Below are 57,671 nucleotides of genomic sequence, written 5' to 3'. Positions count from 1 at the left end.
GTGGACACCGCCTGCTCGTCGTCGCTGGTCGCGTTGCACCTGGCGGCGCAGGCGCTGCGGTCCGGCGAGTGCTCCCTGGCACTGGCCGGCGGGGTGACGGTGATGGCGAACCCGGGCATCTTCGTGGAGTTCTCCCGGCAGCGCGGACTGGCCGCCGACGGACGCTGCAAGGCGTTCGCCGACGCGGCGGACGGCACCGGCTGGGGCGAAGGCGTCGGCCTGCTGCTGCTGGAACGGCTGTCCGACGCCGAGCGGAACGGCCATCGGGTCCTGGCGGTCGTACGGGGCTCCGCCGTCAACCAGGACGGTGCCTCCAACGGGCTGACCGCGCCGAACGGGCCCTCGCAGCAGCGAGTGATCCGGGCCGCGCTGGCCTCCGCCGGGCTGGCCGCCTCGGACGTGGACGCGGTGGAGGCACACGGCACCGGCACCAGCCTGGGCGACCCGATCGAGGCACAGGCGCTCCTGGCCACCTACGGCCAGGAGCGCGAACGCCCGCTGCTGCTGGGCTCGATCAAGTCGAACATCGGGCACACCCAGTCGGCCGCCGGGGTGGCCGGTGTGATCAAGATGGTGCTGGCGATGCGGCACGAGTCGCTGCCCCGGACCCTCCACCTGGACCAGCCTTCGACCCATGTGGACTGGTCGGCCGGTGCGGTGGAGCTGCTCACCGCGCCCGTGGAGTGGTCGTCGGCCTCCCGACCCCGCCGGGCCGGAGTGTCCTCGTTCGGAGTGAGCGGGACCAATGCCCATGTGATCCTCGAACAGCCCCCCGCGGAGTCGGAGGCCGATCCGGAGCCGACAACCGAGCCCGCCCCGGCGGTGCTGCCGTGGGTGCTGTCCGGCCGGGGCGAGCACGGACTGCGGGCGCAGGCCGCCCGGTTGCGGTCCTTCCTGGCCGCGCACCCCGGACCCGACCCGGTGGACGTGGGCTGGTCGCTGGCCACCACCCGTTCGGCACTCTCGCACCGCGCCGCGGTGGTCGGCGCGGGCCGGGCGGAACTGCTGGCCGGGCTGGCCGCGCTGGCGGCGGGCGAGCCCACACCTGGCGTGGTCCTGGGCACCGCGGGCCCCGGCCGGGTGGGCCTGCTCTTCGCGGGTCAGGGTGCGCAACGGGCCGGTATGGGCCGCGAGTTGTACGAGACCTTCCCGGTGTTCGCGGCGGCGTGGGACGAGGTCTGCGCCGCGCTCGACCCGTATCTGGACCGTCCGCTCGACGAGGTGGTGTCCGACGCCACCGGCGCGCTGGACGCCACTACGTATGCGCAGGCGGGCCTGTTCGCCCTCGAAGTGGCGCTGTTCCGATTGGTGTCCTCGTGGGGTGTGCGCCCGGACTATCTGCTGGGGCACTCCGTCGGCGAGCTGGCCGCCGCGTATGTGGCCGGCCTCTGGTCGCTGGAGGACGCCGCCAAGGTGGTCGCGGCCCGGGGCCGCCTGATGGGCGCGCTGCCCCCGGGCGGCACGATGGTGGCCCTGGCCGTACCGGAGGACCGGATACGGCCGTTCCTGACCGACCGGGTCGCCCTCGCGGCCGTGAACGGACCGTCCTCGGTCGTGGTGTCCGGGGACGAGGACGCGGTGAACGGTGTGGCCGACGCAATGGCCGCCCGTGGGGTGAAGACACGGCGGCTGCGGGTCAGCCACGCCTTCCACTCGCCGCTGATGGACGAGATGCTCACCGCGTTCGCCGAGGTGCTCGGCACCGTGGACTTCCACACCCCGCGGATACCGGTGGTCTCCAACCTCACGGGTTCGGTGGCGGGGGAGGAGCTGTGCACTCCCGCGTACTGGGTGCGGCAGGTGCGTGAGCCGGTGCGGTTCTCCGACGGGCTGGAGCGGCTGCGGAAGCTCGGCACCGGCACCTTCCTCGAACTCGGACCGGACGGCACCCTCACCGCCCTGGCGCAGGCCCAGGTCACCGGGGCCGACGCCGAGTTCATCCCCACTCTGCGCGCCGACCGGCCCGAGCCGGTCACGGTCACCACGGCTCTCGCCCAACTGCACACCCACGGGGTGGAGTTGGACTGGTCCGCCGTCTTTCCCGGCGCCCGGCGGGTCGAGCTGCCGACCTACGCGTTCCAGCGCTCCCGCTTCTGGCTGGAGCCCTCCCGTACCCCCGGCGACGCGGCCGGTCTCGGGCTCGGCGCGCTGGACCATCCGCTGGTCGGTGCGACGGTGCCGCTGCCCGACGCGGACGGTGTCCTCCTCACCGGCCGTATCTCCGCCGACGCGCACTCCTGGCCGACCGGCCGGCGGGCCCTGGGCGTGCCCCTGTTCCCGGCGCCCGGCTTCCTGGAGCTGGTGCTCCAGGCGGGGCTTCAGTTCGACTGCCGGACGGTGGACGAACTCACCGTCCATGAGCCCCTTGTCCTCCCTGACCGGGGCGGGGTCGAGGTGCAGGTGTCCGTCCGTGACGCGGACGAGTCCGGCCGCCGCCCGGTCACCGTCTACTGCCGCCGGGACCGGCGGTGGGTCCGCCACGCCACCGCCGTCCTCGACGTGGGCCGGCCGCCCGCGCCCGCGCCGCACACCGAGAGCTGGCCGCCCACCGGCGCCCACCCGCTGGAGTCCACCGGGACACCGATGTGGCGCCGCGGCGACGAGATCTTCCTCGACATCGAGCTGCCCGAGACGGCCGCGGCCGAGGCCGGGCGATGGACCCTGCACCCCGCCCTGCTCGACGGGGCCCTGTGCGCGGAGGCGCTGGCCGGGCTGGTCACCGAGCCCGAGCGGACCCATCTGCCGCTCTCCTGGACGGGGATCACCCTGCACACGGAAGGTGCCACGAGGCTGCGGGTCACCCTCGCGCCCACCGGCCCGGACACGGTCTCCCTCCAGGTGGCCGACGCCGCCGGTGCGCCCGTGCTGTCGGTGGACTCGCTGGTGCTGCGCCCGGTGTCCGGGCAGCGGCTGCGGCAGGCCAACGCGTCACTGTTCAGGACGGCGTGGGCGGTGTCTCCCGCGTCGGCCGAACCGGACCTCGGCCTCGTCCGGTGGGGGCTCGTCGGCGACCCGGACGGCTGGAAACCGGACACGCTCGGCGGGCCGGTCGCGGTGTATCCGGACCTGTCGGCCATCGAGGACGTGCCGGACGTCGTGCTCCTCCCATGCGTGTCCGAGGGCGCTACGGCGTCCGAAGTGGCACTGCGCGCCGCTGATGCCGTACGGACGTGGCTGGACGAGGAACGGTTCGCGCCCTCACGTCTGGTGCTGGTGACCCGGCGCGCGCTCGCCGTGGCATCCGGTGAGGAGGTCGAGGACCTGGCGGCGGCCGCGGTGTGGTCGCTGGTCGAGGGCATCCAGGCGGCCCACGCCGGACGGATGACACTCATCGACACCGATGGCTCCGATCTGCGTCTGCTGCCCGCCGCGGTGGCCGTGGGGAAGGATCGGATCGCGGTCCGGGCGTCGGCGGTGCTGGTACCCGAGCCGGCCGCGGCGGCGGTCACCGAGCAGAACCCGCCCGCCTGGGAGCCGGGCACGGTGCTGGTGACCGGTGGGTCGGCCACGGAGGTGGCCCGGCACCTGATCGTCGAGCGAGGTGTGAACGACCTGGTCCTGGCCGGGGTAGGCGACGCGGCCGGGAATGGCGACGCGGCCGAGCTGGAAGCCCTCGGCGCGACCGTCCGGCTCGCCCCGTGCGATCCGGCGGACCGTCAGGCGCTGGCAGCGCTGCTGGAGGAGATTCCGCGGCTGCGGAGCGTGGTGCACACCGCGGCCGAGGACCCGGAGCGGACACCGGCCCACGCACTCACCCCACAAGCGCTGCGGGCACGGCTGCGGTCGGGGCTGGAGACGGCGTGGAATCTGCACATGGCCACGCGGGACCTGGAGCTGGACCGCTTTGTGCTGCTCACCTCCGCCGACGGAACACTGACCCCCGCGTACGCCGACGCGCTGGCCGCGCACCGGCGGGCCCTCGGACTGCCCGCTGTCTCCGTCTCCACCGACCTGGGCCTCGCCCTGTTCGACGCGGCATGCGCCGCGCCCGTGGAGGCGGTCCGGGTCACCACCGCGACAGCGGTCCCGGCACGCACCGAACCGGCCCGGCAGCCGGTGGAGCAACCCGCGGCGGCCGAGGTGTCCGCGACCACACTGCTGGAGCGGCTGGCCGGGCGGTCGGAGGACGAACAGGAGGAGATCCTGCTGGAGCTGGTCCGCGACCAGGTCGCCACGGTCCTCGGCCATCCGGACCCCGCCATGGTCGACCCCGACCGCGGTTTCGTCGATATGGGCTTCGACTCGGTGGCGGCCGTGAAACTGCGGAACCAGTTGGCCCGGGCCACCCGGCTCGAACTGCCCGCCAGCCTCACCTTCGACCACCCCACGGCCGTCGAACTCGCCCGCCATCTGCGCACCGAAATGCTGCCGGACGACGCGGCGGCCGCCATTCTCGTGCTCGAAGAGCTGAACAAACTCGACGAGTCGATCCTCGATCTCGACCCGGCAAGCGCGGCACGGGTGCGGATCTCGACACTGCTCCAGGATCTGTCCGCGAAATGGATCGAGCGAACGGATCATCCATGACCACACATCCATGACCACACGTCTACGACCACACACACGACCACACACACGACCACATACGAGCGGACACACACCGCATCGTCCCTGACGCACCATCCGCCCCTGAGGCATATACGAGGGAGTCAACAGTGAGCGAGACCTTGCCCCTTCCCGGGACCGTGAAGGCCGAACGGCGTTGTCCGTACGACCCTCCGGAGGACCACCGCCGACTGCGGGACACGGGTGAACTGGGCAAACTGGAGCTGCCCGGCGGCCTGGTGATGTGGTTTCTGACCAAGCACGACGACATCAGGGCCATGCTGGCGGACTCCCGGTTCAGCGGCTCCAGGGTGCCGTTTCCGGCGATGAGTATGGAGATACCGGCGGGCTTCTTCTTCTCCATGGACCCACCGGACCACACCCGCTACCGCCGCACGCTCACCGCCGAGTTCTCGGTGCGTGGCGCGCGTGAACTGACCGGCCGGATAGAGCGGCTGGCCGACCGGCACCTCGACGCGATGGAGGCGATGGGCACGAGCGCCGATCTCGTGGCGGCCTATGCCAACCCGGTGCCCGCGATGGTGATCTCCGAAATTCTCGGCGTGCCGTACACCTACCACCAGAAGTTCGACCACGAGGTTCGCACGCTCAGGGAGACCGGCGGTGACGACCAGGCCGTCGGCGCGATGGCGACCGCATGGTGGGACGAGATGCGCGGATTCGTGCGCGCCAAGCGGGCCGAGCCCGCGGACGACATGATCAGCAGGCTGCTGCACAGCGAGGTCGAGGGCGGGGCGCTGACCGACGAGGAGGTGGTCGGCATCGCCATGACCATCATTTTCGCCGGTCATGAGCCCGTGGAGAACCTGATCGGCCTCGGCATGCTGGCGCTGTTCGAGGACCCGGAGCAATTGACCCGGTTGCGTGAGAACCCCGACCTGCTCGACGACGCCGTGGAGGAGTTCCTCCGCTACTTCCCCGTCAACAACTTCGGCACCGTGCGCACCGCCACCGAGGACGCTGTGATCAACGGTCATCCCATCGCGAAGGGCGAGATGGTGGCCGGTCTGGTGTCCACCGCCAACCGGGACCCCGAGCGCTTCGCCGACCCCGACCGCCTCGCCCTCGACCGGCCGCACGCCTCCCATCTCGCGTTCGGACACGGTGTGCATCAGTGCCTGGGCCAGCAGTTGGCGAGGGTGGAGCTGAAGGTGCTCCTGGAGCGGTTGCTCGCCAGGTTCCCCGGCCTGCGTCTGGCGGTGGCCCCGGAGGAGATCCGGTACCGGGAGAACACCTCGTTCTACGGTGTCCATGAGCTGCCGGTGACCTGGGCGGCCGAGTAGCCCCAACCGGTGGCCGGAAGGCCAGGGGCGGGCGGCGGTGGTCGGCGCGTAGGGAAAGGGGCCGCGTGCGCCGACGGCGGACCTCAGACGCCGAGCCGGCCACCGGTCAGCCGTGCGAGCGGGCTGCGGCGACGCGCGGCGCGCCTGCGCAGGACCAACGCGGTGGCGCCCGCCACGGCGGCCCCCGCACCGGCGACGGCTGCCTGGACCTTGCGCGCCTTCAGCGCCATCCAGGCCGAACCGGCCGCCGCGGCGGCCTTCTTGGGGGCCTCGGCCGCCACCGTACGCCCGGTGGCCACGGCCTTCTCGGCCGCCACATGAGCCTTGTCGGTGGCGACATGAGCGGTGTGCGCGGCGGTTGTCGCGGCGCTCGCGGCGGCGGTCTTCGCCGTGGTCTCCGCCTCGCCCGCGGTGTCCTTGGCCCGTGCCGTGGTCTCCTTGGCCTTGGTCGTGGTGGCCTTCGCGTGCGCGTTGGCGCTCCTGACACTTGTGTGTGCGTTCTTCTTCTCGGTCATGTCCACCGCGTTACCACTGCGCCCGACAGCAAACCCGGGGCGCGGGGCCGTCGGCGCGTCCAGGGCGCCGCCTTGGCTCATTCGGTGCCCGGGCCGCGCCGCTGCTGGAGCAGCACGAAACCTCCGGCCAGGGCGACCAGACAGACGCCGATGATTACTCCCACGGCGGGCCACGGGGACCCGTCGTCCGAGGTCGCCGCCTTCGAGGACGACTCTCCGTCCGAGTCCGGCACGTGGCTCTCCGGTCGCGGGGAGGCCGAGTGCGAGGCGGACGGGGCGGCGCCGACAGCCACGGGCTCGAACTTCACTAGCGGGGTGGGATTCTCCGGCTCCGACTCGAACGTCAGTGTCACGTTCTTCGCCAGGGTGTGCGAGTCGGAGGCGGACACCCTGGCGTGGGCCAGGGCGGGGGAGGCCATGGCGAGGACGAGCGTCGCCGCGGCGATGGCCGGCGCGCCGAATCGCCGCGTCCGCGGGCGGGACGGCAGATGATGTGCGTTCACGGTATCTCTCCTCGTCAGGGGGACACCCGAGCCCTCCGCACCCGAGACGGGGTGCGTTCATCAGGTGCGCCACCCTCCCGATACGTACGGCCCGGACACGATGTTCACCGTGTCCGGGCAGGGAAACCAAAGCGTCCGCGTTCCAGCGCGTGGTCAGGCGGCGGCCATGTCGAGGGCCGTTCCGTACAGCCGGGACACCCGGATCCTGATCACCACCCGCCGGTCCGCCACGAGCTGCTCCAGGAAGGCCACTTCGTCGTGTGGATCGGCGAAGCCGGGCGTCATGGACAGCAGTTCCCGCCCGACCGCGTCCCCGGGGACGGCCGTCACCTCCGATACCTCAGCCTCGCCTTCGGCGACGGCGAACGACCAGCCGTCCGGCGCGCCCACGTGTACGGCGGCATGGGGATCGCGCCGTAGCTGACGCACCTTGAGCCGGTCGGCGGTCGAGGAGATGCGCAGCACCCGCTCTTCGGGGCTCCAGTGGTGGACCACGGTGGACAGATGGGGATGGCCGCTGCGCTTGACCGTCGCGAGCACGCCGAACCGCTGGTCCCCCAGCATCAGTGACAGTTCGTCCTCGGTGAGCACCCGGGGCGCGGGTCCGGCCCCTGGTTTCGTCCCGGCGCCGTTCGTCGGGCTCGTGGTCTCGGTGTCGGTCGTCGCCATGAGGGCGCACCTTTCGATCGGAAGGGGGGAGAAGGGTCAGACGGTGGTGACGGGAGCGGCGGACGGGTTGGCCTTCCGTGGTGCGGGGCGCTTCGGCGCGGGGCCTCGCAGCACGGTGAACGCCACCGCGAAGGCCGTCACGATGAGTCCCGCTCCGACGGCGAAGGCCAGGTGGTAGCCACCGGTCAGCGCCTCGGCCCGGCCCTTGCCCCGGGCGAGCAGCGCGTCCGTGCGGGAGGCCGCCAGGGTGGACAGCACCGCGACGCCCAGCGCCATGCCGATCTGCTGAGTGGTGTTGAAGAGCCCGGAGACGAGCCCGGCCTCGTCCTCCCTCGCACCGGACATCCCGAGGCTGGTCAGCGCGGGGAGGGCCAGCCCGAAACCGGCGGCGAGCAGCATGACCGGGAGGAGGTCGGGGAGGTACCGGGCGTGCACGGGGACGCGGATGAGCAGCCCGAGGACCCCGGCCAGCAGCACCAGCCCGGCCAGCAGCACCGCGCGGTCGCCGAAGCGGGCGCTGAGCCGCGCGGAGACGCCGAGTGACACCGCGCCGATGGCGAGGGCGGCCGGGAGCATGGCAAGACCGGTCCTGGTGGCGCCGTATCCCAGGACGTTCCGCAGATAGAGGGCGACGAGGATCTGGAACGAGAAGAGCGCCGCCACCATCAGGACCTGGACGAGATTGGCCCCGGCGACACCGCGTGACCGCAGGATCCGCAGGGGCAGCAGCGGGGTGCGGGCGGTGGCCTGCCGGACCAGGAACAGGGCGAGCAGGAGGAGCGAGAGGGCGCCGAGGCCGAGCGTATGCGCCGCCGTCCAGCCGTAGTCCGCCACCTTGACGACGGTGTAGATGCCCAGCATCAGCCCGGCCGTGACGAGCAGGGCGCCGAGGACATCGGCGCCGGCCGCGAGACCGGGCCCGCGGTCGGCGGGCAGGGCGGGTATGGCGACCGCGAGGGTCAGCAGTCCGATCGGCAGATTGATCAGGAAGATCCAGTGCCAACTGAGCGCGTCGGTGAGAAGGCCCCCGAGCACCTGGCCGATCGAGGCTCCGGCGGCGCCGGTGAAGCTGAACACGGCGATGGCCTTCGCGCGTTCGGCGGATTCGGTGAAGAGCGTGACGAGAATGCCCAGGCTGACCGCCGACGCCAGCGCGCTGCCGACCCCCTGTAGAAACCGGGCGGCGATCAGCGCCGCGGGGGAGGTGGCCACGGCCGCCAGGAGCGAGGCCGCGGTGAACACCGCGGTGCCGGCCAGGAACATGCGCTTGCGGCCGATGAGATCGCCGATGCGGCCCGCGAGCAGCAGCAGACCGCCGAACGCGATCAGATAGGCGTTGACGACCCAGCTCAGCCCGGCGGGGGAGAACCGCAGATCGCCCTGGATGGCGGGCATGGCCACGGTCACGATGCTGCCGTCGAGGATGACCATCAGCATCCCGGTGGCGATGACCCCGAGGGCCAGTTGGCGGGATGGGGCGACGTGGGAAGCGGGCGGGCCGGACGCGGTGGCGGACATGCGGTCACTCCTGTCGGTAGACGCGACAGGAGTGACCGTAGCAGATGGTTTTGTTGCAGACTATTTGTTTGGGTCCTACCCCCAGTGGCGGGCGTGCCTCTGGGGCGGTGCTACTTCTCGCTCTGGCGCGCCCGCCGGGCCGGGCGGGGGCTTTCGGCGGGTGCGGCCAGATGCCCCTCGGTCAGCCGGGTCAAGGCCCTTAGCAGGGCGGCGCGTTGGGTCTCGGGGAGCGTCGCCAGCGCCTCCCGGTGAACGCGGTCCACGATGTTCTGGCTCCGCTTGGCGATCCGCGCGCCCTCCTCCGTCACCGCGATGATCCGGGCCCGGCGATCCCGGGTCGAGGCGCGCCGCTCCGCGAGGCCCGACTTCTCCAGGGCGTCCACCGTCACCACCATCGTGGTCTTGTCCATGTCGCCGATCTCGGCGAGCTGTGCCTGGGTGCGCTCCTCCTCCAGGGCGTGGACCAGGACGCAGTGCATCCGTGCCGTCAGCCCGATCTCGGCGAGCGCGGCCGACATCTGGGTGCGCAGGACATGGCTGGTGTGGTCGAGGAGGAAGGACAGGTCCGGTTCGTTCTGGGCGGGCGCCATCGCGGTCATATGGCCCAGGGTAACAATTCGATCCGTACTGGATTATCCGGAACAGTCCTTACCCGGGCGGGGTCAGCCGTTGCGGTAGAGGGTGGTGAGCAGCTCGATCGCGGTTTGGGTGGCGGGGTGCGGGTCGTCCCGCCACCAGGCGAGGCGTACCGCGATCGGCTCGGCGTCGCGGACCGGCCGGTAGGCGATTCCGGGCCTCGGGTACTGGTTGGCGGTGGACTCCGCCGTCATGCCGACGCAGCGGCCCGCGGAGATCACCGTGAGCCAGTCCTCCACGTCATGGGTCTCCTCCGTGGCCGGACGTGAGTCGGGCGGCCACAGCTCCGCGGTGGTGGTCCCGGTCCGCCGGTCGACCAGCAGAGTGCGTCCGCTGAGGTCGGCCAGGCGGACCGAGCGGCGCCTGGCGAGGGGGTCGTCGGCGGCCACGGCGCACAGCCGCCGCTCCAGCCCGACGATGGCGGAGTCGAAGCGGCGCTCGTCGAGGGCCCTGCGCACGACGGCCAGGTCACAGACGCCCTCCGCCAGCCCGGCGGTGGCGGAATGCACACGGACGAGATGCAGATCCGTCTCCGGGTACGCCTGGGCCCAGCGGCGCTGGAAGGCGGGGGTGTGGCGGCCGAGCGCGGACCAGGCGTAACCGATCCGCAGATGGGCGTGGCCCGATATGGCCTCCCGGATCAGACCGTCCACCTCGGCCAGCACCCGCCGGGCGTGTGCCACCACGCGCAGCCCGGTGCCCGTCGGGGTCACCTCGCGGGAGGTACGCCGCAACAGCCGTGTCCCCAGGGCGCGTTCGAGCGAGGCCAGGGTCCGGGACACGGCCGCCTGGGAGACGCCGAGCGCGATGGCGGCGTCGGTGAAGGTGCCCTCGTCGACGATCGCCACGAGGCAGCGCAGTTGCCGCAGCTCCACATCCATACGTCCAGCGTATAGATAAGGCGCAGAACGCATTATGTGCATGCGTGGTCCCGGCGCACGATCGACGCATGCGACCAGCTCCCGCGTCACGTATCGCCGCCGCACGATCGACGGGAACCGCACACCGGATCCCATCGACCCCCGCCGACTCCGCCCCGGGCTCCGGCCTGGATTCGGTCCCCGGCCTGGATTCGGGCCCGGGTCCGAGCCAGGGCCCGGACCCGGATCAGCAGCCGACCGCGCGTCGGTTCGCCGGTGTGGCCACGATGATCGGCAGCGGTCTGTCCAACCAGACCGGCGCCGCGATCGGATCCCACGCCTTCCCCGTCCTCGGCCCGATCGGGGTCGTGGCCGTCCGCCAGTACGTGGCCGCGATCGTCCTGCTGGCCGTCGGCAGGCCCCGGCTGCGGAGCTTCACCTGGTGGCAGTGGCGGCCGGTGGTGGCTCTTGCCGTGGTGTTCGGCACCATGAATCTCTCCCTGTACACCGCCATCGACCGCATCGGCCTCGGGCTGGCGGTGACGCTGGAGTTTCTCGGCCCGCTGTGCATCGCGCTGGCCGCCTCACGGCGCCGGGCGGACGCGTGCTGTGCGCTGGTCGCGGCCGCCGCCGTGGTGACGCTGATGCGCCCGCGGCCCTCGGCCGACTACCTGGGCATGGGGCTGGGGCTGCTGGCCGCCGTGTGCTGGGCGTCGTACATCCTGCTCAACCGCACTGTCGGCCGACGGGTCCCCGGCGCCCAGGGGTCGGCGGCGGCCGCGGGGCTCTCCGCCCTGATGTTCCTGCCGGTCGGGATCGCCGTCGCGGTCCATCAGCCGCCGACCGCGAGCGCCGTGGCGTACGCCGTCACCGCGGGCGTTCTCTCCTCGGCCGTGCCGTACCTCGCGGACCTGTTCACCCTGCGCCGTGTGTCCGCCCAGGCGTTCGGGCTCTTCATGAGCGTCAACCCCGTCCTCGCCGCCCTGGTCGGCTGGGTCGGCCTGGGGCAGAACCTGGGCTGGACGGAGTGGACGAGCATAGGCGCCATCGTCGCGGCCAACACACTGAGCATCCTCACCCGGCGCGGCTGAAGGACCGCGTACCGCCGCGGACGGCCGGTGCGCGACACCGCTGCCGGTCGCGCCCCGGCGGGCCCGGCGCCACCGTTCACAGCACCGTGTTCGGGTGCGGGTGGAGGCACAGCTCCACCCGGGGTGGACCTGTGGGTTGACGTGTGCGGCGGTGGCTCCGGCCGAGCATGGCGGCATGGATATCAAGGACTGGCTGATCGATATCGCCCTCGTGGGCATGGTGCTGCTGCAACTGCGTGGCCGACGGTTGACGGCGAAGACGCTGCTGCTCCCGGTGGGGATCGTCGGATGGGCGGCGACGAAGTACCTGCACGAGATCCCGACGTCGGGCAACGATCTCCTGCTGATCGCGGCCACGACGCTGATCGGGCTCGCTCTGGGCGCGGGGGCCGGGGCGCTGACCCGGGTATACCACAACGACGCCGGTGAGGTCATCGCGCGCGCCACGGCCATGGCGGCCGTGCTGTGGGTGGTGGGCTGCGGCTTCCGCATGGCCTTCCAGCTTTTCGCCACGCAGGGCGGCGACGAAACGATCGGCCGCTTCTCGAGCGACTACCACCTCGATCCGACGGCCTGGGCCCCGGCGATTCTCCTGATGGCGCTCGCCGAGGTGCTCTCACGCACCGCCATCGTGGCCTGGCGCGGACGGGAGGCGCTCCTCGGATCGGGCCGAGGCCGACTGGGCGTCCGGTGAGCGACGGGCCGTGGGGTGAGCGGTGGCCCCCGGGGCTGGGCAGGACATGGGCACGGCATGCTGGTCCGATGAGTACTGGTGATCTGCGGTCGGGCCCCGGCGCAGTGTCCGGCCGGTTGGACGGCAACGAGCCGACCGCGGAATGGGCCGTGGGCCTGCTCGCCCTGGGCGGCTTGATCTACGGGGCGGTGCGGGCGACACATCCCGGCCTCGACGCCCGTGGCCTGGTCGCGCTGGTGGTCACCGTGGGCTTGGGCCTGGGCTGGATCGGCTGGCTGGTGGGCATGCGCAGAGGCCGGCCGACGGTCGGTGTGTGCGCGGTGGCACTGGTGGCGGTCTGTGGCGGGGTGGCGGGGGCGTGGGCCCCGTTCGGTGCGGTGGTCGTGGGGGTGGCCGCGATGTGCGCCGTCATGCTGGCGGGGCTGCTCCCCGCCACGGCCCTGGCCGGCCTCGGTATCGCTGCCGGCGCCGTCGCCCTCGCCGTCGACGGATGGGACGTCGCGAAGCTCGCCGCCGTGGGGGTGGCCGCGCTGCTCGGCCTGCTGCTGGGCGTCGTACGCCGCCAGCGCCGGGAACGGCTGCGATCCGAGACCGAGCTGGCGGTGGCGCGGGAACGCGGCGCCGTCGAGCACGAGCGCGCCGAGCTGTTCGCCGAACGCAACCGGATCGCCCGGGAGGTGCACGACGTGCTGGCCCATACGCTGTCGGCGCTGTCGGTGCAGATCACCGCTCTTGAGTCCATCGTCGAGGACGGCGCCGGCACCGACGAGGTGCGGGCCGCGATCGGCCGGTCCCGCCGTCTGGTCGTCGAGGGCCTGGACGAGACCCGCCGCGCGGTGCGGGCGCTGCGCGAGGAGCCGGTCGCCCTCGATGAACAGCTCACCGCCCTCGCCACGGGCGAAGGCGCCGACTTCCGGATCACCGGCGCCGTACGGCCGCTGCCACCGGCGGCCGGAATAGCCCTGCTGCGGGTCGCCCAGGAAGCACTCACCAACACGCGCAAGCACGCACCGGGTGCCGCCGTCACCGTCAGCCTCGCCTTCGGGGAGTCGTCCACCCGGCTGACGGTCACCAATGCGGCGACGGTACGATCTGGCGTCGATCCGGCCGGGGAGCTTGCCGAGACCGGCGGGGGCTTCGGCCTCACCGGCATGCGCGAGCGCGTGGAACTGCTCGGCGGCACACTCGACGCAGGTCCCGAAGAGGCGGGTCCCGAGGACGCGGGCCCCAAGGCGGCTGGTCTCAAGGGCGCTGGTCTCAAGGACGCTGGTCCCAGAGCCGGTGGCTGGAGTGTGGAAGCGGAGGTCCCGGCGTGAAGGTGATCATCGTGGACGACCAGACCATCGTCCGCGACGGACTGGTCACCATCTGCGAGCGGCTGCCCGACGTCGAGGTGGTCGCCGCCGTCGGCGACGGTCGGCAGGCCCTGGCCGCGGTCGCCGAGCATTCCCCGGACGTGGTGCTGATGGACCTGCGCATGCCGCACATGTATGGCATCGAAGCCACGCGGCACATCACCATGGACCATCCCGGGACACATGTCGTCGTGCTGACCACCTTCATCGACGACGAGTCGATCAACGCGGCGCTCACCGCCGGTGCACTGGGCTACCTCACCAAGGAAGCCGGGCGCGAGGACGTCGATCGGGCACTGCGGGCGGCCGCCCGTGGGCAGGCCCTTCTGGACCCCGCCGTACACGCCCGCCTCGTCGCACTCGCCCGGCAGCAGCCCGCCGCCGGGTCGGGGGAGCTGCCCGCCGGGCTGACCGCACGCGAGGCCGAAGTGCTCATCTGTATGGCCAAGGGTCTGTCCAACCGCGAGATCGCCCGATCGCTGTTCGTCAGCGAAGCCACCGTCAAAACCCACGTCAACCGCGTCTTCGCCAAAACCGGCAGCCGTGACCGCGGCCAGGCCATCGTCTGGGCGCACCGGCATGGACTCGGCTGAGCCCAGGCCCTGCCGGTGCGCCCAGGACACCGCTCACTCCGCGGCTGCGAACAACGCCTCCGCGTCGGCGATCGCCTCGGCCAGGGCGGCGGGCTCCGGCCGCAGCCCTGCCACGATCGTGTCGATGCCGCGCAGGCCCGCCCGCTGGAGGAGGCGTTTCTCATTGGTGGCCCACTCACCGCGCGCCGCCAGCACCGCGTGCGCCGTCTCCAGGGCGGCGGTCGCCACCGCCCCCGCCACCTCGGTGGCCTGGCCACGTCCGGCGTACGCGGCCGAGGCGTACCGCAGTGTCAGGGCCGCGCGCCCGCGCCACACCGGGGGCGCCGCCTCGCGCAGCGCCTCCGGGTACTCGGGGCGCGGCAGGGTGCCCCGCAGCACCTGGTTGACGGCGAGTTCGGCCACCACCAGATAGCTGGGGATGCCCGCGAGGTGGAACATCAGCGGCTCCCAGCGGAAGCGGCCTTGCCGCGACTCGGCGAGTTCGTGTTCCACCACCTCCAGATCGCGGTAGTGGACGTCCACGCGCCGTCCGTCGATCGTCAGCCAGGCGCCCCCGTTGAAGACACCACCGCCCCACTCGCCGATCTCGGAGACCTCGCCCTGCCAGCCGACGGCCCGCAGATCGGCCGGGTCGAATCCGCCCCGGTAGTACACGGCCAGGTCCCAGTCGCTCTCCGGGGTGTGGGTGCCCTGCGCACGCGAGCCCCCGAGGGTGACGGCCCGTACGGCGGGCAGGGCGGCGAGCCGCTCGGCGACCTCGTCCAGAAACATGTCATCGGCCAGGTCGGTCATTTCATGCATGTCGGTCATACGGTTCCGATCGTGTGAAGTGGATGACGGGTGCCGCGGGCACACCGACCGGACGCCGGAGCACAGGCTCGGACGGCGTTCACGCGGATCGCGATCGGTGTGCCGGGTCATCACTTCATGACGCCGACCTTACCGCCCCCGCCGGGACCTGAGCCCGGCGCGCCGGAACACCGACGGATGGCGGGGCGGGCGGCCCGGGCCAGGGGCGCTTCAGCCCTTCACCAGGCCCAGGCGGAACAGGCTCTCCGCGGTGTCGAGGATGGTCGTCACCGGGTCGCGCGGGGTCCAGCCGAAGACGGTACGCGCCTTCTCGGTGCGCAGGACCGGTACCTTCTCCGCCTGCCCGGCAGCTTCCCGCAGCGCCGGATCACAGCGGGCGGCCTCCCGCAGCTCTTCGTCGCTCACCTCATGCCTGGGTACCCGGGCGGCGCGCTCTCCTAGGTGCTCGGCCAGTACCCGGGCGATCCACAGAAAGCTGACGGCCCGTTCGCCGCTGGCGAGGAAGCGCTGCCCGGCCGCTGCGGGATGGGTCATGGCCAGCAGATGGAGGTCGGCGACATCGCGTACGTCCACCATGCCGAAGTGCATACGAGGGGTGGCCTCCATCGCCCCCTCCAGCATCGCCTTCACGAGCTCCGTCGAGGCGGACAGCCGGGGGCCGAGGGTCGGACCGAAGATGCCGCTCGGATTGATCACCGTCAGTTCCAGGCCGTCTCCCTCCTTCGCCACGAAGTCCCAGGCGGCCAGCTCCGCGATGGTCTTCGACCGGATGTAGGGCGGGTTGTCGTCCGCGGGGTCGGTCCAGTCGCTCTCGTCGTATGTGTCACCGTCCTTGGGGCTGTATCCCACGGCGGCGAACGAGGACGTCATCACGACCCTGCGCACACCGTGGTCCCGTGCGGCCCGCAGCACACGCAGGGTGCCGTCCCGTGCCGGGACGATCAGCTCGTCCTCGTTCTCCGGCTGGACGGAGGGGAACGGCGACGCGACATGCAGGACGTGGGTGCACCCCGCCACCGCGTCGTCCCAGCCGTCGTCCGCGGTCAGGTCGGCGCCGACGATGTCGAGCCGCCCGTCCGGATCGACGCCGGAGGCCGCGATGGCCGACCGGACGCTCGCGGCGGCGCTCGCCGCCCGGCCATCCGAACGGACCGTGGTGCGCACCCGATGGCCGCTTCGCAGCAGGCCGCTGATCACATGGGTGCCGACATAGCCATTGCCGCCGGTCACCAGGACGAGTTCGCCACCACCGGCGTCGGTCTCGGTGTCGGCGTTGGTGTCAGCGGACACGGGGACAGTCTTGCCTTCCATGAATTCCTTGCATCCTCTCCCGAACGCACTTCTCACAGCGCGTCGATGACGCCCGTGATCTCGTCGATCGCCCGGCGCTCCGCATCGGCGTCGGCGCGCTCCCGCGCGTCCCACATCTCCGCCTTGAGTCGCAGATAGCGCAGGCGGACCTCCATGAGCGCCATCTCCCGCTCCAGGCGCTCCGCGTTGTGCCGGAAGAGGTCGCGCAGCGGAGCGGCGCCCTGCGTGCCCTCGTCGAGGTGGCGGAGGTAGGCGCGCATGTCCTGCACGCTCATGCCGGTCGATCTCAGACATCCCAGCGCCTTGATCGTCTCCACCACGGTGGGGTGGTAGCGCCGGTGGCCACTGTCCCGGTCGCGGTCCACCGCGGGGATCAGGCCGATCTTCTCGTAGTAGCGCAGCGTCGGCTCCGAGAGGCCGCTCAGTCTCGACACCTGTTGGATGGTCATCGGGGAGCCCCGGACCTCTGTCCCTGTCGTTGTCATATGTCGAGCATCCGACACTTGAAGCGCTTGAGGTCAAGTGTGATCGACAGGCCGTCCCACAAGCACCCGGCCGGTGGCTACCGGGACGTCCCGGGCGTGGCGACGGCGGACGGGGGAGTGGGCGCTTCGGGGCGACGTCCGGGCGTGGCGATGGGGATGTCGCGCATGAGGAGCAGCGCCCCGAGGGCGAGGAGCCCGGCGGCACATCCGCTCCAGGCGATGGTGGAGCCGATGGCCGCCGCGGTGGGCGCGGTCGTGCCGGAGTGGCCGATCAGGGACTGGGCACAGGCCAGGCCGACCGTGCCACCGAGCTGCTTGGTGAGGGCGGAACCCGCGGTGGCGGTGCCCATATCGGCACGCGGGACGGCGTTCTGGGTGGCGATGGTGAGCCCGCCCATGGCCGGTCCGGTGCCGAGCCCGACGAGCAGCAGCGGAACGGACGTCAGCGCGAGCGGTGTGGTGGCCCTCAGGGCGACGAAGGCGGCGGTGCCGACGGTGAGCAGCCCCGCTCCGGTCAGCAGGACCGGTTTGACGTGACCGCTGCGCAGCACGGTGGCGGCGGTGAGCCGGTTGCCCAGGGTCATGCCGATGAGCAGGGGGAGCAGCAGCAGACCGGAGGCGGTGGCCGAGTGGCCGCGGATGTGCTGGAAGTACAGCGGCAGGAAGATCCCCACCGGCAGGGCGGCGACCTGGAAGAAGAAGCCGGCGGTCAGCAGGGCCGTGTAGGGGCGGTGCCGGAACAGCCGCAGGGGCAGGACGGGGACGGCGGCCCGCCGCTCGACCGGTACGAGCGAGGCGAGCAGCGCCAGACCGCCGAGCAGACAGCCCATGACGGCCGGGTCCGTCCAGGAGGGCGCGTGCCCCGCGGTCGCGTTGCCTTTGAGACTGAGGCCGGTCAGCGCGAGGGAGAGCCCGGCGGCGAGGAGGAGGATCCCCGCCGCGTCGAGCCGTCCGGGCGGCGGGGTGGTGGGACGGCGGTCGGGCAGGGCCAGGGCGATGACGGTGATGGCGGCCAGCCCGAGGGGGAGGTTGAGCCAGAACGCCCAGCGCCAGCCGACATGATCGGTGAGCAGCCCGCCGAGGAGCGGCCCACCGACCATGCCCATGATCATCATGGTGGCCATCGCCGTCTGCATGCGGATCAGGCCCTGCGGGCGGGACGGTGGGTGGAGGTCGCGGACCAGGGCCATGCCGAGGGTCAGCAAGGCTCCGGCGCCCAGGCCCTGGAGCGCGCGGGAGAGGATCAGGGCCGGCATGGAGGCGGACAGACCGCAGGCGATGGAGCCGATCAGAAAGATGGTGAGCCCGCCGATCAGCAGCCGGCGCCGGCCGTAGAGGTCGGAGAAGCGGCCGTAGACCGGCACGCTGACGGAGGAGGTCAGCAGATAGGCGGTGACGAGCCAGACGTACCAGGCGTCCCCTCCGCCGATCTGCTCGACGATGCGGGGCAGCGCGGTGCCGACCACGGTGCCGTCCAGCATGGCCAGGAAGGCGCAGCCCAGCAGGGCGACGGTGACCAGGGTCCGGCGGCGGGGCGGGAGTTCCTCGTACGCGTCGGGTCCGGTCACCTGGCCTCCCCGGACGCCGCGAGTGCGCCGTGCAGGAAGAGGTCCACGACTTCCTCGGTGGTCAACGGGTCGGGGGCGCCGAGCCGTCCGGCCGACATCAGCGTCAACTGGAAGGCGTCCGCGAGCCGTTCCGGGGCGAGCCGCAGGCGGTCGCGGTCGGGCTCGAACAGCGCGGCCAGCGCGGCGCGCGGCCGGGCCAGGCTCGCCTCGCGGTCCGGGAGGCGCCCGTCCTTACCGGGCTTGGGGGCGGCGCGCTCCAGCCGCCCGGCCGCCGCGAGCGCTCCGGCGACCGCGCCGATGCGCGCCATGTGCCCGCGCACCACATCGGTCGCCTCGGCGAGCCGGTCCGCCAGCGGCTGGTCCAGGGCGATCGACTCCAGATGGGCCACGGTGTCATCGGGCCGCACGGCCTCGGCCATACAGGCCGCGAGCAGGGCGTCCTTGTCCTCGAAGACGCGGAAGATGGTGCCTTCCCCGATGCCCGCGGCCCGGGCGATCTTCGCCGTCGTCACGGAGGCGCCGTATTCGACGACGAGGGGGAGCGCGGCGGCGACGATCATCGCGCGGCGCTGGTCGGGATCCATGGCCGGCGCACGGCGCCGGGGCGGGGTGGAGGAGTTCTCTGCCATGCCGGTACCGTACGGAGTGAGTACTCACTCCGTCAATGCGGCGAGTCACGAGAGGGGGAGTGCCTGCGGGCGGTGGGATTCCGGATTCCGGATTCCGGCGGACGGCGCCGCCGTCAGCGCGCGGCGAGCAGGGTGCGGCGCAGGGCGCGGCCCGCCTCGGACGGGGGATGGTTGCGTGAGGCGGCGAGGCCGAGGCCGTGCAGTGGCGGTGGGTCGGCGAGATCTACCACCGGGAGCGCCACCCCATCGGCCGCCGGGTCCTGCGCCAGAGCGGCGCCATGATGCGCGCCGTCACCCTCGGGCCGCGCCCGGCGCGCTGGCTGCGCCACCACCTGGCCCCGGCCGTGCTGAGCGTCGGCCGGGCACGCGACACGATCGCCGGAGGCTTCTCCGGCGTCACCCTGCGCTACCCGAGCGACCGGCGCAGGCACGCGCTGGTGGGCACCCGGGCCACCGAAGTCCCCCTTGCCGAGGGCCGGTTGACCGAGCTACAGCGGGCCGGTGGCTTTCTGCTGATCCGCGAAAAGGGCGCGCCGCGCATCGACACCGCGATGGCCCAGGCCCAGCGCACCGACCCCGGTCCCGCCCTGCTCGTCCGACTCGACGGCTATATCGCGTGGGCGGGACCCGACGTCCGTACGAACGGTCCCGACGGCTGGCACACCGCGTGGCGGGCCTGGACCGGCCCGTCGGCCGAAGCGGTGCGCGCCCGGCGCTGAGCGGGGTGTGCGGAGATGCCATCGGCGCCGGGCGGGCGGCCCGGCGCCGATGGCCTCATCCGTTGATGTGCTGCCGACACCTTCCAACGGAGTGTCGCCGCTCCTGCGGCATCACCTTCCGGGCCCGATCACACCAGCCGCCACAGGTGGTCATCGGTTCCGTTGTCGTCGTACTGCACCACCTGGGCGCTGTTGGCGGTGGACATGCCGTCGACTCCCAGCACCTTCCGGCTGTTCTTGTTGAGGACGCGGAACCAGCCGTCGCCGTTGTCCACCTTCCTCCAGAGGTGATCGGCCGTGCCGTTGTCCTCGTACTGGACGACGATGGCGCTGTTGGCGGTCGACATCCGGTCGACGCCCAGGACCTTGCCGCTGTGGCCGTTGCGGATCAGGAACCAGCCGTCGCCCCGGTCGATCCACTGCCAGGCGTGGTCTCCCGTCGGCGTGTTGTCGAACTGCACCACGCGGGCGCTGTTGGCCGTGGACATCTCGTCGACCGCCAGCACCTTGCCGCTGTGCTTGTTCCGCAGACGGCGGAAGGGCGGCTCCGGGGTCCATGCCCGGCCGTCCGGCGAGGCCGTGGGAAAGCAGGTGATGCGCAGCCGGGCGGCGCCCATGGGGATGAGGGTGACCGTCTCGGCCGCTGTGTCGGCCCGGGCCGGGCTCTGCTGGAGCGGGGTGACCACCTGCTCGTCGTCGGAGAGCCACTCGGGGATGCGACGCGCCTGGGCGGTCATGCGGACCGGGGTGCCCTCGTGGGTGAAGGGATTGGCTGCGAGCGGACCGTCGTCTCGGGTGAGGACGGGCAGGGCTCCGGGGGTGAGGCCGTAGTTCCACGGCGTGGTGGCGTGCACTTCGTATTCGGGAAAGGCGTCGGTACCGGCGTAGCGCACGAAGTCCTCGCCGATGCGCAGGGAGTACGTCAGCGGGCCGTGGCCGACGCTGACCGCGCCGTGCTGCCCCGACCAGGTCCGCAGGGTGGTGCGCTGCGGCAGGCGGATCGTCACCACATCGCCGTCCGTCCAGCTCCGGTCGACCTTGACGAACGCCGGGCCACCGCTTGCGGCCACCGCCCGGCCGTTGACCTCGATGCTCGGGTTCTCGCACCAGCCGGGGACGCGCAGATGGAGCGGGAAGGCCACCTTCTCGCGGGTGGACAGGGTGAGCCTGATGGTCTCGTCGAACGGGTAGTCGGTGTCCTCGGTGAAGGTGACCGTCGTGCCGTCGGCCACCTTCGCGCTCACCTGGCACGCGGCGTAAAGGGACGCGGCGAGCCCCTTGTCGGGAGTGGCCAGCCACAGCTCCTCGGCGAAGTACGGCCAGCCCATACCGTAGTTGTGCGGGCAGCAGCGGTACTGATCGACCCCCGGCTGGTACGACTGCATCGCGAAGCCGTTCTGGAACTGCCCCTGGGACTTCACCGCGTTGTTCAGATCGATGCTGTTGGCGCTGGTGATGTAGTGGGTGCCGGTGCCCTGGGGGTCGAGGGCGGCGGGCAGCATATTGAAGGCCAGGTCCTCGCAGCGGTCCGCCCAGACCGGGTCGCCGGTGATCCGGGTCAGCAGCTCATGGCTGGCCATGAACTCGACGATGCCGCAGGTCTCGAACCCCTGCCGGGGGTCTGTGAAACCCGGGCGGTAGTTCTCGTCACCGGCGATGCCACCGCCCGGGAACTGGCCGTATGCGCCGAGCACCGAAGCGTAGGTGCGGTAGGTCGCCTGTCTGAGCTCGGCGGAGCCGGTCACCTGCGCGTACTGGGCGGGCTCGCGGAAGCCCTGGGCGATATTGACGTTGTGCGGGCTCGGGACGTTGTCGACCCAATTGGCGCCGTACGTATGCATCTTGCGGACGAGGTCGAGGAGGAACGCCTCGCCGGTGCGGCGGTACAGCCACATCGCGGTGTCGATCCCGTCCCCCCAGCGGTAGGAGACCCAGCTCGAGTCGAAGGCGCCCGGTCCCTGGGCGTTCATGAAGCTCAGGAAGCGGGTCAGGAAGGGGACGACACGCTGGTCGCCGGTGAACTCCTCATGGGTGCGCAGGGCCATGAGGAGGGGGAGGAACGGCCAGAAGTCGGGGCCGCCGTTCAGCTTTGTCCGCAGCGAGCGCGGCCCGAAGAAGCCGTCGCTCTGCTGGGTGGCGAGGATGGCGTCGATCCACTTACGGGAGTTCGTGAGCGCCGCCTGGTCACGGGTGGCCACGGCCAGCGGGACATAGCCACGCAGCCAGTAGGGCACCTCCTCCCAGCCGTCCCGGTCCGGATGGGTCCACCCGGTGGTGCTGACGTCGAGGAAGTGCGAGCGCTCCTCGTACCGGCCGCAGAGTCCATGGAGTTGGAGACGCAACTGTTCGGCCAGCCATCCGCGCGGGGTGATGCTCCCGGACGGGAGCCGGTCGAAGGCGTCGGCCAGCGGGGCCCTCGGCCGCTGGGCCGGGGAGGCCACGGCGGCCGGGGCCAGGTGGGCGGCGAGCGCGGGGGCACCGAGGGTGAGGGCGCTGGTGCGGAGGAAGCGACGTCGGTCGAGGGGCATCGTGCGGCTCCTGTCGGTGGGGTGCCGAGGAAGTGCCGAGGGGGGGGCTGGGAAGACGTGCCTGACATCGTTGTCGCGCATCACAGCACGCCACTGGCGCCCTGTCCAGGTGCACGACAAGCCAGGAGTACGACCCTGACCCGGTGGGGCTCTATGCTGAGCGTGATGTCCGCACCCCAGGGCCCCACCTTCCGTGAGCTCGTCGTCCAGGCGCTGTCCTCCGTCGAGCACGGCTACGACCTGCTGGCCCCGAAGTTCGACCACACCGGGTACCGGACCCCGGCGTCGGTGCTGGACTCGGTGACCGGCGCCCTGCGCGGGCTCGGGCCCTTCGACAGCGGCCTCGACGTGTGCTGCGGAACCGGCGCGGGCATGGGCGTGCTGCGGCAGGTGTGCCGGGAGCGGATCACCGGCGTCGACTTCAGCGCGGGCATGCTGGCCGAGGGCCGGGACGGTACGCCGGTGGCGCCGGACGCACCGCGCACCGACTGGGTACGCGCCGATGTGCGCGCCCTTCCGTTCGGGCCGGTCTTCGACCTGGCCGTGAGCTTCGGGGCCTTCGGCCACTTCCTGCCGCACGAGCTGCCGGGGCTCTTCGCCCAGGTCCACTCCGTGCTCCGCCCGGGTGGCCGGTTCGCGTTCCCGATCGGGGCACCGGCCCGCCCGGGATCCCGGCAGTACTGGGAACTTCTGGCGTTCGACACCGCGATGCGGGTGCGCAACGCGGTATGGCGGCCGCGCTTTGTGATGTACTACCGGACCTTCCGGCTCACGGAGGTGCGGGAAGAGCTGCTCCGGGCCGGGTTCGAGGTCGAGCTGCGGGCACTGGAAGAACTCGGCCGACGGGCCGACGGCAGCCCGCGCTGCCGACTGGTCGTGGCCACCCGGCCGGTCTGAGCGCCCTGTTGGCCACCGGCCGCCGTGAGCGTGGCCCACGCGTACGCGGCGATCGCGGAGACATGGCGGCAACCCGAGCGGCGGTGGCGGCGACCTGTGACTGACAACTTGTCAGCCACTCAAGGGAGTTCACAGTGCGCTCACTCCTTGCGCGCCTGGCCACCGTGCTGGCCGCCCTGGCCGCGCTGGTCGCCGCGCCCGGTGTCGCGACGGCCGCCCCGTCGCGGGTCGCCGACGACTGGAACCCGCCCGCCAACCTGGTGCAGCCGCTGGGCGAGGTGTGGAACCACGTCGAGTCGACTTATCCGGATCTCTACGGCTTCCGCAACTACGGCTGGGACCAGGTCATGGCCGACAGGGGAAGCGTCAACTACTGCGTCCGCTGGGAGTCCGACGCCCCCGTCAGCGCCGCGCTGCGCGACCGGATCCACGCCGCGGTGAAGAAGCAGTACGCCAAGTGGATGGCGGCCATGGTGGAGAACGGCAAGGGACACGACGCCTGGCCCTACACCAACGTCCCGGTCAACATCGTCGGCTGGGCCGTGAAGAACCGCTCGACACTCCAGTGGACCGACAACTCGGTCGACGTCTACGCCGGGAACCTCGACAGCGGCGGCGCCCCGCAGTGCTCACCCGACTGCGGGCGCTTCTTCCACCAGGACGGCAACTACTCGCGTTGCCCGGGCGGTGCGGCCCGCCACTACGACCAGTCGCTGTGGCTGACGAAGGGCTTCCAGGGCGGTGCCGGCGGGGACTGGGGCCAGCGCGTGGGGCAGGAGTACTTCACCGGTGCGCTGAACCAGGAGAACATCCACATCTACCTGCATGAAGTCGGCCACACCTTCGGCCTCGACGACTTCTACGACTGGACGCCGACCGGACAGTGCTGCTTCCTGATGAAGGCGGGAAGCGCCACGCAGATCACGGAGTTCGACACGTGGATGCTCCGTGACTTCTGGCGCCATCTGAAGAGCCGCTACGGCCTCTGAGCGGACCGTGTCCGCACCCGCTCACCCATGACCCCTGGCATGACCCCGGCCTCGTCATCCGAGCCGTACCCGGGCCTTCGGCGGCGTCCCCTGCCCGGCCGGGCAGGGGACATCCGCCCGTTCAGTCGTCACATTCGCCGCGCCAGGTGAGGCTGGTCAGGGTGGCCTTGTCCCCGATGATCAACTTGTAGTCGCCGGGGCCGGGGTTGAAGTGGAGGCACCTGCCAAACGTCTGTCCGTTGAAGACCCAGGTGGCCTGGATGTGATCGTGGCCCGGCTGACGGGTGCCGTTGTTGAAGATCGTGCTGCCGACGATGCCGGTCGGGTGGGAGCCCCTCCAGTTGCCGGCGCTCTTGATCACGGCCGGTCCGTCGGTGCTCGTATTGCTGTCGAACACGAAGACGTTCCCCGGGGGACAGTTGGGCGGGCTGGGCTCCGCCGACGCCGTGGGCGCGCCGGCGAGCACGGCGACGAGGGCCGCGGACAGGGCTGCCGTGACGGCGATGCGCTGGTGCATGGTGTTCCTCCCGGCTTCCGCTGGGGGCGCCCTCCTGGGCGCCCCTTCCGTCGACAGGGCACCACGAACCGGCGGGGGTGCCGTCCGTCGTGACCTCAGGCTCGGGCCCCCACCCGGGCCATCGACATCACCGGCTGACCCGGACGGCGCCGATTTCGGCGTGATCGGCCTTTACGCGGCGTCGTAGCCGGGGAGGGCCAGCGCCGAGTGTGCCTTCCGGCCCGTGGTGTTGAGCACGGGGGACGGGTCGCGCAGCGCCTCGTTGCGCCGTGCCAGGTCCTCGGGGGTACGGGGAGACAGGCCCGCGCTCCCTTCGGTGGCGAGTGCCTGGTTCATCTCCACGAACGACCGCACGGTGCGCTCGTACCTCTCGTAGGCGTCGGCGTGGCCGGGGGCCGTGGCCAGCTCGCCGGCGAGGACGTACGCGCCGACCAGCGCCAGGCTCGAGCCCTGGCCGGAGAGGAACGACGGCGCGTAGGCGGCGTCGCCGACCAGGGCGACCCGGCCGGTGGACCACCGTGGCATGTGGATCTGACTGACCACGTCGAAGAAGAGGTCGTCGCTGTCGCGCATGGCGGCGACCATGCGCGGGATCTCCCATGCGTATCCGGCGAACGTCCCGGCCACGAGGTCGCGCTGGGCGGCGGGGTCGCGGAAGGCGTCGAGGGGCGGGTCGGGGCGCAGGAAGCTGAGGAAGGCGTGCACCCGGTCGCCGTCGCGGGGTGCGTAGAGGACGGCGGTCCTGCCCGGCACGTTCCAGGTGAGCCCCTCGTGGGCGAGCCCGAGGTGGTTGGGCATGGTGAATCCGGCGAAGCTGTGGCCGAGATAGCGGTGGTAGGGCTCCTCGGGGCCGAAGGCCAGACTCCTGGTGTGCGAGTGGATGCCGTCGGCGCCGATGACCAGGTCGAAGGTGCGCCGGGCTCCGCCATGGAAGGTCACGTCCACACCGCCGTCGTGGTCGTGAAGGGTGGCGATGGAGTCGTTGAAGAGGAGTTCGACGTCGTCGCGGATCGCGCCGTAGAGGATCTCGGCCAGCTCTCCGCGGGGGATTTCGAGGTCATGGCCTTCCTTGCCGCCGGAGATGGCTTCGGGCCGCAGGGCGGCTATCGGACGGCCTTCCGCGTCGACGAAGGAGATCCGGCGGACGGCGACGTGGGCGTCCTGGAGCCGGGGGAGCACCCCCATGCGCCGGACGACCTCGACCGCGGTGCCACGGATGTCGATGGGGTAGCCGCCACCGCGTAGTGCGGCCGCCTTCTCGACGAGTGTGACCGCGAAGCCGTACCGGTGGAGCCAGTAGGCCAGCGCGGGGCCGGCGATGCTGGCTCCGGAGACCAGGATCGTGCGCTTCGGCGCGGTGTTCATGCCGCCCATGGGCACTCCTCTCCGGCCCTCCTACGGGGAGGGCCTGGCGCATACCTAACTCAGGTATCCTTTTTATTGACGTGAAAGGGCCCTGGATGCGGGGCCGATGGGATGACTATATACCTAACTTAGGTAGATGTGGAGGGCGGGCATGACCACCGAGGAACCGGAGGCCGGGCAGGGCGGCGACGGTGAACACGACCTGCTGGCCATGCTGCCCCGTTTGACGCAGCTCAGCGGTGCCGTGAACCGGGGCCGCCTACCCGAGCGCGCCATGGAGGTCGCCGGGCTATCCGTGGACCGGCCCGCGATGTCGGTGCTGATCTCTCTGCACATGGCGGGCGGTCCACTACGGGTGGGGGAGATCGCCGCACGGATGCAGGTCGTCGGACCCCATGTCACCCGGCAGGTGAACGAGCTGGCGCGGCGCGGACTGGTTCACCGGGTCACCGATCCGGACGATCAGCGCGCTCGGCTCATCGAGGCGACCGCCGAGGGAGCGGCGGCGACCGACCGCTATATACGGACCGTCCTCGGCTGGTTCGGCGACGCCCTCGCGGGCTGGAGCCCGCACGACCGCGAGGTCTTCGGCCGGCTTCTGGGACGCTTCGTCGACGACCTCACCGCCCATCTGGACTCCCTCGACGATGACCGGCCCGCCTGAGCGACGACGATCGGCCCGCCGGAGCGACGACGATGGGCCCGCATCAGCGGACGACAATCGGCCCGCATCAGCGGACGTGCGCCCGGCCGGAGGGCACGTCTACGCGGGCGCCCGGCCCGTCTCGACGAGCTCGGCCAGCTTGTCCAGGCTCATGCGGGTGCCCAGCTCGTTGTCGGCGGCCGGTACGGCGTCGGGGAGCCCCTCGTGCAGGATGTGGACGTCGGTGCCGCCACCCTCCCCGTCGGTGAGCGTGGTCGTGATCGTCATCGTGGTGCGCAGAGCGGGATCCGTGGCCTCGAACTCGGACACCTCGACCACCTGCTCGTCCGGCACCAGCCGGGTGAAGTGGCCGTGGTAGGTGTCCGTATGGCCGCCCGACTTGCCGGTGCTCGCCGGGTCGTCGTAGCTGAGCGAGATGCGGAAGGTCCCGCCTTCGCGGGGGTCGAACTCATGCACCCGGCAGGTCATGCCGTCGGGCACCCGCCAGGCCGCGACGGCGCTCGCGTCGAGCAGCGCCCGGTAGACGGCCGGGCGCGGAGCGTTGATACGTCGGGAGACTCGCGTGGCATACATGCGCCCAACCTAGCGGCCGGACGGCGGGCACATAAGCCGATGGCCCGGCGCCCGGCCGCTAGGTTGGACGGCGGCGGAGGTCTTGCGTCCGGTGAGACCTCCGCCGCCGGGACACCCCATCCACGGAGCGTTGTCGAGGGGTGCCGTTTTCGGGGGAGTGCGGGTCAGCGCTTGACCTTGCGGGTCGCCCGCAGCCACTCCTTGTTCATCGCGGTGATGGAGAACAGGGGGATGCCCTTGGGGCAGGCCGTGGCGCACTCACCGGTGAGGGTGCAGCCGCCGAAGCCCTCGGCGTCCATCTGGGACACCATGTCCAGCACCCTGGTCTCCCGCTCGGGAGAGCCCTGGGGCAGCACATTGAGGTGGTTGACCTTGGCCGAGGTGAACAGCATCGCCGCACCGTTGGGACAGGCCGCCACGCAGGCGCCGCAGCCGATGCACTCGGCGTGCTCGAACGCGAAGTCCGCGTCCGCCTTGGGCACCGGAGTGGCGTGTGCCTCCGGTGCGGCCCCGGTCGGGGCGGTGATGAAGCCACCGGCCTGGATCACCCGGTCGAAGGCGGAGCGGTCCACCACCAGGTCCTTGATGACCGGGAAGGCGGAGGCACGCCACGGCTCGATGTCGATGGTGTCGCCGTCCTGGAAGGACCGCATATGGAGCTGGCAGGTGGTGGTGCGCTCCGGACCGTGGGCGTCACCGTTGATCACCAGGCTGCACGCACCGCAGATGCCCTCACGGCAGTCGTGGTCGAAGGCCACCGGCTCCTCACCCTTGACGATGAGTTCCTCGTTGAGGATGTCGAGCATCTCCAGGAAGGACATGTCCTGGGAGACGCCGTCGAGCTGGTAAGTGGCCATGGCACCGGGGGTGTCGGCGTTCTTCTGGCGCCAGACGCGCAGGGTGAGCTTCATGCGTAGCTCCGCTGAGTGGGGTGGACGTACTCGAAGGTCAGGTGCTCCTTGTGGAGCACGGGGGCGGCACCGGTGTCGGTGAATTCCCAGGCAGCGGCGTAGGTGAACTCCTCGTCCTTGCGGGCGGCCTCACCGTCGGGGGTCTGGGACTCCTCGCGGAAGTGGCCACCGCAGGACTCGGCCCGGTGCAGGGCGTCCAGGCACATCAGCTCGGCCAGCTCCAGATAGTCCACGACCCGGTTGGCCTTCTCCAGCGACTGGTTGAACTCCTCGCCGGTGCCCGGCACCTTGATCCGGCGCCAGAACTCCTCGCGGATCTGCGGGATGCGGTCCAGCGCCTTGCGCAGCCCCTCGTCGGTGCGGGCCATGCCGCAGAACTCCCACACCAGCTCGCCGATCTCGCGGTGGAACGAGTCGGGGGTGCGGTCGCCGTCGACGGCCAGCAGCCTGGCCAGCCGGTCCTCGGTCTCCCGCACCGCCTCCACGGCCGCGGGGTGACCGGCGTCGACCTCTTCCTTGTGCGGGTGGCGGGCCAGATAGTCGTTGATCGTCGACGGCAGGACGAAGTAGCCGTCGGCCAGGCCCTGCATCAGCGCGGAGGCACCGAGCCGGTTGGCACCGTGGTCGGAGAAGTTGGCCTCGCCGATCGCGAACAGCCCCGGCACGGTGGTCTGGAGGTCGTAGTCGACCCACAGCCCGCCCATCGTGTAGTGGATCGCGGGGTAGATGCGCATCGGGACCTCGTACGGGTTCTCCGCCGTGATCCGCTCGTACATGTCGAAGAGGTTGCCGTACTTCTCCTCGACCGCCTTGCGGCCCATCCGGGCGATGGCGTCGGCGAAGTCCAGATAGACGCCCTGGCCGCCGGGTCCGACGCCACGGCCCTCGTCACAGACGTTCTTCGCGGCGCGGGAGGCGATGTCGCGCGGCACCAGATTGCCGAACGACGGATAGATCCGCTCCAGGTAGTAGTCGCGCTCGTCCTCGGGGATCTCGGCCGCCGGACGGGTGTCGCCCTTCGCCTTGGGCACCCAGATCCGGCCGTCGTTGCGCAGCGACTCGCTCATCAGGGTCAGCTTGGACTGGTGGTCCCCGGAGCGCGGAATGCAGGTCGGGTGGATCTGGGTGAAGCAGGGGTTGGCGAAGTACGCGCCGCGCCGGTGCGCCCGCCAGATGGCGGTCGCGTTGGAGTTCATGGCGTTCGTCGACAGATAGAAGACGTTGCCGTAGCCGCCGCTGGCCAGCACCACCGCGTCGGCGAAGTATGTGGAGATCTTGCCGGTCACCAGATCGCGGGCGACGATGCCACGCGCCCGCCCGTCGACCACGATCAGGTCCAGCATCTCGGTGCGGGCGTGCATCTCCACATTGCCCGCCGCGATCTGGCGGGACAGCGCCTGGTAGGCGCCGAGCAGCAACTGCTGGCCCGTCTGGCCGCGGGCGTAGAAGGTGCGGGAGACCTGGACACCGCCGAACGAACGGGTGTCCAGCAGACCGCCGTACTCCCGGGCGAACGGCACGCCCTGGGCCACGCACTGGTCGATGATCTCCACCGAGATCTGTGCCAGGCGGTGGACATTGGACTCGCGGGCGCGGAAGTCGCCGCCCTTGACGGTGTCGTAGAACAGCCGGTGGATCGAGTCGCCGTCGTTGCGGTAGTTCTTCGCCGCGTTGATCCCGCCCTGCGCGGCGATGGAGTGGGCCCGGCGCGGCGAGTCCTGGTAGCAGAACTGCACCACGTGGTAGCCCTGCTCGGCCAGGGTGGCGCCGGCGGCGCCACCGGCCAGGCCGGTGCCCACCACGATGATGGTGTGCTTGCGGCGGTTGGCGGGGTTGACCAGCTTGGCCTGGAAGCGGCGGGTGTCCCAGCGCTCGCTCACCGGCCCGGAGGGGGCCAGCTCGTCCTCGATCGGTTCGCCGACAGTGTAATCGGCGTATTCGGTGTATTCGCTGTACGAGGTCATGGTCAGCTCACCACTCCGGTCATGACACCGACGGGTATCGAGATGAACCCGGCGGTGAGAAGAATCGCCAGCCCATTGGCAGTGGCCTTGAGGGCGCGGTCACGGGAGCGGCTGCCCGCGCCGAGGGTCTGCGCGGCGCTCCAGAAGCCGTGCTGGACGTGCATGCCCATGGCCAGCATCGCCACGATGTAGATGACGTTCCCGTACCAGGTGGAGAAGGTGTCCACCACGTTCTGGTACGGGTGGCCCTCCTGGAATCCGCCACTGTGCGTGGTGCCGGTGGTGAGGTCCAGGATGTGCCAGACGATGAACAGGGCCAGGATCACCCCACCCCAGCGCATGGTCCGGGTGGCATAGCTCATCCGTGGCTTGGCGTGGACGTAGCTCTGCGGGCGGGCCTTGATGTCGCGCTTGCTGAGCTGGTAGGCGGAGACACCGTGCAGGACCACCGCGGCGACCAGGACGATACGGGCGATCCACAGGCCCCACTGATGGTGCAGGACGGGTGCCCCCATGACGCGCAGCCAGTGTCCGTAGCCGTTGAACTCCCCGGGACCGAAGAAGATCTTCATGTTCCCGAGCAGGTGAGCGCAGAGGTAACCGATCATGATCAGACCGGTCACGCCCATGACGATCTTCTTGCCGAGCGTCGATTGCCAGAATGTGAGCGCCATGGACGGCCGTCGCTCCGCCCGCGTCGGACGCTGCTCCGGCCGCGTTGTCAATGCCATGGACACGACGGTAGAACCCGGCGGGTCGAAAGGGCCAAGATATGATTCTGATCATCTCGATAGCCAGTGCCTATCGAGGGCCGCTCGGATCCGGCCACGCTTGGCCCAGCCGTCCCCTGGTCGTCTCCCCAGTTTTTTCCCCGGCCGGGAAAACGGTCAGCGGAAGCCCTCGTGGGTGATGCCGATGGCCTGCCGGAGCAGGTCCACGACATCGTGCTCACGACGCTCGAGAGCCGTCTGCCCGACGACGCGGAAGGCGGCGAGCAGGGTCGCGGCGAGGACCTGGGCGCGCAGGGGGGTGTCCGGTCCGGCGGGAAGGCGCTCTTCGACCGCCTCGGCGAGATCGCGCTCGGCGGCGGCGTAGGTGGCGACCAGCTCCGGGAGCAGCGCCGGATGCAGCCGCAGGGTCCGGTAGTGCTCCTCCTGAGCCGGGTCGGCGGTGAATTCGGTGGAGTGCTGCTCGGCGGCGCGGATGACCGCCGCCATCAGGGATTCCTCCGCCGGGCGGGCGCGGATCAGCTCGACCAGCCGGACCGTACGCGCCCTGTCGTGGTGCAGCAGCGCCTGTTCCTTGCTGGCGAAGTAGTTGGAGAAGGTGCGCCGGGAGACGGTGGCGGCATCGGCGATGGCCTCCACCGTGAGGTGCTCGACGCCGTGCTCGGCGGCGAGGCGCACGGCGGCATCGTGCAGCGACTGGCGGGTCGCCGCCTTCTTGCGCTCGCGCAGGCCGGTAGTCATCGCCGGTGAGCATACGCGAGACGGCCGATTCTTACTCATTGGGAAACCTTGCGCAGTGAGAACGTTTTCTGTGAGGCTGAGCCCGCGCCGCCGATCAACGGACCCCGGGCGGCGCCCGAGCCCCGTAGACCTTCCGACGCCAGAGGCACGAGGACCCCCTATGTCCACCCCCCACCATCCGCCCACCGCCACCACGTCCATGGACACCGAGGAGCTGGGATTCGATCCGGACGCCCTGCGGGCGAAGTACCGGGCCGAGCGTGACCGCCGGATCCGCCCCGACGGCAGAAAGCAGTACCGGCGCATCGCCGGGGACTTCGGCTCCTACGCCCAGGACCCGTACGTGGAAACGGAGTTCACCCGGGAGCCACTGTCCGACCGGGTCGAGGTCCTGATCATCGGGGGCGGATTCGGCGGTCTGCTCGCCGGCGCGCGGCTGCGGCAGGCCGGTGTGCGGGAGATCCGCATGATCGAACAGGGCGGGGACTTCGGCGGCACCTGGTACTGGAACCGCTATCCGGGTGTCCAGTGCGACATCGAGTCCTATGTCTATCTGCCCCTGCTCGAGGAGATCGGCTACGTACCGCGGTGGCGATACGCGCCGGGCGAGGAGATCAGACAGCACGCGCGGGCGATCGGGCGCCACTTCGACCTCTACCGCGATGTCTGCTTCCGCACCCAGGTGACCGAACTCCGCTGGGATGAAGCCGAGGTGGAGTGGACCGTCCACACCGACCGGAACGACCGCATCCGGGCACGCCATGTGGTGATCTCCAGCGGAACACTCAGCCGGGCCAAACTCCCCGGCATCCCCGGGATCGAGACCTTCAAGGGGCATACGTTCCACACCAGCCGCTGGGACTACGACTACACCGGCGGCGACGCGAGCGGCGGGCTGCACGGACTCGCCGACAAGCGCGTGGCCCTCATCGGCACCGGCGCCACCGCCATCCAGGTCGTGCCCCATCTGGGACGGGACGCCGAGCATCTGTATGTGTTCCAGCGCACCCCGTCCTCGGTCGATGTGCGCGGCAACCGCCCCACCGATCCGGGGTGGGCCGCGTCGCTGTCGCCCGGCTGGCAGCGGCGCCGCAGGGACAACTTCCTCGCCGTCGTCACCGGCGGCCAGGCCGCCGAGGACCTGGTGGACGATGGCTGGACGAGCACCGCGCGGCTCCAGCAGAAGCTCATTCCGACCGACAGCTACGCGGGCCTGCCGCCCCAGGAGCGCGAACGCCTCTACGAGATCGCCGACTTCCAGAAGATGAACGGGATCCGCGACCGCGTGGACTCCATCGTCGAGAACACGGCGACGGCCGAGGCGCTCAAGCCCTGGTACCGCTATATGTGCAAACGCCCCACGTTCAGCGACACCTATCTGAACACCTTCAACCGGCCCAACGTCACACTCGTGGACACGGCCGACCACGGAGGTGTCGAGCGCATCACCGAGCACGCCGTCGTGACCGGCGGGGTCGAGTACGAGGTCGACTGCGTCATCTTCGCCACCGGCTTCGAGGTCGGCGTCTCCGGCGTCACCTCCGGACTCCTCCCGGTGCACGGCCGGGGCGGTGTCACCCTGACCGAAGCCTGGAGCGACGAACCGAAGACGCTCCACGGCTTCTACAGCCACGGCTTCCCCAACCTCTTCCAGCTCGGCCCGCTACAGAACGCCAGCGCCGTCAACTATGTGCACATCCTCGATGAGCAGGCCATTCATGTCGCCGAGGTGCTCGCCGAGGCACGCAGGCGCCGGGCCCGGTATGTCGAGCCGACCGCCGAGGCCGAGGCGGCCTGGCGCGCCACGATCCGTGAGAAGGCGGCGGACCTGTACGCCTTCCAGGCCGAGTGCACCCCCGGCTACTACAACAACGAGGGCATGCCCAGGGAGCGCAGCGAGTCCTTCGGGGACGGGCCGATCGCCTTCCATGAACTGCTCAGACGCTGGCGCGCGGGCGGCGGCATGAATGACGTGCTGGTCGTCTGACACCGATGGATATCACCCGATGGACATCACCCACTCCCAAGGAGCGACGATGCACCCCAGCCGGTTCGACGACACCGGCCGCGGCCAGGCCACGAGCGACCGCATGGAGGTGCGTCGACTGACCAGGGCGAACCGGCTGTGGGGTTCCAACGGCGTCACATTCGGCCCCGACGGACGGCTGTACGTGGCGCAGTTCCTCGCCGGGCAGATCAGCGCCGTGGACCCCGCCTCGGGTGATGTCGAGGTGGTGGTGCCGCTCGACGGCCCGGTGGAGGCGCCGGACGACCTGGCCTTCGGGGCGGACGGCTCGATGTACATCGCCGATCTGACCCCCGGCCGGGTGTGGCGGCGCGGCTCGGAGGGCACGTACACCCTCGTCTCCGACCAGGTGTCGCTGCCCAACGGCATCACCTGCGTCGGCGACCGGCTCTTCGTCAACGAGATGAAGATGAACGGCCGGCTGATGGAGCTGTTCCCCGGCGGCGGCGACCCGGCGGTGCTGACCGACGGGCTGGCCCTGGGCAACGCGATGCAGCTCGGCCCCGACGGCTGCCTGTACTACCCGCAGATGATGCGCAACCAGGTCTGGCGGATCCCGCCCGACGGAGGGGTGCCCGAGCTGGTCGCCGAGGAGGTGGACGACCCGGTCGCGGTGCGGTTCGACCGGGGCGGCGTGCTCGTCGTCCTGTCCCGTGGCATGGCCGGTCTGGTGACCCGTATCGATCTGAACACCGGGGCCCGGACGGTCGTGGCGAGCGGCATCGTCGGGCTGGACAACGCCGCGTTCGACCATGAGAATCGGATGTTCGTCTCCAGCTTCGCCAGTGGCGGGATCGCGGAGATGCACCCGGACGGCAGGACCCGGGTGGTGGTCCCGCAGGGGTTCGACGGGCCGTTCGGCATCACGGTCGACCTCGGTGGCACGGTGTACGCGGCCGACCACTTCCGCCTGGCGAGCCCGGATGTCTCCGGTCCCGGTCCCGGTCCCGGTCCCGGTCCCGGGTCCGGTTCCGGTGCGGGTTCCGGCTCAGGTGAGGATGGAGACGAGCCCGGTGTCGTCACCCACGAGCTGATCTACGCCGTGCACAACGTCACCGCCGACGACGGCCTGCTCCACCTCACCTCACAACTCGGCGATGTGCGCACCCACGACCCCGTCGACAAGACCACGCGAGTGCGGGCCACCGGGCTGGACCAGCCCACCGGAATCGCCGTCGCACCGGATGGCTCCCTCGTGGTCGCCGAGACCGGTGCGGGCCGCATCCTGCGCATCGACGACACCGACACCGTGAGCGTGCTCGCCGAGGGACTCGACCACCCCCTGGACGTCGCCTTCGACGGCGAGGGGCGCTGCTACGTCAGCGACGACCGGCGCGGCGCGGTGCTCCGGCTGGAGGACGGCGCGGCGGTGGTCGTCGCGGACGGGCTCGGCGCACCGCAGGGCCTGGCCGTGCGCGGTGACGAGCTGTTCACGGTGGAGGTCGCGCACCGGCGGCTGCGGGCGATCTCGCCGCGCACGGGGGAGAGCAGGATCGACGCCGAGAACCTGGCGGTCGGCCTGCCGCCCGGGATCACGCGCACCGAACCCGAGCCGATCCCCGGAGTCCCCGGCCGCCCGCGCCAGTTCGCCGGGCTCGCCGTCGCCCCGGACGGGGCCCTCCTCGTATCGGCCAATGGGGAGGGGAGTGTGCTGCGTCTGACCGGGCCCGCCGAATGAGGTTCGCCGCCGGGGCGGCCGCCCCGGGGCGGCCGCTCAGGAAAGGTCGACCCACACCTTTCCCGCCGCGGTGTACGCCGCGGTGAACGCCTCCTGGACGTCCTCCAGGGCATAGCCGTCGCTGACCACCGCCCCGAGCCGGGGCGGTGTCCGCGACTCCAGGGCGCTGACGGTCTGTGCGAAGTCCACCGGATGGTCGTAGATCATGCTGCCGATGAGGGTGATCTGCCCCGCCACCAGATCGCGGGGCGAGACTCCGAGCGGGGAGGTGTTCATCCCGATCAGAACGGCGGTGCCGGGTTTGGTGAGCCGTCGCAGCCCCCGCTCGACGACTCCGGGGGCGCCGGAGGTCTCGAAGAGGCAGGGGAGCCCGTCCATGTCCGGTGGCAGGGGTGTCGCGCCCAGGGAACACGCGCGGTCGAGCCGGGCCTCGTTGGGCTCCTGGACGAACACCGTCACACCGTGGTCGATCAGCGCCTGGCACAGCAGCAGGCCCTGGGAACCGGCCCCGATCACCAGGCAGCTCTGCCCCGGCGCGATGCCCGAGCGCCGCATCGCCGCCCGCGCCACGGTCGCCGGTTCCACGCAGACCAGGTCCTCCAGCGGCAGCCGCGGGGCGACCGGCCAGACGAACGCGGCCGGCGCCACGACGTAGTCACTCAGCAGACCGGGAACGGTCAATCCCACAGCGGCCCGGCCGGCGCAGGCCGACGTCCGCCCGGCCCGGCAGGGGGCGCACGTCAGACAGCAGTAGTCCGGTTCGATGACCACGTCCTGGCCGGTGCGCAGACCGCTGACCGCACTGCCCAGCTCGACGATCCGCCCCGTCCCCTCGTGGCCCAGGATCCAGGGCAGACTCGGTGGCCGCCGGTGTCCCGCGTGCACCGCGAGATCGGAGCCGCACAGCCCCGTGCCCCGCATCCGGATCAGCACCTCCCCGGGGCCGCAGGACGGCTCCGGCACGGACACCACGGACAGCGCACCGGGCTCCGTCAGCACGGCGGCCCTCAAGGGAACGCCTGCTTTCCGGAAAGACGAGCCGCCTGCATCATGCCAAGAGCGTGCCACACATGATCCGCGCGGCGATAGACCACATCATCACCGCACCTGACCAAGTCTCAGCCGTCACACATCACCTACGCGTACGCTGTGGACGCGATTGCCATACCGTGAGCAAGGAGTGGAACGGCCATGTCGGACAGCACCCTGGCCCCCGATATCGATCAGGCCCTGTACGCACTTTCCCCCGAGGGGCGAAAACTTCTCTTCACCGAGGCCAAGACGGCCTATGACTTCAGCGACAAGCCGGTGGGCGACGACCGTCTGGAGGCCATCTATGAACTGTTCAAATGGGCCCCGACCTCGGCGAATATCAATCCGCTGCGCATTTTGTACGTGCGTACCGAGGAAGGAAAGCAGCGGCTGCTGACCGGAGTGGCGCAGCCCAACCAGGAGCAGACCGCCTCGGCCCCGGTCACCGCGGTGCTGGCCGCGGACACCCGGTACCCGGAGTATGTGCCGTTCCTCGCCCCGTCCAACCCGCAGTTACAGCAGATGCTGGAGGCCAACCAGGAACTGCGCGAGTCCCAGGGGGACTTCAACGCGGTGCTCCAGGCGGGCTACTTCGTACTGGCCGTCCGCGCGGCGGGGCTCGCCGCCGGGCCGATGAAGGGCTTCAACGCCGCGGCGGTGGACAAGGAGTTCTTCCCCGATGGCCGGTGGCGGTCGATCCTGCTGGTCAACATCGGTTACCCGGGCGCCGAAGCCTACCGGGACCGGCTGCCGCGCCCCTCGTACGAGCAGGCGGTACGGCTGGTCTGACAGCAGTGAGGTGATGTAAGGCGCACACACTCATGGGATCGGGCCACTTCATACGCGGTGACCTGATCCCTCGTGGCGTCGGACGGCGCTCCCCTCGCCGGGCCGGCCTCGTTCGGCGGCGGTACGCCGAGCCACGTACGCGGGACCCCTCGAGGACCGTCGACTTTCGGCCCAATCGCCGACCCCCACCACGCGTCCACACCGCCCGTACGGTGCCCTCCCGTAGGGACGAGGGCCACGCCGAGGCGGCTGAAAAACGCGGCGTGATCGTTTCGTGATGTACGACTCACTCGCTTGACAGCGCGGCGCGCCGGGACCTACGCATAGGACCCGAGAGTGCCCCTATCCGGTGCATGTCGCAGCCACACGCTGTTTACATGCTGTTGAAACAAAAGACTCCGGCCCGGCTCGTGTATTTCCCTCACTCATTCTCTCTCCCGGCGGGACGCCGTGGGCATCGAGGGTGGGCAACGCGCCTGTGCCGCTGAGGAGTTCTGCCTGCTCGTCATGCGCTTTCGCGCGGACATGCCCTATGAGCGGCCGCGCGGATTGAGGAATTTCAGAAAGCTGGGGTGCCTGTGAGCTTGATGGAATGCCACGATTCCACGGCCGACGCCGGTCGGCCGGCGATCGGTTTCCGGAGGGACCAGGAGAGCCGGGGAAGCGAGGGGGAGCGCGGGCCCGGCTGCGGACCCCCCGACCTGGTCGAGCGCGACGACATCCTGGCCGGCCTGGGCAGGCTGCTCGCCGATGCCGCCAGGGGCAAGGGGCAACTGGCCGTCGTGGACGGGCCACTGGGCAGTGGCAAGAGCCGGCTGGTGCACGAGTTCCTCGAAACCCTGGAACCGGACGGCGCCTTGGTCCTGAGGGCCACCGCCTCGCTCCGGGAACACCTTCTGCCGTTCGGTGTGGTGACCCAGCTCTTCCACGGCATGACGATCCCGCCGCCCAGCCGGGACCGGGTGCGCGCCCTGCTCACCTCGGCGGTCGAACACACCGTAACCGGCGGTGAGTTAACCGGGGGCGGCTCGGAGGTCCAAGTCGTCGACGTATTCCAGAAGCTCACCATGGAGCTGGCCCAACTGGCCGAGACCACCCCCATGGTGATCTGGGTCGACAACGCCCACTACCTGGACCCGCCCTCGCTGCACTTCCTCGCCGGCATCGTCCCGTGGCTGCATTCCGCCCGTATCCTCGTGCTGCTCACCGATGACCACACGCTGCGGTGGCCGCGCTCGCCCCTGCTGGCCGGACTGCTCTCGCAGAGCCCCAACGCACACCGGATCCCCCTGAGCCCCCTGAGCCGCGGCGCGGTCGACGCCCTGGCCGTCCGGCTCCTCGGACCGCACACCGCCTCCCCCCGGCTGACCGCGGAACTCCACCGCATCAGCGGTGGCAACCCCCTGGCCGTCCAGGCCCTGATCATCGATCAGCAGGCCGGCGGCGCATGCTATCCGGAGGGCTACGGACGGGCACTGCTCGACCTCGTGACGCACTCCCGCCCGTCGATGCTGTCCGTGGTGCGCGCCCTCGCCGTGCTCGGCGGCACGGCGTCGGTGGCGGACGTGGCACGGCTGGCCGGAGTGGACGCCACGGTGACAAGCTGGGCCCTGCACGCCCTGGTCAGCGCCGGACTGCTCACCGAGGGCCATGCGTTCCGCCATCCGGTGGCCGCCACCGCCGTGCTGGACGACATGCCCGCCGACAGCCGGGCCGCCCTGCACCGCGCGGCCGCCGAACTGCTGCACGAGGCCGGCGCACCCGCGCTGACGGTGGCCGGGCAGTTGATGAGCGCCGGGGACACCCGTGCCGACTGTGACACCGAGGTGCTGGTCACGGCCTCCGACGAGGCGCTGGCGGCCGGCGATGTGGGCACCGCGCTCGGCTGCCTGGACCTCGCCCAGCGCACCCGGACCGAGGCCCCCACCGCGGCGCGCATCCGCGCCCGGCTCAGCCGCCTGGAGTGGCAGCTCAAACCGCAGGTGGCGGTCCGCCATCTCCGTCCCCAGTTGCGCGACTTCACCGCGGGCCATCTGGACCGCCAGGAGGTCTCCGAACTGGTGCTCGGCCTGGCCAACGCCGGTGCGCTGGGCGAGCTGACCGCCCTGCTGGACGCCCTGCGCACCCGTGCTCACCAGGGCGCCGGCTCCGGGACCGAGGACCTCCGCCCGCTGACGAACTGGGCGGCGATGGCGTACCCCCTCCACACCGGGCTGCGCAAACTGGCCCAGTCGGTCGCGGCGGCCACCCCCGAGGCCGCCCCCTGCCACGACCCCTGGCTGCCCTCGGCGGTCACCCTGGCCGACGACCTGATCCGCGGACGCAACGACCACCTGGTGCACCGCGCCGAACTGCTGCTGCGCACCTTCCACCTCGACCACGGCTCCCTGTGGAACGTCGAGGCCGGAGCGCTCGCCCTGCGCGCGCTGCTCTACGCGGGTCGCCTGGACGAGGTCGTGGCCTGGTGTGAAAAGCTCGAGGCCGAGGCCGCCGCCCACCACGCCGTCGCCTGGCAGGGGAAGTTCCTCGCCATCCGCGCCGAGGCCCACCTGCGCCAGGGAGACCTGATCCGCGCCCACGACCTGGCGGCCCGCGCCATGGCCCTGGTAGCGCCCCAGGGCTGGGGGATCGGCCTGGCCGGGGTGCTGGGCTGCGCCATCCTGGCCGCCACCCGGTCCGGCAAGCTGGAGCAGGCCGAGAAGTACGTGGCACAGCCGATACCCGAACCCATCCTGCACAGCCGCCACGGCGCACACTATCTGCACGCCCGGGGCCACTACCGGCTGGCCACCCACCACCCGCAGGCCGCGCTCGCGGACTTCCTCGCCTGCGGCAGATTCGCCGAGACGTGGAACGCGCCCGGCGCCGACGCCGTCTCATGGCGGACCAGCGCGGCCGAGGCATGGCTGGCGCAGGACGACCAGGACCAGGCCAAACGTCTGGTACGGGAACAGATGGCCCGGCTGTTCCCGGGCCCCTCCCGGGCGCGCGGGCTGTGCCTGCGCACCCTGGCGGCGGTCAGCCGGGTCACCCGCCGCCCGCAACTGCTCACCGAGGCCGTCGACATGCTCAAGGACAGCGGCGACGACTACGAACTGGCCCGTGCGCTGATCGACCTCAGCATCGCCTTCAAGGACACCGGGGACCAGCGCAACGCCCGCCGGGTGGCCCACCGCGCCTGGCATCTCGCGAAGCAGACCGGGGCCGAGCACCTGTGCCGGGAGGCCGCCCTCGACCCCATCGACCCCGAGGCCGAGCTGGCCGCGAAGCAGCGCCAGGACGGGCTGTCCGCGCTCACCACGCAGGAGCGCAGAATCGCGCTACTGGCGGCCAAGGGGTACACCAACCGCGAGATCGCCGCCAAGCTCTACATCACCGCGAGCACGGTCGAGCAGCACCTCACCCGCGTGTTCCGTAAAGTCAACGTCAAGCGGCGCCAGGATCTGCCGCATTTCCTCTAGCCTTGTCATTCCAGCAGCCCGGACCTGAACTGGCCGACCAGCGAGGTGAGTTCGCGGGAGGTGCGGGCCGCGCCATAGATGTGGTGGTCCGGGCGTACCAGCAGGAAGCGCGCCCGCGCCGCTTTCAGCAGCGCCAGATACACCTCCTCGACGTCGACGACGGCACCCGGTGCCGCCTCGGCGTCCCCCGCCACCATGTGCACCAGATGTGTGCCGAGCCCGGTGAGAAAGGTGAGCTGAGACTCCTCCAGCGCGGCGGCCGGATCCGCCGACCCCAGCAGCACCGGACCGGTGCCCACCACCTCGTCGAACAGCCCGGTCACGCCCTCGTGGCACACCCGGCCCTGCGGCATCACCTCCCCGGCCGGCGGCACCGGCGCCGTGCCGATACCGGTGTACAGCAGACCGGTCCGCAGCGGCGGACCCGCGCCGTGCTGCCTGCCCCGGCCGGTGTCCGCGCCCGCCCCCGTGCCCGCGAGCAGCGAGGCATCCCGGCTCGCGGCGGTGGCGGCGTCGGTCACGCACAGCACCCTGCCCAGCCGCACCGAGGTGTCGATGGCCTCCCGCACATGGTCGATGCGCTCACGCGGATAGGTGTCCAGCAGCCGCTCACCGGCGGCGCCCCGCAGCACCAGGTCCAGCTTCCAGGACAGATTGAGCACATCCCGGATGCCCGCGCACATGCCCTGACCCGTGAACGGCGGCATCAGATGGGCGGCGTCCCCGGCCAGCAGCACCCGCCCCCGCCGCCACTCGTCGGCCCAGGCGGCCTGGAAGCTGTAGACGGTGTGCCGCCGCAGGGTGGCGTTCTCCGGGGTGACATCGAAGCGTTCCAGCAGGCGCCAGGCCGTCTCCGCCCGGTTCAGCTCGGCCACGCTCTCCCCGGGCAGCCGCATGAACTCCCAGCGCCTGCGCCCCGGTCCGCTGCCCACCGCCGTCGTCGGCCGGTCCGGATCGCAGTGCTGCACATTGAGCGGGGAGAACACCCGCGGTTCAGTCAGCACCACATCGCACAGCAGCCAGTCGAAGGAGAAACCGAGATCCGTGGTGCGCACCCCGATATGGTCGCGGACGAAGCTGTTCGCCCCATCGCAACCGACCACCCAGGAGGCGGCACACCGCAGCCGCCCGCCCGCCGCGTCCGTCGCCGTCAGCTCGACCCCGGTGCCGTGGTCCACCAGGTCCGTCGCGGCGTAACCGCGCAGCACCCGCAGATGGGGCAGCCGCTCGGCGCGGGCGCACAGCACCGCCTCCAGCGCCGGCTGGTGCATCGTGGTCGTCTCCGGCCAGCCGTGCGCACCCCGCTCGGCCAGCTCGACCCGTAGCAGAGACCTGCCCTCGGCGTTGCGCCAGTCGTAGGCGTCGGCCGGCAGCCCGATCTCCGGATACGAACCGGCCACCCCCAGCGACGCCAGGGTCCGGGCCGTCTCACCGTCGAAGCTGGTCGCCCGGGGCAGGGCGTAGGGGGTCTCCCATCGCTCCACGACCAGCACGCGCCAGCCTCGGGTGGCCAGCAGGATGGACAGCACCTGACCGATGGGTCCGTAGCCGACGATGAGCACGTCTGCTTCCGGCACGTCCGCTGGTGGTGTGCCCGCTTTCGGCGCGTCCGCCTGTGGTGTGTCCGGGCCCGCAGGGCGCATCCGCTCCTCCCTCCTCCGGTGCGGTGAAACCTACCAGCGGGTGCCGAGCGGACTACGGAGAGCGGCCGAACGGACCACGGATCAAGGGGGCTTGGCGATCACCAAGTAAGGGGGGATGAGGGGGGTGAATCAGGGGATTCTTCTAGTTTTCCGGTGTGAAGCTGGAGTCGGTGAAGCCACTGACGCATCACCGGGAACCCTGACCGCAGGGAGGGGAGAGGTGCATGCTGCGCACCGAACTGATCCGCCCGATCCAGGACCTCCTCACCGAACAGAGCCGCCGCTTCGGCGACAAAACCGCCTACATCGACGCCCGTCGCGCCATCAGTTACGCCGAACTGGAGGTGCGCACCCGTCGGCTCGCCGGCCATCTGGCCGGACTGAGTCTGCTGCCGGGTGACCGCGTGGCCATGTACCTCGGCAATCGCGTCGAGATGGTGGAGAGCTACTTCGCCGTCGTCCGCGCCGGTGGCATCGGCGTCCCGGTCAATCCGCATGTCTCCCAGGCCGAACTGGAACATCTGCTCACCGTCAGTGGCAGTCAGGTCGTCATCACCGACACCGCCCACCTGCCCCTGCTGCGCGGGTTGTCACGCGGGGCGAATTCGCTGACCGTGCTGGTCGTGGGGGAGGATCCGGTCCCCCCGGGCTGTCTGTCCTACGAGCGGTTCGCCAGCACCGAGCCGGACACACCGGCCCGCGACGACCACGGGCTCGACGACATCGCCTGGATGCTCTTCACCTCCGGCACCACCAGCAAGCCCAAGGGCGTGCTCGCCACTCAGCGCAACTGCCTCTGGTCGGTCGCCGCGTCGTACGTACCCGCGCTCGGCCTCACCGCCGAGGACCGGGTGCTCTGGCCGCTGCCCCTGTTCCACAGCCTCTCCCACATCGTGTGCGTACTGGCCGTGACGGCTGTCGGAGCGACCGCCCGGATCACCGACGGACACTCCGCCGAGGATGTGCTGGAGCAGTGGGGCCAGGAGCGCTCCACGGTCATCGCCGGTGTCCCCACGCTGTACCACTTCCTCGTCCGCGCCTCCAAGGCGCCCGGGTTCACCGCCCCGGAGCTGCGGGTGGGCCTGGTCGGCGGGGCCGTGACCACCGCGGCGCTGCGGCGCTCGGTCGAGGACGCCTTCGGGGCCCCGCTCATCGACGCGTACGGCAGCACCGAGACCTCGGGTTCGATCGCCATCAACTGGCCGACCGGGGCCCGGGTCGAGGGCTCCTGCGGACTGCCCGTCCCCGGCCTCGCCCTACGAGTGGTCGACCACCGCACCGGCCGCGACGTGCCCGACGGTGCCGAGGGCGAGGTGTGGGTCCGCGGCCCTAACATCATGGCGGGCTACCACGACCAGCCCGAAGCCACCGCCGAGGCGCTGCGGGACGGTTGGTTCCACACCGGCGACCTCGCCCACCGCGACCGGGACGGCTATCTGACGGTCACCGGGCGGCTCAAGGAACTCATCATCCGCGCCGGGGAGAACATCCACCCCGTCGAGGTGGAGGACGTCCTGCGGATGGCGCCCGGCGTGGCCGACGCCGCCGTGGTCGGCAAACCGCACGAGGTGTTCGGCGAAGTCCCCGTGGCCTTCATCGTCCCGGCGCCTGGTGGCTTCGACCCGGCCCAGGCGCTGGCCCTGTGCCGGGAGAGGCTGTCGTACTTCAAGGTCCCCGAGGAGCTGTACGAGATCGCGCGGATCCCGCGCACCGCGACCGGCAAGGTCACCCGGCACCGGCTGCTGGACGGCCCGGCACGGCTGCGCGCGGTCGGCAATACGTACCATGACGCGCTCTTCCGCACGAACTGGATCCCCCAGCCGTCCGCACCCCAGCCCCGGCCCGGCCAGTGGGCGCTGCTCGGACGGCAGGCTCCCGGGCTCGTCGGCCTGTTGCGGGCCACCGGCACCGAGCCGGTCGAATACGTCGACACGGATGGGCTGAGAGCGGCGGTGGCCGCCGGAAGCACACCTCTACCCGCCGTAGCCCTGCTGTCGGCGCCCGTGGATACCGGGGCCACCGAGGTGGTTCTGAGGGACGTCGAGGCGTGGCTCGCCTCCGCCGAATTGTCCGATGCGGTGCTGGTGGTGCTCACGCACAGCGCCGTGGCCACCGCCACGGGCGAGGACGTACGGAATCCGGAACAGGCCGCGCTGTGGGGGCTGGTGCGGTCCGTGCAGGCCGCTCATCCCGGCCGTATCGCCCTCGTCGACCTCGACGAGCCGGATGACGAGGCGTCTGTCGCCGCCCTGGTGGTGACGGTGGCCACGGGCGAGGCACAGAGCGCGGTGCGCTCGGGCGTCGTGCTGCTGCCACGGCTCGAACGCGTGGCGCTGGATGTGGGCCTGGGTGCGGGCGTAGGGCTGGATGCGGGCCTGGGTGCGGGCGTGGGTATGGACGCCGAGCGGGACAACTCCGTGTCCTTCGACCCCCACGGCACCGCGGTCGTCACCGGAGTGGACACCCGGCGCGGCGCCGCCATCGCCCGGCACCTGGTGGCCGGTTACGGCGTCCGCCGACTGCTGCTGATCGCCCCGCCGGGGCAGGGCGGCCGGGCCGCCGAGCTGTGCGCCCAGCTCACCGACGCCGGGGCCGATGTGCGGCTCGCCGAATGCGACCTGGACAACCGCACGAAACTGAGGCGCGCGCTGGCCAAGGCGGGCAGCCCACTGAGTGTGGTCGTACACGCCTGGGAGGCCGTGGACGAGCCGTCCGACGCGCGAGTGGCCGCCGAGGCCAGAACGCTGCACGAGCTCACCCGGAACGCCGACCTCACCGCGTTTGTGCTCTCCTCCTCGACCAAGGGACTGCTCGGCGCGGCAGGGGAGACCACCGAAGCAGCCTCCGCCGCCTTCCTCGACGCCTACGCCCAGCATCTGCGCATGCGGGGGGTACCGGCCCAGTCCATCGCCTGGGGGCCGTGGGAGGGGGAGACCGACGAGACGACCGGTGCCCTGACCCCGCAGCAGGCACTCGCGGCACTGGACGCCGCCCTGGCCGTGGGCCAGGCCCAACTCGTGGCGATGAAGCTCGACTTGGCGGACGTGCCCACCGGGACGTCCTCCCCGCTGCTCCAGGACCTGATCGACGTACCGGCCCGTACCGCCACCGTGGACGAGGCCGTCGCGGTCGCCCTGCGGGAACGGCTGATGGACGCGCACGAGGCCGACCGGGACCGGCTGCTCACCGATCTCGTCCGCGCACACCTCGCCGAACTGCTGGGCCTCGCCGACAAGCAGGCCGTCGAGCCCGAGCGGGCCTTCACCGACCTGGGCCTGACCTCGATCACCGTGGTGGAGCTGCGCAACCGGCTGAGCGAGGCCACCGGGCTCCGCCTGCCCGCCACCTCCGCCTTCGACCACCCCACACCGCTGGCGTTCGGGAGCATGCTGCGGCGTGAGCTGCTCGGTGGCGGTACGGCAGTGGCATCGGGGTCGCCGACTGCCGCGCTTCCGGCTCCTGTTCCGGCCGTGGTAGCGGGCGCGGGCGCAGTCGATGAGCCGATCGCGATCGTGGGGATGGCGTGCCGGTTGCCGGGTGGGGTCGGCTCGCCGGAGGAGTTGTGGGAGCTGGTTCTGGCGGGGCGTGAGGGTATCGGGGACTTCCCGGCGGATCGGGGGTGGGATCTGGAGAACCTGTTCGATCCGGATCCGGATCACGCGGGGACGAGCTATGCGCGTCAGGGCGGTTTTCTCTATGACGCGGGGGAGTTCGACGCGGATTTCTTCGGGATCTCGCCGCGTGAGGCGCTGGCGATGGATCCGCAGCAGCGGTTGCTGCTGGAGACGTCGTGGGAGGCGTTGGAACGGGCCGGAATCGATCCGGGCTCGTTACGAGGCCAGGATGTGGGCGTCTTCGCCGGGATGATGCATCAGAACTATGGAGTCGGCGTCACCGAAGGATCGGACACACCGGCCGGTCTGGAAGGCCACCTGATGACCGGCACCTCGGCGAGCGTGGTGTCGGGTCGGGTGTCGTACACGCTGGGGTTCGAGGGTCCGGCGGTGACGGTGGATACGGCGTGTTCGTCGTCGTTGGTGGCGTTGCATCTGGCGGCGCAGGCGTTGCGGTCGGGGGAGTGCTCGATGGCGCTGGCCGGTGGGGTGACGGTGATGGCCGGGCCGGACGCCTTTGTGGAGTTCTCCCGTCAGCGTGGGCTTGCTGTCGATGGGCGGTGCAAGTCGTTCGCGGCGTCGGCGGATGGTACGGGGTGGGCCGAGGGCGTGGGTGTGCTGGTGCTGGAGCGGTTGTCGGATGCGGAGCGGCTTGGGCATCGGGTGTTGGCGGTGGTGCGGGGTTCGGCGGTGAATCAGGATGGTGCGTCGAATGGGTTGACGGCGCCGAATGGTCCGTCGCAGCAGCGGGTGATTCGGCGGGCGCTGGCGGTTGCGGGGCTGGTGGCGTCGGATGTGGATGTGGTGGAGGCGCATGGGACGGGTACGCCGCTGGGTGATCCGATCGAGGCGCAGGCGGTGTTGGCCACCTATGGGCAGGATCGTGATCGGCCTTTGTGGTTGGGGTCGTTGAAGTCGAATATTGGTCATGCTCAGGCGGCTGCTGGTGTGGCTGGTGTGATCAAGATGGTGTTGGCGTTGCGGTGTGGGGTGTTGCCGCGGACGTTGCATGTGGATGAGCCGTCGTCGCAGGTGGATTGGTCGGCGGGTGCGGTGGAGTTGTTGACCGAGGAGCGGGTGTGGCCGGAGGTGGGGCGTCCGCGTCGGGCCGGGGTGTCGGGGTTTGGTGTGAGTGGGACGAATGCGCATGTGATTTTGGAGCAGGCTCCGGACCGGTCGGGGGGTGGTGTCCCGAGGCCGGAGGTGCCTGGTGGTGTGGTGCCGTTGGTGGTGTCGGGGCGTGGCGATGCGGGGTTGCGGGCGCAGGCGCGGAGGCTGCTGGACTTCGTCGAAGGTCAACCGGATGTGGGTGTGGCGGAGCTGGGAGCGGCGCTGACGTCCGGTCGGGCGGCGTTGTCGGATCGTGCGGTGGTGGTGGCGGGGGATCGGGTTGAGGCGTTGGCGGGGCTGGCGGCGGTTGCGGAGGGTGGTGGGGCGGGAAGGGCGGATGTCCTGGGTCGGGTGGTGTTTGTTTTTCCTGGTCAGGGGGCGCAGTGGGTGGGTATGGGGGCTGAGTTGTTGGAGTCGTGTGGGGTGTTTGCGGAGGCTTTGGGGGAGTGTGCGGGGGTGTTGGATGCGTTGACGGGGTGGTCGTTGGTGGATGTGGTGCGGGGTGTTGAGGGTGGGGTGTTGTTGGATCGGGTGGATGTGGTGCAGCCGGTGTCGTTTGCGGTGATGGTGTCGTTGGCGCGGGTGTGGATGGCGGCGGGTGTGGTGCCGGGTGGGGTGGTGGGTCATTCGCAGGGGGAGATTGCGGCGGCGTGTGTGGCGGGTGGGTTGTCGTTGGAGGATGCGGCGCGGGTGGTGGTGTTGCGGAGTCGGGCGGTTGCGGCGGGGTTGTCGGGTCGTGGCGGGATGGTGTCGTTGGGTGTGGGTGTGGAGGAGGCTGGGCGGCTGGTTGTGGGGTGGTCGGGTCGGGTGGAGGTGGCGGCGGTGAATGGGCCGTCGTCGGTGGTGGTGGCTGGTGAGGTGGCGGCGCTGCGGGAGTTGGTGGAGGAGTGCGGGGGTGCGGGGGTGCGGGCGCGGTGGGTGGATGTGGATTACGCCTCGCATACGGCGCAGGTTGAGGCGGTGGAGGAGGAGCTTGCCGGGTCGTTGGCGCAGATCCGGCCGGTGTCGTCCCGTATCCCGTTTTTTTCGACGGTGGAGGCGGGGTGGGTGGATACGGCGGAGTTGGATGCGGGGTACTGGTACCGCAACCTGCGGAGTACCGTACGGTTCGCGCCGTCCGTCGAGCGTCTGCTGGAGGAGGACTTCCGGGCGTTTGTCGAGGTGAGTGCGCATCCGGTGCTGACGATGAGCATCGAGGCGGCGGTCGAGCAGGCGGACGACGCGGGACCGGTTGTGGTGACCGGGACACTCCGTCGGGACGAGGGCGGCATGCGCCGTGTGCTCACCTCCCTGGGGGAGGCGTATGTACGCGGTGTCCCGGTCGACTGGACGGTGCTGCTCGGCGACATCCCGGCGCATGCCGCCCTGGATCTGCCGACCTACGCCTTCCAACACCAGCACTACTGGCTGAAGCGTGGCCACCGATCCGGTGAGGCCACCGCCGTCGGCCTCGCCGGTGCTCAGCACCCCCTGCTCGGCGCATGGGTGGAACTGCCCGATACGGACGGAGTGTTGTTCACCTCCCGGCTGTCGTTGAGCACTCACCCGTGGCTGGCCGACCACACGATGGCAGGAGCTGTCGTCCTCCCCGGCTCGGCGTTTGTGGAGCTGGCGGCACGTGCCGGTGACGAGGTCGGCTGCGGTGTCGTCGACGAATTGCTGATCGAGGCCCCGCTTGTGCTCACGGAGACCATGAGTGTGCAGCTCCAGGTGGTCGTCGGTGGGGCGGATGACTCCGGCCGACGCCGCCTCACCGTCCACTCCCGGCGGCAGGGCAACAGGACGAACGGGACGGACTGGACCCGACACGCCACGGGCACGCTCGCCGAGACCACCACCGAACCCGATATCGACCTCGCACCCTGGCCGCCGGCCGGAGCCACCCCCGTCGATGTGGACCAGGTGTACGACGATCTGGCACGCGGCGGACATGGCATCGGCCCCGCCTTCCGTGCTCTGCGCTCGGCGTGGACCCGTGGCACCGACATCTTCGCCGAGGTGGAGCTGGCCGACGACCAGCATGAGGAAGCAGAGCGCTGCACACTGCACCCCGCACTGCTGGAAGCCGTATGCCACGCCGACACTCACAGCGAGGCATCGGCGCTGCCCGTCGCCTACCGTGCGGTGTCCCTGTCCGCGGCCGGGGCGACCGCGCTGCGCGCGCGGATCAGCCCGGACGGTCAGGGGGGTGTGGCGCTGGAGCTGGCGGACTCCGCAGGTCGGGCGGTCGGGGCCGTGGGCTCGGTGATATCGCGGCCGCTCCCCGCCGACGGGCTGGTGTCGGGCGCCGGGACCGATCCGCAGGACGCGCTGTTCCAGGTCGAGTGGTGCCCCCTCCCGGTCGCTACGGCCGCATCCGCCCTGGCTCCCTCCGATCCGTTGACGGAGACGCTGACGGTCACGAGCCCGGCCGAGTTGACAACGCTCGCCGCCGCGCAGGGGAACGTACCGCCCTTCATCTGTGTGGACTTGGCGGACACCACCCACGGCCTCCGGGCGCTGACCTCGCAGGCGCTGGAGTGGGTCCAGGCGTGGCTGACCGCGCCGGAGACCGATTCGCGGCTGGTCATCATCACCCGCGAGGCCACCGACCCGATCAGTGCGGCGGTCCGGGGGCTCGTGCGCTCGGCACAGTCGGAGGCCCCGGACCGGCTGGTCCTGGTGGCGATGGACGAGGACGCCGCCTCCGGCGCGCTGCTCCCCGCCGCACTGGCCACCGGCGAACCGCAGATCGCCATCACCGCCGGGGCGGCGTCCGTACCGAGGCTGGTGCGCGCGACGCCGGATGAGGAAGAGCCACGGCGGCCACTGGACCCGGCGGGTACGGTTCTCGTCACCGGTGGCACGGGCGCACTGGGCCGGCTGTTCGCCCGGCACCTCGTGGCCGAGTACGGCGTACGCCACCTCCTGCTGGTCAGCCGTCGTGGCGGCGCCGCCGAAGGCGTGGCGGAACTGGAGTCCGAACTGGGTGCGCTGGGCGCGTCCGTACGCACCGTGGCCTGCGACATCGGCGACCGGACCGCGGTGGCGGAGCTGCTGGCCGCGCTTCCCGCCGAAGCGCCCCTCACGGCGGTCGTCCACACCGCCGGGGTCCTGGACGACGGCGTGGTCACCGCCATGACACCCGAACGGCTGGACACCGTCCTCCGCCCCAAGGCGGACGCGGCCCTCATCCTGCACGAGCTGACGCGCGACATGGACCTCGCGGCGTTCGTGGTGTTCTCCTCGGCCGCGGGCGTCTTCGGCAACCCCGGACAGGCCAACTACGCCGCGGCCAACGCCTTCCTGGACGCACTCGCGCAGCGGCGCAGGGCGGCAGGGCTCGCGGCCACCGCGCTCGCCTGGGGCCACTGGGCGCTCAGCAGCGAGATGACCGCTCATCTCACCGCGGCCGACCTGCGCCAGCACACCCGGCGCTTCGGTATGAGCGCCCTGTCGGAGCAGACCGGTCTCGCGCTGTTCGACGCCGGTCTGCGCAGCGCCGCGCCCGCGCTGGTGGCGGCCCGGTTGGACCTCGCGGGTCTGCGCGCCCACGCGGCCACCACCCCGGTCGTCCCTCTGCTGCACAAGCTGGTACCACCGGGCCGCCGGATCGTGAGCCGGACGGCAACGCCGCGGACCGACCTCGTACGGCGGCTGGAGTCGGCGGACCCCGCCGAACGGGAGCAGACGCTGCTGGACCTGGTCACACACCACGCCGCCCAGGTGCTCGGGCACTCCTCGGCGGACGGTCTCGCCGCCGACAGGGCCTTCCGGGAACTAGGCTTCGACTCGCTGACATCCGTGGAACTGCGCAACCGGCTCAACGCGGTCACCGGGCTCCAACTTCCCTCGACCCTGCTCTACGACCACCCCAGCCCACTGGCCCTCACCAGGCATCTGCACACCGAACTGCTGGGGTCGCCGAGCACCCCCGCCGCCCCGGCACCCGCGGACAAGGCGTCCGACGATGGCATCGCCATCGTCGCGATGAGCTGCCGCTTTCCGGGCGGGGTGCACAGCCCCGAGGACTTCTGGCGCCTGATCAGCGAGGGCGGCGACGCCGTCGGCGACTTCCCGGAGGACCGTGGCTGGGATCTGTCGGCGCTCTACGACCGCGACCCGGACCACCCCGGCACCTCCTACGTCCGGCACGGCGCCTTCCTGCCCGATGCCGCCGGGTTCGACGCCGAGTTCTTCGGCATCTCGCCGCGTGAGGCGCTGGCGATGGATCCACAGCAGCGGCTGCTGCTGGAGACCTCATGGGAGGTGTTCGAGCGGGCCGGGATCGACCCGACCACGGTGGGCGGCAGCGCCATCGGAGTGTTCACCGGGATGAACACCCAGGACTACGCCATCCGCCTGCGCCACGTTCCGGACGAGGTCGAAGGGCACCGGATCACCGGCGTCTCCGCGGCCGTCCTGTCCGGGCGCGTGGCCTACACCCTGGGCCTGGAGGGTCCCGCGGTGACGGTGGACACGGCGTGTTCGTCCTCGTTGGTGGCCCTGCATCTGGCGGCCCAGGCGTTGCGGGCCGGGGAGTGCTCGATGGCGCTGGCCGGTGGGGTGACGGTGATGGCCGGGCCCGACGCCTTCGTGGACTTCTCCCGCCAGCGCGGACTGTCGGTCGACGGCCGGTGCAAGCCCTTCGCCGCCTCGGCCGATGGCACGGGGTGGGCCGAAGGTGTGGGCGTGCTGCTGCTGGAGCGGTTGTCCGACGCGGAGCGGAACGGCCATCGGGTGCTGGCGGTGGTGCGGGGCAGCGCGGTCAACCAGGACGGTGCGTCGAACGGCCTCACGGCGCCGAATGGTCCGTCGCAGCAGCGTGTGATCCGTCAGGCGCTGGCCAATGCGGGTGTGTCGGCCGCGGACGTGGACGTGGTCGAGGCGCATGGCACGGGAACGGCACTGGGCGATCCCATCGAGGCGCAGGCCATCCTCGCCACCTATGGACAGGACCGCGACCGGCCACTGTGGCTGGGCTCGGTGAAGTCGAACATCGGACATGCCCAAGCCGCCGCGGGCGTGGCCGGTGTGATCAAGACGGTCATGGCGATGCGGCACGGTGTCCTGCCGCGGACGCTGCACGTCGACGCCCCCACCCCGGAGGTGGACTGGTCGGCGGGTTCGGTGGAGCTGCTGACCGAGGAGAGGCCCTGGCCGGAGGCGGAACGCCCGCGCCGGGCCGGGGTGTCCGCGTTCGGCGTCAGCGGCACCAACGCCCATGTGATCGTCGAGCAGGCACCTGCCACCGCCACCGAGTCCGCTGTTCCGGACCCGCACGCGACCCCCGCCATACCGTGGGTCATCTCGGCCAGGAGCGCCGAGGCGCTGTACGGCCAGGCGGCCCGGCTCGCGGAATTCGCCCGCGAACACCCGGAACTCGACCCGGGCGACATCGCCCACTCGCTCATCACCACACGGGCCGCGCTCGACCACCGGGCCGTGGTCGTGGGCGGTGGGCGTGCGGAGTTGCTGAGCGGGCTGGACGCCATCACCGGGCCGAGCGATGGCCCCGTCGCGCGAGGAGTGCCGAGCCCCGGCAGGCTCGCGGTGCTGTTCACCGGACAGGGCAGCCAGCACACGGGCATGGGCCGGGAACTGCATGCGCGCTATCCCGTCTTCCGCGACGCCTTCGACGCGGCCTGTGTGCGACTGGACCGGCATCTGGTCGACGCCGGGCATGTCGCGCACCGCGTCCGGGACGTCGTCTTCGCCCAGCCCGGATCGCCCGAAGCGGAACTGCTCGACCGGACGGTGTACGCCCAGGCGGGGCTGTTCGCACTGGAGACCGCGCTGTTCCGGCTGTACGAGTCCTGGGGAGTGCGCCCCGACGCCCTCGCCGGCCACTCCGTAGGCGAGCTGACCGCGGCCCATGTGGCGGGCCTGCTGTCCCTCGAGGACGCCGCCGCGCTGCTGGCCGCGCGCGGACGGCTGATGCAGGCCCTGCCTGCTGGGGCGATGGTCGCGCTCAATGCCCCCGAGTCCGTGGTGCGGTCCCTGCTGGCCGATGAACCGGGCACCGTGGATATCGCCGCGGTCAACGGACCCGTCTCCGTCGTCGTCTCCGGCGACCAGGACGCGGTGGTGGCCGTCGAGCGGAAATGCGCGGCCGAGGGGTACCGGACCAAGCGGCTGCGGGTCAGCCATGCCTTCCACTCCGCGCATATGGACGGCATGCTGGAGGCGTTCCGCGCCGTCGCCGCCGGGCTGTCGTACGCGCCTCCGACGGTGCCCATCGCCTCCAACGTCACGGGCGACTGGGCCACCCCCGACCAGTTGTGCTCCCCGGACTACTGGGTCGAGCACGCCCGCAGGACCGTCCGTTTCCTCGACGGCGTCAGCACGCTCCACGCCGGGGGCGTCACGACCTTCCTGGAACTGGGGCCCGATGGTGTCCTCACCGCCATGGCACAGGAAGCGCTGGGCGACGGCGCCGATCCGGCCATGTTCGTGGCCACGTTGCACGGTGAACAGCCCGATCCGGTCGCCGCCGTGGCCGCGCTCGCCCGGCTGCATGTCCGTGGCGTCCCGGTCGACTGGACCGCGCCGCTCTCGGGGCCCTCGCGGCGCCGGGTCGACCTGCCGACCTACGCCTTCCAGCACCGGCGGTACTGGCCGGACGCCGTCCCCGTATCGGACCGGCCCGCAACGGACGCCACCACGGCAGGTGAGCTGCTTCCCGCACGTCCATTGCCGCCGGAGGCGGCAGCGCTCGCGGGCGGCGGTGCCACGGCCTTCGCCGAGCGGCTGATGGCGGGCACCGAGGCCGAGCGCCACCGGCTGGTCCTGGACGTGGTGTTGAACAGCGCGGCCGCGGTGCTGGGACACGACGACGCGTCGGCGATCGACGGCGCACGGGCCTTCCAGGAACTCGGCTTCGACTCCCTGAACGTGGTCCGGCTCCGCAACCGACTGCGCGATCTGACCGGCGCCGAACTGCCGACCACGCTCGCCTTCGACTATCCGACACCGGCCGCCCTCGCGTCGTACCTGCACGCACGGCTTCTCGGACGGGACACCGAAGGACGGACCGGATCGGCATGGGCGGCGGGCGATCCCACGGAGCCGATCGCGATCGTGGGGATGGCGTGCCGGTTGCCGGGCGGCGTGGCCTCGCCGGAAGATCTGTGGGAGCTGGTCACGGCCGGGGGCGAGGGCATCGGGGATTTCCCCGTGGACCGTGGCTGGGATCTGGAGAACCTGTTCGACCCGGACCCGGACCACGCGGGGACCAGCTATGTCCGGCGAGGTGGATTCCTTTACGACGCGACCGAGTTCGACGCCGACTTCTTCGGGATCTCGCCGCGTGAGGCGCTGGCGATGGATCCGCAGCAGCGGTTGCTGCTGGAGACGTCGTGGGAGGCGCTGGAGCGGGCCGGAATCGACCCGGCCTCGCTCCGCGGCCAGGACATCGGTGTCTTCGCCGGAATGGTCAACCACGACTACGCCAGCCGCCTCGACACGGCTCCCGATGGTTCCGAGGGCTACCTCATGACCGGCGGCGCGGGCAGTGTGCTGTCGGGTCGGGTGTCGTATGCGTTGGGGTTCGAGGGTCCGGCGGTGACGGTGGATACGGCGTGTTCGTCGTCGTTGGTGGCGTTGCATCTGGCGGCGCAGGCGTTGCGGTCGGGTGAGTGCTCGATGGCGCTGGCCGGCGGGGTGACGGTGATGGCCGGGCCGGACGCCTTCATCGAATTCTCCCGTCAGCGCGGGCTCGCCCCGGACGGCCGATCCAAGTCGTTCGCGGCTTCGGCGGATGGTACGGGGTGGGCCGAGGGCGCGGGTGTGGTGCTGGTGGAGCGGCTGTCGGATGCGCAGCGGCTTGGCCATCGGGTGTTGGCGGTGGTGCGGGGTTCGGCGGTGAATCAGGACGGTGCGTCGAATGGGTTGACGGCGCCGAACGGTCCGTCGCAGCAGCGGGTGATTCGCCGGGCGTTGGCGGTTGCGGGGCTGGTGGCGTCGGATGTGGATGTGGTCGAGGCGCATGGGACGGGTACGCCGCTGGGTGATCCGATCGAGGCGCAGGCGGTGTTGGCCACGTATGGCCAGGGTCGGGATCGGCCTTTGTTGATGGGGTCGTTGAAGTCGAATATCGGTCATGCGCAGGCGGCTGCGGGTGTGGCTGGTGTGATCAAGACGGTCATGGCGATGCGGCATGGTGTCGCCCCTCGGACGTTGCATGTGGATGAGCCGTCGCCGCAGGTGGACTGGTCGGCGGGTGCGGTGGAGTTGTTGACTGAGGAGCGGGTGTGGCCGGAGGTGGGGCGTCCGCGTCGGGCCGGGGTGTCGGCGTTCGGGGTCAGCGGTACCAACGCCCACGTCATCCTGGAACAGCCCTCGGACGTACCTGAGCCCGCCTCACCTGCTCCGCAGTTGCCGGGCGATCTGGCGCTTCTTCCGGTGTCCGCGCGGGGCGAGGGCGCGCTGCGTGCTCAGGCGCAGCGGCTGTTGTCCTTTCTGGATCAGCGGCCGGATCAGGATCTCGGTGAGTTCGCTGTTGCGTTGGGTTGTGGGCGGGCGGGGTTGTCGGATCGTGCGGTGGTGGTGGCGGGGGATCGGGGTGAGGCGTTGGCGGGGTTGGGTGCGGTGGTGCGGGGTGAGTCGGCTGTGGGGGTGGTGTCGGGTTCGGTGGTGCGTGGTCGGTTGGGGGTGTTGTTCGCTGGTCAGGGGTGTCAGCGGGTGGGGATGGGGCGTGGTCTGTACGAGGTGTTTCCCGTGTTCCGGGATGCCTTCGACGCGGTGTGTGATGCTCTGGATCGTGAGTTGGGTGTGGGTGGTGTGTCGGGTTCGGTGCGGGATGTGGTGTTCGGGGATGGGGGGTTGTTGGGGCGGACGGTGTTTGCTCAGGCGGGGTTGTTCGCGGTGGAGGTGGGGTTGTTCCGGTTGGTGGAGTCGTGGGGTGTGGTGGTGGATGTGGTGGGTGGGCATTCGGTGGGTGAGGTGACGGCGGCGCATGTGGCGGGTGTGTTGTCGCTGGAGGATGCGGTGGTGTTGGTGGCGGCGCGGGGCCGGTTGATGGAGGCGTTGCCGGAGGGTGGGGTGATGGTGGCGGTGGGTGCGGGTGAGGGGGAGGTGCGGTCGTTGCTGGTGCCGGGGGTGGATATCGCCGCGGTGAACGGTCCTGCGGCGGTGGTGCTGTCCGGTGATGAGGAGCCGGTGCTACGGGTGGCGCAGGAGCTTTCGGGGCGGGGTTGTCGGACGAGGCGGCTGACGGTTTCGCATGCGTTCCACTCCGCGCGGATGGAGCCGATGCTGGCGGAGTTCCGGGAGACGATCGCCGATGTGTCGTTCGCCGCGCCGGTGATCCCCCTGGTGTCGAACGTAACCGGTGCGTTGGTGGACGCGGAGGTGGTGTGTGCGCCGGAGTACTGGGTGGAGCACGTGCGTTCGGCGGTGCGGTTCGCGGACGGTGTTCGGGCGCTTGCCGATTACGGTGTGAGCACCTACCTCGAGTTGGCGCCGGACGCGGTGTTGTCCGCGATGGTCGGTGACTGTCTGCCGGAGGAGTCGGCCGAAGAGTCCGTGGTGGTGCCGTCCCTGCGACGGGAGGGCGACGAGCCCCGCGCGCTGCTGTCCGCCGTGGCTCAACTGCATGTCGCAGGTGTACGCATCGACTTCGGCGCCCTGCTCGGCGGCGCCGTTCCGCCCGTACACCTTCCCGATCTGCCCACGTACGCCTTCCAGCGCGCGCACTACTGGCTCCATGACACCCCGCCCGCCGCTCACCAGAGCCCCGTCGGCGCCTCCGAGGACCCCGACGACGCCCGGTTCTGGGCCGCCGTCGAACGTGAGGACCTGGGTTCGGTGGCCGAGGCGCTGGACCTGGCCGATGGCGAGGGCGACCGTGCCGCCCTGGACGCCGTGGGCGGTGCGCTGGGCGTGTTGTCGGACTGGCGACGCAAGCGCGGTGAGAAGTCCGCGGCCGACCGGCTGCGCTACCAGGTCACCTGGAAGCCGCTTCCCGGTGCCGCCTCCGGCGTACCCACCGGCACCTGGCTGGTCGTCCTGCCGTACGGCTGCCGGGACGAGGAGTACGCGGCCCAGGTGGCCCCGGCGCTGAATCGCCAGGGTCTGCGCACCACGACCCTACGGCTCGACGGAGCCGAATCGGCGGACCGCGCCGCTCTCGCCGAAGCGCTGCGCGGCGCGCTGGCGGACCATGAGGACATCGGCGGAGTGCTGTCCCTGCTCGCGCTCGACCAGCGCATCCGTCCCGGCTCCGCGACGCTCACCGAGGGGGCCACGGCCACCTTGGCGCTGGTGCAGGCCCTCGGCGATCTGGGCTCTGGCCACCGTCTGTACTGCGCCACCGCAGGCGCGGTGAGTGTCGGAGCGGCGGACCGGCTCAGCGCCCCCGAACAGGCGGCGGTGTGGGGGCTCGGCCTGGCCGTGGCGCTGGAGCAGCCCGACCGATGGGGGGCGCTGGTGGACCTCCCGGATGTGTTCGACGACCGGGCCGCCCGGACCCTGCTCGGCGCGCTGGCCGATCCGGGTGACGAGGACCAGCTCGCGATCCGTGCCACGGGTGCGTTCGTGCGCAGGATGCGGAGTCATCCACTGCCCACCGCCGTGGCGAAGCCGGAGTGGCGGCCGCGTGGCACCGTCCTGGTCACCGGCGGTACGGAGGGTCTCGGCCGGCACGCCGCGCGCTGGC

The 57,671-nt window shown here is 71.1% G+C and carries 36 protein-coding genes and 4 pseudogenes (2 of these 40 only partly in view); 19 read left to right on the top strand and 21 right to left on the bottom strand.

Going from position 1 to position 57,671, the window contains the following annotated elements; translation table 11 throughout:
• From ACK1X7_RS04830 to ACK1X7_RS04805, 6 genes and pseudogenes are all read left to right on the top strand, one after another.
• A pseudogene (locus tag ACK1X7_RS04830) lies at positions 1–2,439 on the top strand (type I polyketide synthase) (its annotated part extends 2,196 nt beyond the left edge of the window); the annotation flags it as partial.
• Between the two features lie 144 nt (positions 2,440–2,583).
• Positions 2,584–2,901 (top strand): annotated as a pseudogene (locus tag ACK1X7_RS04825) (polyketide synthase dehydratase domain-containing protein); the annotation flags it as partial.
• A pseudogene (locus tag ACK1X7_RS04820) lies at positions 2,884–3,405 on the top strand (SpnB-like Rossmann fold domain-containing protein); the annotation flags it as partial. The pseudogenes ACK1X7_RS04825 and ACK1X7_RS04820, both read left to right, overlap by 18 nt.
• Positions 3,379–3,933 (top strand): annotated as a pseudogene (locus tag ACK1X7_RS04815) (KR domain-containing protein); the annotation flags it as partial. The pseudogenes ACK1X7_RS04820 and ACK1X7_RS04815, both read left to right, overlap by 27 nt.
• A 57-nt stretch (positions 3,934–3,990) precedes the next feature.
• A complete protein-coding gene (locus tag ACK1X7_RS04810; RefSeq protein ID WP_413116846.1) occupies positions 3,991–4,527 on the top strand; it encodes an acyl carrier protein in 537 nt (178 codons plus the stop codon).
• 128 nt (positions 4,528–4,655) lie between these two features.
• On the top strand, positions 4,656–5,849 hold the full coding sequence (locus ACK1X7_RS04805) for a cytochrome P450 (protein WP_385152236.1): 1,194 nt from the start codon (positions 4,656–4,658) through the stop codon (positions 5,847–5,849).
• 83 nt (positions 5,850–5,932) lie between these two features.
• Here the strand turns inward: ACK1X7_RS04805 and ACK1X7_RS04800 are convergent, their stop codons facing one another.
• The 6 genes from ACK1X7_RS04800 to ACK1X7_RS04775 form a co-directional block, all read right to left on the bottom strand.
• Positions 5,933–6,364 carry a hypothetical protein gene (locus ACK1X7_RS04800; RefSeq protein WP_413114682.1) on the bottom strand — a complete coding sequence of 144 codons (432 nt, stop codon included), beginning with the start codon at positions 6,362–6,364 and terminating at the stop codon, positions 5,933–5,935.
• A 77-nt stretch (positions 6,365–6,441) separates the two neighbouring features.
• On the bottom strand, positions 6,442–6,867 hold the full coding sequence (locus ACK1X7_RS04795; RefSeq protein ID WP_398161659.1) for a hypothetical protein: 426 nt from the start codon (positions 6,865–6,867) through the stop codon (positions 6,442–6,444).
• Between the two features lie 153 nt (positions 6,868–7,020).
• Complete coding sequence (locus ACK1X7_RS04790; RefSeq protein WP_385152245.1) at positions 7,021–7,536, bottom strand: pyridoxamine 5'-phosphate oxidase family protein; 516 nt, start codon at positions 7,534–7,536, stop codon at positions 7,021–7,023.
• A gap of 36 nt (positions 7,537–7,572) precedes the next feature.
• Positions 7,573–9,054: an MFS transporter gene (locus ACK1X7_RS04785; protein ID WP_413114681.1), complete on the bottom strand. Its 1,482-nt coding sequence runs from the start codon at positions 9,052–9,054 to the stop codon at positions 7,573–7,575.
• 110 nt (positions 9,055–9,164) lie between these two features.
• Complete coding sequence (locus ACK1X7_RS04780; RefSeq protein WP_390795583.1) at positions 9,165–9,653, bottom strand: MarR family winged helix-turn-helix transcriptional regulator; 489 nt, start codon at positions 9,651–9,653, stop codon at positions 9,165–9,167.
• Between the two features lie 63 nt (positions 9,654–9,716).
• Positions 9,717–10,571, bottom strand: coding sequence for a LysR family transcriptional regulator (locus ACK1X7_RS04775; RefSeq protein ID WP_014058429.1), 855 nt, complete (start codon positions 10,569–10,571; stop codon positions 9,717–9,719).
• A gap of 68 nt (positions 10,572–10,639) precedes the next feature.
• On the opposite strand from ACK1X7_RS04775, the gene ACK1X7_RS04770 reads away from it, so the two are divergent.
• From ACK1X7_RS04770 to ACK1X7_RS04755, 4 genes are all read left to right on the top strand, one after another.
• Positions 10,640–11,641 carry an EamA family transporter gene (locus ACK1X7_RS04770; RefSeq protein WP_390795582.1) on the top strand — a complete coding sequence of 334 codons (1,002 nt, stop codon included), beginning with the start codon at positions 10,640–10,642 and terminating at the stop codon, positions 11,639–11,641.
• Positions 11,642–11,816: 175 nt separating this feature from the next.
• Complete coding sequence (locus ACK1X7_RS04765) at positions 11,817–12,335, top strand: hypothetical protein (protein WP_413114680.1); 519 nt, start codon at positions 11,817–11,819, stop codon at positions 12,333–12,335.
• A 68-nt stretch (positions 12,336–12,403) separates the two neighbouring features.
• Positions 12,404–13,651: a sensor histidine kinase gene (locus ACK1X7_RS04760; RefSeq protein WP_413114679.1), complete on the top strand. Its 1,248-nt coding sequence runs from the start codon at positions 12,404–12,406 to the stop codon at positions 13,649–13,651.
• A complete protein-coding gene (locus ACK1X7_RS04755) occupies positions 13,648–14,283 on the top strand; it encodes a response regulator (protein WP_413114678.1) in 636 nt (211 codons plus the stop codon). Before ACK1X7_RS04760 ends, ACK1X7_RS04755 begins: the two co-directional genes overlap by 4 nt.
• A gap of 33 nt (positions 14,284–14,316) precedes the next feature.
• On the opposite strand, the gene ACK1X7_RS04750 is transcribed toward ACK1X7_RS04755, so the two are convergent.
• The 5 genes from ACK1X7_RS04750 to ACK1X7_RS04730 form a co-directional block, all read right to left on the bottom strand.
• Complete coding sequence (locus tag ACK1X7_RS04750) at positions 14,317–15,093, bottom strand: nucleotidyltransferase domain-containing protein (RefSeq protein ID WP_390795579.1); 777 nt, start codon at positions 15,091–15,093, stop codon at positions 14,317–14,319.
• 210 nt (positions 15,094–15,303) lie between these two features.
• Positions 15,304–16,383 (bottom strand): NAD-dependent epimerase/dehydratase family protein, encoded by a 1,080-nt coding sequence (locus tag ACK1X7_RS04745; protein WP_385144803.1) that lies wholly within the window; start codon positions 16,381–16,383, stop codon positions 15,304–15,306.
• A gap of 53 nt (positions 16,384–16,436) precedes the next feature.
• A complete protein-coding gene (locus ACK1X7_RS04740; protein WP_390795577.1) occupies positions 16,437–16,853 on the bottom strand; it encodes a MerR family transcriptional regulator in 417 nt (138 codons plus the stop codon).
• Between the two features lie 113 nt (positions 16,854–16,966).
• Positions 16,967–18,457 carry an MFS transporter gene (locus ACK1X7_RS04735; protein ID WP_385144807.1) on the bottom strand — a complete coding sequence of 497 codons (1,491 nt, stop codon included), beginning with the start codon at positions 18,455–18,457 and terminating at the stop codon, positions 16,967–16,969.
• Positions 18,454–19,086: a TetR/AcrR family transcriptional regulator gene (locus ACK1X7_RS04730; protein ID WP_413114677.1), complete on the bottom strand. Its 633-nt coding sequence runs from the start codon at positions 19,084–19,086 to the stop codon at positions 18,454–18,456. Before ACK1X7_RS04730 ends, ACK1X7_RS04735 begins: the two co-directional genes overlap by 4 nt.
• Positions 19,087–19,283: 197 nt before the next feature.
• Between ACK1X7_RS04730 and ACK1X7_RS04725 the strand changes: the two genes are divergently transcribed.
• A complete protein-coding gene (locus ACK1X7_RS04725) occupies positions 19,284–19,805 on the top strand; it encodes a hypothetical protein (protein ID WP_413114676.1) in 522 nt (173 codons plus the stop codon).
• A gap of 128 nt (positions 19,806–19,933) precedes the next feature.
• On the opposite strand, the gene ACK1X7_RS04720 is transcribed toward ACK1X7_RS04725, so the two are convergent.
• Positions 19,934–22,333 (bottom strand): RICIN domain-containing protein, encoded by a 2,400-nt coding sequence (locus ACK1X7_RS04720; protein ID WP_413114675.1) that lies wholly within the window; start codon positions 22,331–22,333, stop codon positions 19,934–19,936.
• Positions 22,334–22,498: 165 nt separating this feature from the next.
• Here ACK1X7_RS04720 and ACK1X7_RS04715 point away from each other — a divergent pair, with 165 nt between their 5' ends.
• Both ACK1X7_RS04715 and ACK1X7_RS04710 read left to right on the top strand, forming a co-directional pair.
• Entirely contained in the window at positions 22,499–23,230 is a 732-nt protein-coding gene (locus tag ACK1X7_RS04715; protein ID WP_413114674.1) for a class I SAM-dependent methyltransferase, read from the top strand.
• Positions 23,231–23,364: 134 nt separating this feature from the next.
• The gene (locus tag ACK1X7_RS04710; protein WP_413114673.1) at positions 23,365–24,219 is read left to right on the top strand and encodes a hypothetical protein; all 855 of its coding nucleotides are present in this window, start codon (positions 23,365–23,367) and stop codon (positions 24,217–24,219) included.
• Between the two features lie 121 nt (positions 24,220–24,340).
• Here ACK1X7_RS04710 and ACK1X7_RS04705 read toward each other — a convergent pair whose 3' ends face one another.
• Positions 24,341–24,736 (bottom strand): hypothetical protein, encoded by a 396-nt coding sequence (locus ACK1X7_RS04705; protein WP_390795574.1) that lies wholly within the window; start codon positions 24,734–24,736, stop codon positions 24,341–24,343.
• Between the two features lie 171 nt (positions 24,737–24,907).
• A complete protein-coding gene (locus ACK1X7_RS04700) occupies positions 24,908–26,101 on the bottom strand; it encodes an FAD-dependent monooxygenase (RefSeq protein ID WP_385144843.1) in 1,194 nt (397 codons plus the stop codon).
• A gap of 151 nt (positions 26,102–26,252) precedes the next feature.
• Between ACK1X7_RS04700 and ACK1X7_RS04695 the strand changes: the two genes are divergently transcribed.
• Positions 26,253–26,765 carry a MarR family winged helix-turn-helix transcriptional regulator gene (locus tag ACK1X7_RS04695; protein ID WP_385144821.1) on the top strand — a complete coding sequence of 171 codons (513 nt, stop codon included), beginning with the start codon at positions 26,253–26,255 and terminating at the stop codon, positions 26,763–26,765.
• A gap of 99 nt (positions 26,766–26,864) precedes the next feature.
• On the opposite strand, the gene ACK1X7_RS04690 is transcribed toward ACK1X7_RS04695, so the two are convergent.
• From ACK1X7_RS04690 to ACK1X7_RS04670, 5 genes are all read right to left on the bottom strand, one after another.
• Positions 26,865–27,338: an SRPBCC domain-containing protein gene (locus ACK1X7_RS04690; RefSeq protein ID WP_385144823.1), complete on the bottom strand. Its 474-nt coding sequence runs from the start codon at positions 27,336–27,338 to the stop codon at positions 26,865–26,867.
• A gap of 164 nt (positions 27,339–27,502) precedes the next feature.
• On the bottom strand, positions 27,503–28,249 hold the full coding sequence (locus tag ACK1X7_RS04685) for a succinate dehydrogenase/fumarate reductase iron-sulfur subunit (RefSeq protein WP_059142553.1): 747 nt from the start codon (positions 28,247–28,249) through the stop codon (positions 27,503–27,505).
• Positions 28,246–30,213, bottom strand: a complete 1,968-nt coding sequence (locus tag ACK1X7_RS04680) for a fumarate reductase/succinate dehydrogenase flavoprotein subunit (protein ID WP_390795573.1) — start codon at positions 30,211–30,213, stop codon at positions 28,246–28,248. The genes ACK1X7_RS04685 and ACK1X7_RS04680 overlap by 4 nt, the downstream gene beginning before the upstream one ends.
• Positions 30,214–30,215: 2 nt before the next feature.
• Positions 30,216–30,944 (bottom strand): succinate dehydrogenase, encoded by a 729-nt coding sequence (locus ACK1X7_RS04675; RefSeq protein ID WP_398161647.1) that lies wholly within the window; start codon positions 30,942–30,944, stop codon positions 30,216–30,218.
• A 156-nt stretch (positions 30,945–31,100) separates the two neighbouring features.
• Entirely contained in the window at positions 31,101–31,682 is a 582-nt protein-coding gene (locus ACK1X7_RS04670) for a TetR/AcrR family transcriptional regulator (RefSeq protein WP_385144829.1), read from the bottom strand.
• Between the two features lie 160 nt (positions 31,683–31,842).
• Here ACK1X7_RS04670 and ACK1X7_RS04665 point away from each other — a divergent pair, with 160 nt between their 5' ends.
• Positions 31,843–33,669 carry a flavin-containing monooxygenase gene (locus tag ACK1X7_RS04665; protein ID WP_413114672.1) on the top strand — a complete coding sequence of 609 codons (1,827 nt, stop codon included), beginning with the start codon at positions 31,843–31,845 and terminating at the stop codon, positions 33,667–33,669.
• Positions 33,670–33,718: 49 nt separating this feature from the next.
• Positions 33,719–35,386 carry a hypothetical protein gene (locus ACK1X7_RS04660; protein WP_413114671.1) on the top strand — a complete coding sequence of 556 codons (1,668 nt, stop codon included), beginning with the start codon at positions 33,719–33,721 and terminating at the stop codon, positions 35,384–35,386.
• A 36-nt stretch (positions 35,387–35,422) separates the two neighbouring features.
• On the opposite strand, the gene ACK1X7_RS04655 is transcribed toward ACK1X7_RS04660, so the two are convergent.
• Entirely contained in the window at positions 35,423–36,385 is a 963-nt protein-coding gene (locus ACK1X7_RS04655) for a zinc-dependent alcohol dehydrogenase (protein WP_385144835.1), read from the bottom strand.
• 192 nt (positions 36,386–36,577) lie between these two features.
• Between ACK1X7_RS04655 and ACK1X7_RS04650 the strand changes: the two genes are divergently transcribed.
• Together ACK1X7_RS04650 and ACK1X7_RS04645 are read left to right on the top strand one after the other, a co-directional pair.
• Positions 36,578–37,207: a malonic semialdehyde reductase gene (locus tag ACK1X7_RS04650; protein ID WP_385144837.1), complete on the top strand. Its 630-nt coding sequence runs from the start codon at positions 36,578–36,580 to the stop codon at positions 37,205–37,207.
• Positions 37,208–37,794: 587 nt separating this feature from the next.
• Positions 37,795–40,668, top strand: a complete 2,874-nt coding sequence (locus ACK1X7_RS04645; protein WP_413116845.1) for a helix-turn-helix transcriptional regulator — start codon at positions 37,795–37,797, stop codon at positions 40,666–40,668.
• Between the two features lie 5 nt (positions 40,669–40,673).
• Here ACK1X7_RS04645 and ACK1X7_RS04640 read toward each other — a convergent pair whose 3' ends face one another.
• Positions 40,674–42,311, bottom strand: a complete 1,638-nt coding sequence (locus ACK1X7_RS04640) for a bifunctional 3-(3-hydroxy-phenyl)propionate/3-hydroxycinnamic acid hydroxylase (protein WP_413114670.1) — start codon at positions 42,309–42,311, stop codon at positions 40,674–40,676.
• Between the two features lie 224 nt (positions 42,312–42,535).
• On the opposite strand from ACK1X7_RS04640, the gene ACK1X7_RS04635 reads away from it, so the two are divergent.
• Positions 42,536–57,671: the 5' portion of a type I polyketide synthase gene (locus ACK1X7_RS04635; RefSeq protein WP_413114669.1), read on the top strand. It continues 1,277 nt past the right edge of the window; 15,136 of the gene's 16,413 nt are visible here — the first part of the coding sequence; the start codon lies at positions 42,536–42,538; its stop codon lies beyond the right edge, outside the window.

The organism is Streptomyces sp. CY-1, assembly GCF_047218265.1.
Lineage (GTDB): Bacteria > Actinomycetota > Actinomycetes > Streptomycetales > Streptomycetaceae > Streptomyces > Streptomyces niphimycinicus.
Note: the sequence above shows the minus strand (reverse complement) of the source record. Positions and strands in the feature narration are given on the sequence as shown.

Coding starts and splice junctions, on each gene's coding strand:
- ACK1X7_RS04800 (WP_413114682.1), bottom strand. CDS start 6,364: ATGACCGAGAAGAAGAACGCACACACAAGTGTCAGGAGCGCCAACGCG.
- ACK1X7_RS04790 (WP_385152245.1), bottom strand. CDS start 7,536: ATGGCGACGACCGACACCGAGACCACGAGCCCGACGAACGGCGCCGGG.
- ACK1X7_RS04785 (WP_413114681.1), bottom strand. CDS start 9,054: ATGTCCGCCACCGCGTCCGGCCCGCCCGCTTCCCACGTCGCCCCATCC.
- ACK1X7_RS04780 (WP_390795583.1), bottom strand. CDS start 9,653: ATGACCGCGATGGCGCCCGCCCAGAACGAACCGGACCTGTCCTTCCTC.
- ACK1X7_RS04775 (WP_014058429.1), bottom strand. CDS start 10,571: ATGGATGTGGAGCTGCGGCAACTGCGCTGCCTCGTGGCGATCGTCGAC.
- ACK1X7_RS04770 (WP_390795582.1), top strand. CDS start 10,640: ATGCGACCAGCTCCCGCGTCACGTATCGCCGCCGCACGATCGACGGGA.
- ACK1X7_RS04765 (WP_413114680.1), top strand. CDS start 11,817: ATGGATATCAAGGACTGGCTGATCGATATCGCCCTCGTGGGCATGGTG.
- ACK1X7_RS04760 (WP_413114679.1), top strand. CDS start 12,404: ATGAGTACTGGTGATCTGCGGTCGGGCCCCGGCGCAGTGTCCGGCCGG.
- ACK1X7_RS04750 (WP_390795579.1), bottom strand. CDS start 15,093: ATGACCGACATGCATGAAATGACCGACCTGGCCGATGACATGTTTCTG.
- ACK1X7_RS04740 (WP_390795577.1), bottom strand. CDS start 16,853: ATGACCATCCAACAGGTGTCGAGACTGAGCGGCCTCTCGGAGCCGACG.
- ACK1X7_RS04730 (WP_413114677.1), bottom strand. CDS start 19,086: ATGGCAGAGAACTCCTCCACCCCGCCCCGGCGCCGTGCGCCGGCCATG.
- ACK1X7_RS04720 (WP_413114675.1), bottom strand. CDS start 22,333: ATGCCCCTCGACCGACGTCGCTTCCTCCGCACCAGCGCCCTCACCCTC.
- ACK1X7_RS04715 (WP_413114674.1), top strand. CDS start 22,499: ATGTCCGCACCCCAGGGCCCCACCTTCCGTGAGCTCGTCGTCCAGGCG.
- ACK1X7_RS04705 (WP_390795574.1), bottom strand. CDS start 24,736: ATGCACCAGCGCATCGCCGTCACGGCAGCCCTGTCCGCGGCCCTCGTC.
- ACK1X7_RS04700 (WP_385144843.1), bottom strand. CDS start 26,101: ATGAACACCGCGCCGAAGCGCACGATCCTGGTCTCCGGAGCCAGCATC.
- ACK1X7_RS04695 (WP_385144821.1), top strand. CDS start 26,253: ATGACCACCGAGGAACCGGAGGCCGGGCAGGGCGGCGACGGTGAACAC.
- ACK1X7_RS04690 (WP_385144823.1), bottom strand. CDS start 27,338: ATGTATGCCACGCGAGTCTCCCGACGTATCAACGCTCCGCGCCCGGCC.
- ACK1X7_RS04685 (WP_059142553.1), bottom strand. CDS start 28,249: ATGAAGCTCACCCTGCGCGTCTGGCGCCAGAAGAACGCCGACACCCCC.
- ACK1X7_RS04680 (WP_390795573.1), bottom strand. CDS start 30,213: ATGACCTCGTACAGCGAATACACCGAATACGCCGATTACACTGTCGGC.
- ACK1X7_RS04675 (WP_398161647.1), bottom strand. CDS start 30,944: ATGGCATTGACAACGCGGCCGGAGCAGCGTCCGACGCGGGCGGAGCGA.
- ACK1X7_RS04670 (WP_385144829.1), bottom strand. CDS start 31,682: ATGACTACCGGCCTGCGCGAGCGCAAGAAGGCGGCGACCCGCCAGTCG.
- ACK1X7_RS04665 (WP_413114672.1), top strand. CDS start 31,843: ATGTCCACCCCCCACCATCCGCCCACCGCCACCACGTCCATGGACACC.
- ACK1X7_RS04660 (WP_413114671.1), top strand. CDS start 33,719: ATGCACCCCAGCCGGTTCGACGACACCGGCCGCGGCCAGGCCACGAGC.
- ACK1X7_RS04650 (WP_385144837.1), top strand. CDS start 36,578: ATGTCGGACAGCACCCTGGCCCCCGATATCGATCAGGCCCTGTACGCA.
- ACK1X7_RS04645 (WP_413116845.1), top strand. CDS start 37,795: ATGGAATGCCACGATTCCACGGCCGACGCCGGTCGGCCGGCGATCGGT.
- ACK1X7_RS04640 (WP_413114670.1), bottom strand. CDS start 42,311: ATGCGCCCTGCGGGCCCGGACACACCACAGGCGGACGCGCCGAAAGCG.